Here is a 57671-nt window from a genome sequence, read left to right on the forward strand (position 1 = left end):
CCGAAGCATACAGGCTGAAGGCGTATTCGGAGTGCTGAAACAGGATCATGGCTTCAGAAGATTCCTGTGCAGGGGCAAAAACAACATCAGAACTGAGTTCCTTTTGTTGGGACTTGCATACAACATAAAGAAGCTTTTTGCTAAGATCTCAGAAAACCGACTTGGAATTTCTCTTTTTGAACTGAAAACGGCATAAAAACCAGCAGAACATAACACCCCCGAGTCCTCTTTTTTTGAAGAGGGCTTGGGGGTGTGCGCTCTGAAACAGCTTATTTCACCAGTTAATATGTTTTTTTACTCTGATGTTCGGATATGGTTAGAGGGTGCTGCGGTTGCAACAGCCTCTTATATAAATATGTCCGATCACGCTTCGATATAACCTGCAGGCTATTGATAAAAAATAAGATCCCCTGCACCGATGGGTACAGAGGATCATATTCGATAAATTATTATTTCAGTTTTTCAGAGATCTTCAGACCAAGAGTCCTTGTCTCTTCAGCGAGGATATCAGCTATCAGCTCACAGCCCTTTATGCTGAGATGAGTATTATCGATAGTTGTCCTTGTTTCATCGAGGTAGCAGTGCAGCTCTGCAGTTGCTTCCTCACCGCCCTCTTCGTAAAGCTTGTTATAAAGCTCTGCGGTCTTGGTGGTCATGTCGATAACAGGGATATTGTATTTCTTGCCAAGTGCCACAACAGCATCGGAATACTGCTTGTGTTCCTCGATCATTGCTGTACCGTCCTTTGCACGTCTGGATACAGGTGTTACCAGAACAGCAGTAGCGCCCTTTTCCTGTGCTACTCTGACGTATTTGTTCAGCAGCATCCACTCATAGGAGTACTGACCGTTGGGATTTTTGCCTTCGCCGTCCAGTGTGGAGAATTCAAGATAAGGATAAGCAGCGTGCTGAGGCTCAGCTGTTCTTTCATCGTTGTGACCGAACTGAATGAACAGGTAATCTCCCTTGCCGATGGAATCGCACAGTATCTTGTACTCGGGGTCATTCATGAAGCTGCGTGAGCTTCTGCCTGCCCTTGCAAGGTTTGTGACATTCACGCCCTCAAACTGCTCTCCAAGCTTCATGCCCCAGCCGCAGCTGCCCTTGCTTTCGGTCGTCTCAGGCTTGTAATTGCATACGGTGGAATCTCCGACGATATAGACATTACCCGAGAATACAAAGTCATCAGCTTCATAATTGCCGTGATTTACGACTGCTTCGGGCTGTACAGTAACACTGAATGATCTTGCATTGATATTGCTGGTATCCCACTTGCCGTTCACCTTGGCACAGACAACCATTCTGTAGGTCTGGCCTGCTGTGAGCTTGGGTGAAGTGAAGTAGGTAGTTTCTGCGGGGATATCCTGCTTAACTATCTTCCATTTGCCTGAAAGATATACAGCTACGCCGTACTGCTGAGCGCCCTTTACCTCAGACCATCTGAGTCTGAACTGGTGGGTCTCTTCATTGTGTTCAACAGAAGACAGGATAGGATATTTGCCTACAGTGCTCTGGGCAGATACAACTATAGCGTTGGAGAAGTCTGTTATCCATTTGCCGTTGCATTTGGGGATAACAGCGACCCAGTAATCTCTGCCTTCGGTAAGTCCGTTAAGTACAAATGAAGTATCTTCACAATCGTACAGCAGCTGCCACTTGCCGTTAACATAGCCTACGATACCGTATCTTTCAGCATCTTCAACTTCTGACCAGCTGAGCTTTACAGCGTTGATCCCCTTGGTGTATGTCAGAGCGGGAGCTTTGTATTTGAGTTTGCTGAGTGCGATGTGCTCTCTGGAGAGCTCAATGCCGCAGTCGATGCAGTAATATACTTCATCATAACCGCCGTCACTCAAAAAAGTGGGCTTTACATAGTTCTCGATGACCTTGTCGCCTCTGGTATGGCCTTTCGCTTCAACGATTGTATCAGCCTTTGTGATCTCGTTTTCGCCATTTTCATCTGCGAAATACTTGTCATTGGCTTCATCGTACCAGTATTCGATATTACCGCCCTCGGTGCAGGTAGCTGCAATGGCTTCAACGTAAGACAATCCCAGCTTGGGTATAGTTACCGATCTGGAGCAGGTGTGGTGATTGTTCCCAAACACTATCTTTGCTGTATATGTTATCTTTCCTGCTTTTGTGTAAGTAGGCTCTTCGACGATCTTTGAGGTCACCTCAGCCTTGATAACTAAAGTATCACCGCATTTTTCGCAAACGAACTCTGCACTTGCAGTATTATCATCACTCCAGGTCCACTGGGGCAGACCATAGCTGTGACCATTAGACTTGATAACAGTGTCAGCCTTTGCGATCTCGTTTTTGCCCTTATCATCGGTGAAATACTTGTCGTTAGCTTTATCGTACCAGTAGCCGGTATTTCCGTCCTCGGTGCAGGTAGCGGTTTTAGCTTCAACATAAACAAGTTCCAGCTTAGGTATGGATACTGACTTGGAACAGGTGTGGTAGTTATCCTCGAACACTACCTTTGCGGTATAGGTGATCTTTCCTTCCGTGGTGTAAGTAGCTTCGGCGATGATCTTTGAGGTCACATCCGCATCGATAACTATAACATCACCGCAGTCCTCGCAAATGAACTCAGCCTTTGCAGTGAGATCATCGTTCCATGTCCACTGTGGTGTGCCATAGTTGTGACCCTTAGGTGCAATTACCCAGGAATTCTTAGAAATCTCGGTGTATACGCCGTTTTCAAGCTTATAGTACTTGTTATCAGAGCCAGTGTAATACTCGCTGTTTCCTGCATTGGTGCAGGTGGGTTCTTTTGCTTCGGTCTTTGTATAGGTAACAACGATCTGTTCTTCGGCATTTCCCCAGACAAGTATATGTTCTTTTTGTCCAAGACACTGGTACATGATAGCCGATCTTCCTTCTTCAGTGATAGAATCCCATTTGAAATGAGGGTCTTCAATGTATTCGGCATTAAGATTCTGGTATGTCAGGGTCTTGCAATAGTAATTGTTTTTGTACTTGAAAAACAGATCAAATGTGCCGTGATGATCATTGTCTGCTGCCTTGATGGCATCAACATTTGCGGCAAGCCATGCCCTTGCATCTTCGGGAGATACATCTGTCATTTTTTCAACTGCTTCTTTTATGGAAGTGACCGTAATAAAGCCGCCGGCGCTCTTCTTTTTATTTTCTGCTTTCTTGAATACAGTCTCAAACTTGTAAGGATCATTCAGTGTGCCGCTTCCGCTTACGCATCTGATGCCAAGGGGAGTCAACGAACCGTCCTCATTTGCGATGCCTATGGTGAATGTGTCTGCGCTGTTGGGCGCTTTGAACATGAACTTGTATCCGTACTGAAGATCATAGCTGTCATAAGACAGTTTTGCCTTGTCAGCAGTTATAACGTTTCCTATCCTTAAAACTGTTTTGCCGTCAAAGAAATGATCATCTGAGTTTATGATCACATAAGCGCCGAGAGGGATTGCTGTATCAGGGGAAATAATGATAAAAATATCATCGGTGGTTTCCTCAGCAGTTGTTTCCTCATCTGTAGTTTCAGCGTCGGAAGTTTCATCTGCTGTTGTTTCGTCATCGGCAGTTTCCTGATCGGTGGTCTCCTGATCAGTAGTCTCAGCAACGTTTTCATCGCTGCTGCCATTTTTTTCGTAATCGTTTACACTATCGGGATCAGTATTATCCTCATCAGCGGTCACGGCCTCTGTCTCATCGTCACTGCTGATAGTATCCTCTGAAATACCATCGCCCTTATCCTCGTTGGAAGAACCTGCCTCAGGGTTCTCAGCATCAGGTTCGATACCCCATGCAATGGCAGCATCTGTCGTAAGCGCACTGCCGAAATTGACCGGTGCTGTACCTGAAGCCAGAAGCAGAGCGAGCATTCCTGCAAGGATCCTTTTTGATTTCATATTCTTGTAGTCCATATTCTTTTTCAACTGTCCTTTCATGTCATTAGACCATACTTAAATGTACTTAATAAACAACCCGACCTGAACAGATCAATTATTATGAGCGCAGGGACAGATGCCGTTAAAGCCATTTTTTCATTGCCAAAATATGTAAGAACGGCTTTATGATTTGTTAAGCTGCTGCGTTCATCATGCAAGCTGAAATCGTTGCTCAGGCTAATGTATAATGCTGTGGTCTTGCCAGAAATTGCGCTATTTCCGCCGATCACAGTGAATTGAGTATATTATATCACAAAAACATAGTTTCGTCAATGGTTGAATTGAAAATGATATGCAGAATATCACATCTTTTTACAGTGGCTTCACATTAACTTTACGTGAACATAATAGCTGTTATTAAGCAGATACGCGGTTTTTCTTTTCTGCGGCTCTTCAAATTTATAAAAAATTACGCTCACAAAAAATTTGTGAGCGCATATTAATATATTTTTAAGTTTTAAAAATTCAGACCTTGTGAGCGTCCTCAAATTTCTTGGTGCGGGCAGCCAGCTTCTTCTTGGCATAATCTTCCTTGATAACAGCCTGACCGCGTTCGATCGCCAGCGCATCCGCGGGAACATCGCCTGTGATAGTAGAACCAGCGGCAGTGTACGCACCTCTGCCGATGCATACTGGCGCAACCAGATTCGTATTGCAGCCGATGAACGCATTGTCCTCGATAACAGTGCGGAACTTCTTCTCGCCGTCATAGTTAGCCGTAGCCACGCCGCAGCCGAAGTTTACATTGCTTCCCACATCGGAATCTCCCACATAAGTAAGGTGAGAAACGGAAGTACCCTCGCCGATGGTGGAGTTCTTTATCTCAACGAAATCGCCTATCTTTACGCCCTTGCAAACGTGAGAATCAGGTCTCAGCTGAACGAAAGGACCTATCTTGGCATTGTCGTCAACAACAGCATCATAAGCCTGAACATTGTTCAGTACCACGCCGTTGCCGATAACTGTGTTTTCAAGTATGCAGTTCCTGCCTATAACGCAGTCCTCACCGATAACGGTATTTCCTCTTAATTCGGTACCTGCCTCGATGCGTGTGCCCCTGCCGATGGTGACATTTCTGCCAACGGATACGCCGTCAAGGCAGGTGAACTCGATACCGTCATCCAGCCATCTGTTGATGATCTCCATTCTTGCGATATCGTTCAGCTTCAGCAGACCGCGTCTGTCATTAGCACCCAGCGCAACATTTGGGTTAAGGGAGATGAAAGCATCAGCCGCCTTGCCCTTGTTTATCATAAGTTCAACGCAGTCGGTGAGGTAGTACTCGCCCTGTGAATTATTGGGCTGTATCTCGAAAAGTACTTCCAGCAGGTCAGCGGTCTTGAACCAGTAGCAGCCGGAGTTTATCTCCTTTACGGAAAGCTGGTCTGCGTTGCAGTCCTTGTGTTCAACTATGCCGGAGATGCCGTGCTTTGTGCGGATTACTCTGCCGTAGCCCGTAGCATCCTCAACTACGGAAGTAACAACAGTAACACCGCAGTTCTTCTGCATATGGAGCTTCAGTGCGCCATCTATGGTAGCCGCATCGATAAAAGGAGCATCACCGCAAAGCACAAGAGTATTGCCGTCTGTATTAGCCTTCAGGAATTCCTCAGCCATCATAACAGCATGACCTGTGCCCAGTCTCTCGGACTGGAGAACGGTGCTTACCTTAGCCTTTGAAGTTCTCTTTTCAACATAAGCATCTATCTGTTCGCCTGCAAAGCCCTTTACTATGCATATCTCGTCAAGACCTGCGTCCTCACAGGCACTCATTACCCATTCCAGCATAGGCTCGCCAACAACATTGCAAAGTGCCTTGGGCGAATTTATCTTCATTCGCTTGCCCTGACCGCCTGCCAGTATTATAACATTATTAGACATAAGTATCCCCCTCAAAATCATACATAAAACCGCCGCATCCCTGTGCTGACGGCACATTACCTGTCTATTATAATACTTTTGAACATTCAAGTCAAGGTGTAAAATTATCGAATTTTGCCGCATAACATAGCCTGTTTCCGTTATTATAATGTTCTGTCAGAGTAGTACACCCAAGGAGGTGTGTACTACGGGAATAGTACAGTAGTACACTTGGTAATACACTGATTATCCGAAGATAACGAATAATTATGTATATGATGCATATCGACTGGGTGCGCGTGGATGATGGCTTTGTGAAATATGCTGAAAATTCACCTGTTCTATTGACAAATCAAGGCGTGAGTGGTACACTCTAAGTGTACTACGACAGATAATACACCTAGTACACACAGGACAAATGAAACGAAACAACAAGACAGCTCCCATAAATAAAAGAAAAGGGGGCAGAAAGGAAGGACGACATGAGAGAACTGATGATATTTGCAGTAAGCATCCTTGGGATATGCATACTTCTTGCAGGACAGGAAGTCAGGAAAGTTCGCAGGTGGGATATGAACGAGGACGAAGAGAGCAGCATCTGAAAGAACAGGAGACAACAAAATGAAAAAGATGATAGCACTGACTGCCGCTGTGGTCTTTGCTCTGGGACTGACAGCCTGCGGAAATAAGAAAGAACTAGCAGAGAAAAGTCAGAGCACAGTGTTCACAGAGGAAGATTTTTGCGAAGCTCAGGCAGATATAAAGAACAGCCTGAAAGACATCGACTGCGTCACCTTAAATATAGACTACGATGGTGATGAAGTCAGCACGGATGAAGATACCTTGGCTACACTGAATAATGATCTCGGGCTGAGAGACGACGAACGGTACACCGACTGCATGGTCTTCACGGTGGATTACAGACAGTCATACAGCCCGCTGGCGTTGATAAAGGCTACTATCCGCAGTGGAAATGCCTGCGTGGATATCTCAGAGAGAAAGATGAATCTAACGCTTGCAAGAAAAAGCGACGGCAATTGGGAGACTGCAAATGTCAGCTACTCGGATGCAGGCTGACAGCAGGACAAAAGAACGGAGAAAACAAAGAAAAAGACAGCAGCAATAGCAGCCGCGGCAGGTAATGATCACGGACTTCGGCTAAGGAGAAAAAATGAAAAAAAGCAGATCACTTGCGGCGGTGACAGCTATTCCCGCCGCCTGCGGTCTATCGGGAGGAACACAATGAAGAATATATATGTTATGATAGCAGTAGTCGTGATATCAAGCCTAATGTTCGGGGGCTGTTATATGGACGGCAGAGGTACATATTACCCCGATGTAACAGAGATGACAAAGAATTTAGAGAAAAAAGGCTATGACGTAAGTACCGATGAGATAAAAAAAGACGATGACACTATTACTGTTCTAAACGGAAAAAAAGATGACGAGTACATTGAATTCTTCTGGTTCGATACCGAAAAATACGTTGATGAGTATGTTGAGGAAATGAAAAAAGACAACAGCGAATATGATACTATCAGTTGGATAACAAACGATAAGAAATTCGGCAACATCGCATATTGCGGCACCGAAAAAGCGATCGACTGTTCGGGCGTTCAGGTGGTTGAGGTAAAGTGACGGCAGCTAAGGAGAGAGAAATGAAAAAGTTTATAGCACTTTCAGCAGCGGCAGTCATGGCACTGACAATGACGGGCTGCGGAAAAAAATTTGCAATTGAAGGCTCGTCAAGTGTATACAGTGCAGAAGATCTCCAAAACGCGACAATGTGTTTTGAAGAGAAGTATTTAAAGGATAACACCGAAGTGTATTGTCAGTTTCTTGGAGATATGTCCTACGGCGACACTGCCAGATATGTAAATATGTATTATTATGACCACGACAAAGAAACAAGTGAGATCAGCGGAGATTACCTTGCATTCAGGGTGACGACCTATACTGCAAAGACACCTTCTACTGTACTAAAGGCGATCGGTGAAAATCTGTTTGATATCAATGGATTCCGCAATTCCTTTTTTGGCGGTTTTGAAGAATGCGTAGTTAAAAAGGACGAAAATGGCGAATGGAAATACATGGGTGCTCTGTCTGATATTTATAAATTTAAACCTGATACTGAAGATACCACAGCAGACGGAATATCTGATATTTATCCATCGAAAGAAAGAGAGAAAGCACTGGAGGCTATGACCGATTCCGATGTCTGGGAAGAGTTGGACGGAGAGCTTTTGTATGCTGAATATGCAGGCGACGAAAGCGCTTCCAAGGAAGAACTGGATAAGCTCAACAAGAGCAAAGGCACCGACTATGATGGCTGTATGAAAATGCACGCCGATTTCTATTCTGCTGAAAAAGCTGATATCGTTAAAGACGCAGAATGGCTTGTGGCAAGGCAGAACGGCGAATGGGAAGTAGTGGAATACAATATCCCCGGGAAATCCACAGCAGAATGATGTTCAGCTGTCGGCACAAAAGGAGAAACATGATATGAAAAAGATCATAGCGATAGCGGCATCGGTCGTTTGTTTGATCGGGGGCGCTTTAGCTGTTTTGGCTTTATCGTCACACCGCAGTATTGATAAGATCACAAAAGGTGAATCTTCAATATATTCCGATGAGGATTTTGATACTGTTACAGAAGATATAAAGTACTTTATGGAAAAACTTCATGTAACTGTTTTGAGCAGTTCCTATTTTGGTGACAGCGAGTCTTCGGAAGAGTTCTACAAAAGAGAAGCTATGATGTATCACTATAAAAATACCCATGAGATAGCTGCATATGATGATATAGATTGTATGGTATATCATATCCGCTATAAAAGCACAGTAACACCAAGGTCGATATGGGAAGCTTTGCGCGATACAAGTATCAGCGAGCGTTTTAAAGAGCATGACGTAAAGTATCTTTTTGCCAGGACGGGCAGCGAAAACTGGGAATTAGTCAACGAGTTCTACAACGATGGTGATAATAAATATTCGTTTTCTCCTAGTGTAAAAACCGGTGATTCAAAAATATATGAATCCAATGATATACTCTGGACAGTTACCGATATTGCAGAGATAGTTATCGATAATAAAAAATATGAGGGTTACTGCATAGTATGTGGAGAATATGCAGGTGATGAGTTTGCTTCAAAAGAAGCGCTGGATAAGATAAATAAAGAGAACGGCACGAACTATACAGATTGCATGAAGATATATGCCGATGTTTATTCTTCGGAAGATAAGACTATACTGACAGATACCGAATGGTATATAGCAAGTAAAGGCGACGAAAACTGGGAAGTAGTGGAATACAATATCCCCGGGAAATCTACAGCAGAATGATATCCGGCTGTCGGAAAAAAAGGAGAACCATATGAAAAAAATAGTATTACTCACCGTTGCTGCGGTGATGGCGTTCGCACTTGCGGGCTGTGGCAAAAATGCGGTAGAAGCCAGTGTGATTTCAGAGAAATATACCGAAGAAGAAACATCAGCCGCAGTACAGGATATAGTATATTTATATGAGCTTAACGGCAAACAGACAGACTCTGTGCGTTATCTGGGCGACGAAGTGTGTACAGACGAAGTCATTGATAAGCTAATTGAAATAGGTATGTTCGATGAAGAATGCGGCGTTGAAGACTGCATGGGCTTTGAGGTCGATTATCACTTTTCAATAAACCCCACTGATGCGATCTGTACGATTATAGAAGGCGATTTTGATTTTGATGAACATGAAAATGTACAGGTGTGGTTGATAAAACAGCCCGAGGACGGTAAATGGATCATTTCCACGACGGGTATAGACGTTATATAGATATAGAAAACGTCGGGGGCATAAACCGCATCTGAATAAATACAGCATATAATGAGACAACAAAAACATTTCCGAGAGGAGGAAAGCTCTTGATAAATATAGACCTTACAGGCAGAGTGCCCATATACGAGCAGATATGCAAGGGCTTCGCTGAGCTTATCGGCAGCGGAGCTTTGCAGGAGAATGACAAGCTCCCGGGCGCAAGATCCCTGGCAAAGGAACTTGGACTTAATCCGAATACAGTAGCTAAGGCTTACAGCAGGCTTGAGCATGACGGTATAATATATTCCGTGGCGGGCAAGGGCTGCTTTGTGGCAAAGCAGAAAGGGCATATCGAGCGAAAGCTTTTTGAAGATTTTGATGCAGCTGCGTCCGCAGCGATAAGGGCGGGGGTCACCGTCACTGAGCTGAAAGAAAGACTGGACGCTTTGCAGAAGGAGGATAACAAATGATAGATATCAAAGATGTCACGATGGTGTTTGAAAAGAGCAAGGATGAAAAAGAAAATTTCATCGCTCTCGATCATATCTCCATCGAGATACCCGAGGGGTGCATATACGGCTTTCTGGGTTCTAACGGCGCAGGCAAATCCACGCTGATGAGAATGATGTGCGGAGTATATCCATGCAGCATGGGCAGCATACAGATAGATGGCATCGAGGTATATGATTCTCCCGAAGCCAAGGGCAAGATATTCTTCGTTAACGATGAAACGATACAGTATGCAAACTATACCCTGAAAGACCTTAAAAACTACTATTCAAGCTACTATCCCGAGTTTTCCGAGGAAGTCTTCGACAGGCTGATAAGCAAGCTTAATCTTCCCATGAACAAGAGAATGTCTCAGTTCTCAAAGGGTATGAAAAGACAGGCGGTAGTTGTAGCGGCACTCAGCTGCAAGACCAAGTATATCATGCTGGATGAAGCCTTTGACGGTCTTGATCCTGCTATGAGAAAGATAATCAAGACCATGATAGTTGATGAACTTATGGACAGGGGAGCTACCATGATAGTATCCTCCCATAACGTAGCTGAGATAAACGAGCTCTGTGACAGAGCGATGCTGATACATCAGGGTCATCTGATATTCGCTGATGAGATAGACGAGATCAAGAGCGGCTTCTGCAAGATACAGCTGGCTCTTAAAGATGCTCAGATGACCAGGGAGATGGCAGAGCAGTCGGGGCTGGAGGTAATGCAGTTCTCGCGTCTGGGAAGCGTTGCACAGATGATAGTAAGGGGCAGCGCCGAGGAATCAATGCCCAGGCTGAAAGGACTTTCTCCCGTACTGCTTGAAGCAGTACCCCTTACCCTTGAAGAGATATTCATATACGAACTGGAGGTGCGAGGTTATGGCGCAGAAATACTCAAAGAAGATAAGTAAGGCAGCTACAGCCGAGTGCCGTAACAGACGTAAGGTAAGGCTGATGATACTGATAATCACAGTGGCGGCAGCTTTGTTTGAAGCTTCCGAATTCACGGTGAGAAATTACAACACCGATGACATCGATCTGATGTTTCCGAATTATGACAATTTCTTCGGACTGTTCCTGATGTTCGTTGCAGCAGCATTCGGTGCATTCGCAGTATATGGCGTGTTCAGCGACCTGACCAACAAGCAGACCGCCGATGTACAGCTCTCGCTGCCCATGAGCGCAAAGGAAAGATTTCATTCAAAGCTCCTGGCAGTTGCAAAGCTCCATCTGATACCACTGGCTTGTGCAAGCCTGTTTGTGCTGATAATAGGCTGCGTGAAAGGTCATACGGTGATCGGCGATACCTTTAGTTTCCTGTTCAAGATACACTGTATAGTACTTGCAGAAGCTCTTTTCGTTGACTCGATATGCGTATTCTGTATGTGCTGCTGCGGCGCAAAGGCTGAGGGTGTCTACACCTCCATGATAACAGCTTTCTGCGTGACCCTTACACCTACTCTCGTGTACAATTTTATTACAAATAATTTCTCAAGTGTAAGTTTCAGCGAAGACATAAGCAACAGATTTTTAGCAATGTTCGGCGGCATGATAGCATTAAGCATAGAGAGTGGATATGTTTTCAGTTCGTTAGAGAGCTGGGTATATCTTGGTATAAATATGGCAGCAAGCTGCCTGCTGGTGTTCGCGTCATTCTTCATCTACCGCAAGCGTGACGGCAGACAGGTGGGCAGACCTATGGTCTACGACCTTTTCATGGAGCTCTTTATGTTCACGGGACTCTTCACCCTCTTCACAATGTTCTCCTACGTTGAATCATGGGGAATAGGTCTGACACTGGCTCTGATAATCTATCTCGTGATAAGGATAGTTGCCGCAAGGGCAAAGATCACCCCGAAGACTTTCCTGATATGGCTTTTGAAGTATGTGGCTTGCTTTGGTATATTCCTTGTGATAATGGCAGCAGGCTATTTCACAGGCGGCTTCGGACACTATAAGCTCCGCATGAAAGAATTCAAGTGGGATAACGCAGATATGCAGATCTCAACTACGCAGTATGCCAATGGTTCATATCTGCAACAGAATAGACACTCTTTCCATGATAATTACTATGTCAGCGGGAAAGCTGATTATCCCTACAATGATGATACCGTTTTTCGCAGCGGATATCACGAAAATGAGATCAAGAAATCCGAGCTTGATGACAAGCTCGTAAAGCTGAATAAGCTCATTGATGAATACTATACCCTTGAAAACAGAAATACCGAGGCTTTCTTTGATATGATGTTTGGCGGAGTTTATAAAAATGAAGACACACCGGGCGACTATGTAAGTGTGTACATAAGCCTGTCAGATGATAATACTATCTCCAACAACATCGATTACGGAGATACGAGAGATTATGACGTATATTTTATTATCCCGCCCGATAAGCTTGATGACTTCCTGAAAGACGCACAGGACATCCTCTCTGATGAAACAGACGATGTCAACGCGCGTATTTACGAGGATGTCGGATCCTACTAAAAGCCACTTGGGCAATAAATAAGCATTCAGGTTTTCTTCTTTACCTCGAAGGCTGCGCAGAATACGATCCTGCGCAGCCTTTTTGATTTCTATTAATATATCCGTGAGCCTTCATTTCGGGAACCCGTTTATAGCAACATATACAGCAAAGCTGATAATATCTATCAGAAGTATCACACCCGCAGCGATAGCCGCTATCTTCAAGCCTTTTTTTGCTTTCTTCTTGTTTCCCTCGGTGAGGACGTGTTCCTTTATATCATGGTACATCTCTGCCCCTGCGGTCTGCACGGGTGCTTCATGGGCAGTTTCTGCCGCTGGAGCTTTGTTGAGCACCAATTCATCCAGGGATATATCAAACAAATCGCTGATAGCTACCAGCTTCTCAAGGTCTGGTGCCGAATCGCCGACTTCCCATTTCGAAATCGTCTGTCTTGAAACGTTCAGTCTATTGGCAAGTTCTTCCTGCGACAGGCCTTTTTGCTTTCTCAGCTCGTAAAGTTTATTATTAAAGTTCATGACTGTTTCTCCTTTCATCATTGTTCCATTATGCACCATATCACGCCGATACAGTGGCTTTTTCCATATTCTTCTTGCGCCATGCAAAGAACAGCACTGCCGTACCTGCCGCGAGTACCATTGTTGTGATAATGCTCGCTTCAATGCCGAAGATGCCACCGTTCAGGACATTCCTGCCAACACTCTCGACATTGATGAGCGCTGGTGATTCCGATACTGCTCCGCTGACAGTCAGCCCAAATATATTACCCAGGAAGAAATTCCACAGAAAATGCGCGCCGCAGGCAGCCCACAGACTGTCAGTCAGAAGCATGATAAGCGTGAATATTGCCGATATAAGCACCAGATTCACGATGCCTGCCGCCGTGACCACTGCACCCGCGCCTTTCATCGAACCCAGATGAGGTATAGTAAAGGCCGCGGTACTCAGCGCAAAGGCCGCAGGTACTCCCAGTTTGCCCTTTAAACATGAGAATGCCAGACCTCTGCAAAGTATCTCCTCGTGAAAACTCTGAAAAGCCCAAACACCGCCGTTCAGCGCTATCGCGAGATAGTCGGGATGGGATGTCAGTCCGCTGACCTTTACAGCACCGGTGAGCAGTATCAGCCCCGCGCATAATGTCACAAGCACTCCGCCGACGAAACAGCCTATAAAATAGTACCTGCCTCTTTTGACGTACATCTCCGAAAGCTTCTTCTTCCCGATGACCCGCCAGTAAAACATCACAAACAAAGATGGCAGAAAATAGTTAAGCATCGTAAAAAGCAGACCCGCGTAACCCTCAAAAGCCTCGCCTTTCAAAGGGTCTTTCCCCAGCGGATAGTGTATCAGCACAACGATAGCCGTACCGATGACCATTCCGCCAATGTTGCACAGCAGGTATGCCAGCAGATTTTTGATAATGAACAGCCTTGTGGGTATATCCTTTCTGTTGTTGAAGGGTGATATACTTTTGAAAAAGCTTCCCGTCTTGCTTTGATCCTTGATCTTCCCGATAGCGATACTGTTTGTTTTCATCATTGATCCCTCCTGAAATTTTGTGAAGCTCTCGCGCTTCAGCTGATGGGATAATGATATCATTTCAGCCCGGAGAAGTCTACCAACGCTCGCAGGAAAACTGTCCACGCAGGATAACAATTGCGTTAACTATCGTGGCAAGTCCGTATTTACGGGGTTTTCTCGATATATACAAAAAAGCCGCGGCAGCGGGAAAACTGCCGTGGCTCATGTATCGTATAGATGTGAACAGTACTTCCGCTGTTCTTATCATAGCATAGTCTTCAGTGGATTTCAAGAGCGTCTTACTTGGTGTAGCACTCGAATGCTGCTTCTGTAGCCTTCTTGTCCTCGTCATTAGACTTTGTGATAAGGCTCACAACAGGAACTACCACCAGACCGAACAGCATCGCAAAAGCACCCGCGTTAACAGGCGATGCCAGAGACAGACCACCCAGTGTCTTGGGAGCATCGGGGATAACACCAAAGGTGTAGATCATCATGTGTACAACAGTTATGCCTACGCCGCAGATGAAGCTTGCCATAACAGCCGCCTTGGTAACGCCCTTCCAGAACAGACCGTACATGAAAGGTGCCAGGAAGGCGCCTGCCAGTGCGCCCCAGCTTATGCCCATCAGTGAAGAGATGATCATAGCATCCTGCTTAGCGCCGCGCAGAGAGTATACTGCGATAGCAACGGATATCATCAGGAACACAGCGATGAATATACGCATGATGCGTACTTCTTCCTTTTCGTCCATGTTCTTTTTAAGGGGCTTGATAAGGTCGATAGTCAGTGTCGAGCTGGAAGTCAGTACCAGCGAAGACAGTGTAGACATCGAAGCCGAAAGTACCAGCACGATTATAAGTGCGAAAAGTGCGCTGGGCAGAGCCTCCATCATCGAGGGAACGATAGCATCAAAGCCCTCTTTGGGTGCGCCGTCAACGTTCTCCATGAACAGTCTGCCGAAGCCGCCGAGGAAATAACAGCCACCTGCAACAACTACCGCAAACACGGTGGAAACAACAGTACCTGTAACAACAGCCTTGTCATCCTTGATAGCGTAGAACTTCTGTACCATCTGAGGAAGTCCCCATGTACCCAGAGATGTAAGTATTACAACACCTATCAGGTTTATGGGGTCGGGACCGATCAGCGAGTTGAATACGCCTGTGTTGCCGTTTGCATCGGGGATAGCGCCCATAGCCTTCATCGAGCCCGAGAAACCGCCGTTTACGTTAAGCACAGCCACAACAACAGCCGCAATGCCTATCAGCATGATTATTCCCTGAATGAAATCGTTGAGGGCAGTAGCCTTGTATCCGCCCATGATAACGTATATCGCCGTGAATACTGCCATAGCCGCGATGCAAAACTCGTAAGGTATGTCAAAACTCTTTACAAACAGTCTTGAAAGACCGTTGTATACAGATGCGGTGTAGGGGATAAGGAATATGAAAATTATCAGCGCCGACACTGTCTTCAGGGTCTTCGAGTTGTATCTGCGTTCAAAGAACTCAGGCATCGTCTTAGCGTCCAGATGCTTTGTCATTGTACGTGTGCGCTTGCCGAGTATCAGCCAAGCCAGCAGCGAACCGATGATCGCGTTGCCTATGCCGACCCAAGTTGAAGCCACACCGTAAGCCCAGCCGAATTTTCCCGCATATCCGACAAATATAACCGCCGAGAAATACGAAGTACCGTAAGCAAAAGCTGTGAACCAGGGGCCCAGACCTCTGCCGCCGAGGACGAAGTCATTAACATTTGCCGTTTTTTTGCGGTAGTACACGCCGATGCCTATCATCAGCATAAGGTACACCACAAGGATTATCCATCTTAATACCAAAACCAACACTTCCTTAAAATATTTGACGGTTCATGGCAAGTGCATTAACGTTTTAACGCTTTTATGCTTTTATCCAATAAACCGACTGTTATATTATATAACATTTTCCCGCCGCTGTCAACTGCGGGGGAGTTTTTTGGCGAAAGAATACCAAACAAAATTGTTCCGCGGGTTTTATGCATATTTACCAGAGAAAGAGCGGGATTTCCATAATATGTAAGAATTGTGTGAGGACTGCCAAAGAGGAGAGCTTTGGAATTTTACCCTTTTTTGTCTTCTTTTCAGCAAAATGATCCCGCCCGCAGATGTATCCATAAGGATAGCACCTGCGGGCGGTTAACCGAGAAATTTAGGAGGTGAAGAATTGCTATATTAATATTGTCACGGCATAAGCTTTTTCACAGGCAGATCTGGAATGTCCTTTAAATCGTATCTGAGAAGCTCCTTTTTGCCGCCGCGGAGTATCTGCAATACAAGCTCTTTTCCGTTGAGCTCAGCTGAAAGTACTGTGCATCCGAAAAGTGCATATGCGTTTTCGTACATTTTTTTCTGCTCGTCGCCGTAGTCTTCGGCGTTGTCCGAGGTGAACCATACACTGCCTGTCAAAGCATTTATCTCCGCCAGACATCTCCGCTGTGCCGAGGTCATGGTAGTCTCGGTGTCACGCAGTAAATATACATCGGGGTCGCATCCGAATGCCCTGCCGTCCAGCTGTCTTCGGAATACCGAGTTCAGCAGGCAGTTCCTTGTGCTTGGTCTTTCGCGGTGCATCAGTTTCATGTAGGGCTTATCATCCCAGTCAAGGCTGACATCACAGCCTACCCGACAATACTCAACTCTGCCGAAAGCCGAAGCCAGTGGCACGCCGCAGCTCAGTATCTCCGTATCACCCGCCAGCTCCCGCAGAAGCTTCATAGCATCTGCCATGACCATGCCGCGGGTCTTGTCTCTGCGTGGGACTATGCAGGCAGCGTACAGAAAATCCAGTTTCAGCAGCCTGCCAAAACCCCATTTATTTATAATAGTATCGAAAACTTCTTTAAGGTAAGCGCGGAAATCCTCGTTGTATATATCCAGTGCATAGAACCCTGACCAGTTGCTTCCGCCCTTGACGACTTTGCCGTTTTTGTCTTTCAACAGCCAGTCCTTATGATTTTTGAAAAGTTCCGACTTCTCCTCGCATACGAAAGGTGCGAGCCAAAGTCCCGCCTTGCCTTTGCCGAGTTCAGCCATCTTGTCGGTCATAGCTTTTATGCCGTTGGGGAATTTCTTCTCGTCGATACTCAGCCAGTCGCCCACAGCCGTTTGCCAGCCATCGTCTATCTGAAAGATATCCTCAGCCCCCAGATCGCTCTGTTCAAGGTCTTTCGTGAGTATCTCCTCGCTGATATCCTGATAATGCCTGTACCAGCTTGTGTAGCCCTGTATACGCGGGATATCCCGCTTTGCCATGCCCATCAGCCCGAACCACTTGTCGAAGACCTCGTCCTCGCTGCCTCTGCCGATGTACAGCTTCAGCCCCTCAAAACTGTCCGTGATATGCAGTTCACTGCACTCTTTAAAAACCAGTACTCTGCCTGCAGCGCAGTCGGTGCGGATAGTTGTGAAACCGCAGTCTTCGTTCAGTGAGCCTATAAAGTCGTAAACATCGTTACTGCGTATATATCCGTAGCTGAAACCGTGCATAACGCCCTTTTTCAGGCTGTATTTTGTGAATGTGTAATCGCCGTACTGCGAGAATGCGTACTTGTCCGCAATAGGCTTCGGGATATGATCAACGCCGTGCAGCCTGCCGTTTATCGGATGTTCAACACTGTCCGTCCATGACTGATATCCATTCAGATATACACGGCTTACGCTTTTGAAATCGTACTCAAATTCCGCCGAAAGTCTCAGCAGTTCAATAGGTGTCACCGAACTTACCGAAGCCGATATAACACCGTCTTCGTTCGTGATCGTCAGCTTGACGCGCTGGTTTTCTACCGTCTTGTCAGTGGTAACGGAATATACCTTTCCGCCTGTGATATAGGCGAATTTTATGTGTTTGAACCTCAGCATCGTCAGCCCTCCCTGTCTGTGCTTTCAAGCTTAGCGATAACATCCTTTTCGTTGTATCGGAAGAATATGAATCCACCGATAAGACAAAGCACAGTGGCCAGTATCGCGGTTATCCTCAGACCCAGACCGTAGCCGCTCTCGCCCGAAGGCACATCCGAATTAATAGTCTTGATACTTGTGAACAGCAGCATAGCCAGCGACTGTCCCATTTTGAAAGCGAAAGTTCTCGCTGCATAGAACATACCCTGACGGCTCTCGCCTGTTTCTATCTTGTCAGCCTCCGAGATATCAGCAACCACAGCCTGGGGCAGTATGCCCAGTATAGCCATAGGTACAGCTGCCAGCGCCGCGATGATGAATCCGTAAGCCACACCGGGTATGGGCAGTATGCCTGCCAGCGCAGTCACAAGGAAAGTCACCGAGAAGAACATGAACGCAAAAGCGATAAGCTTCTTCTTGCCCATCTTTTTCGCGAAGATGTTTACAGGCGCATAGCACAGCAGCGAGAAGAAAGTCATAGCCGCGAACATGGGGAAAGCCCAGGTCTCCGCAAGTCCCAGCAGTGTGGTTATATAAAAGGGAAGTCCTGTCTGGAACATTGTAAGTCCTATCCAGTAGAATATATCCGATGCCACAAATGTGCGGAAATCGCCGTTCTTGAAAGTAGCCATCAGGGAACCGAAAGCAGTGCCCTCGGTAGGTGTGGTATCAGCATAAGCGTTCTCGTCTATCAGGAAAGCGGGCACCAACATACATACCACAGCCACTGCCGAAAGTATGCCGACCGTCAGCCTGAAACTGTTTGTGTAGCCCATAGCCCCCGAGAATAATCCCGCTATATTAGGTACAAGATAGGATATTCCCGAACCGAAGAAGTAAGTCACCGAAATATAAGTCGAAAGATTTATCCTCGTTTCCTGAGTTCTGCCAAGTTCGGGGATAAGTGCGTTGTAAGGTGTACAGTAAGCTGTCATGCAAAGGTAGAACAGCATACAGAACAAAAACAGCAGTCCGAAATTACCGTAGCTTTCCCCCTTGAAAGGCAATGTGAAAATCAGCACTGTCATAACGCCGAAAGGTATGGCAGCTACCCTCATGAAAGGTATGCGCCTGCCCAGACGATGTTTGAAGCCGTCGGACTTACCCGCAATGTAAGGGTCGGTCACAGCGTCGAAAATTCGTCCCGCCGCAGCGATAACGCCCATCGCTGTCAGAAGTCCCAGCACTATCCTGCCCTGTGGGATGAAATAGCTGTGACCCTTGGGCAGTTCGTCAGGTTCATAGAATTTTACCAGCCAGTTCGTGATAATACCCGCCAGAGTTGACCACCCCAGCTGACCGACTGCGAATATCCAGAGTATCTTGTTAGAAGCTATCTTTTTGTTCTCCATATCAGCGCCCCCTATCGGCATGACCTATATGCTCTGCTTATTTTGTGCTGAAAAAGCTTACTCCCGATTCTATCAGCAGTTCAAGTTCTGTCAGAGCGTATTCGCTCCTGTCCGATGGAAGAAGCTCACCCTTGACGAATTTCTTGCAAAGCTCCAGCAACGCGTGAGCATAGGTCAGATAATACATTTTAAAATTATCCACCCGCCGAACCGTACCGTCTTTCAGACCCTTTTCGTAAGCCCTCACCAGTACGGGATAAAAGTTTATTATTGAACTCTCGTATTTCTGCAAGTCTTCCTTGGCTATCTGCTCTCTTACTATATATGTATCGAACTCGCCCAGAAGCCGCATGAAATCGCTGTGTGCCTCATACAAAACCAGATACATACGCATAAGGTCGCTTATCTGCTTGATGCCGGGCTGCTGCATGAATTCTCTCGAATCGAACACCCCTGCAAAAAGCTCGTTTATCTCGTCCCAGAGATATGTCATTACCTCCGTCACCATACGGGGCTTTGTGCCAAAATAACGGTAGAGGGTAGCCACGCCCACCCCGCTTGCATCTGCTATGTCTGTCATCTTTATCTCTTCAATGCCGTGCTCGAGAAAAAGCTGTGCGGCAGTGAGAACTGCGCGGTCAGTGCGCTGGACTTTTAAATTTTTTCTTGAAAAATCGGAACAAATCTCATTACCCACTTGACAAACCTCCTTAAATGTGATAGACTTACTATCAACTGATAGATAGTCTATCACACAAACCGACATTTGTCAAGAGGTTCTTGAAAATATTAAAATTTACGACACATTTTTCTGCAACAGGCACAATCGTGAAACGTTTAAGTTCGGGAAAACGGCAATAACAGATCCTGCCGTGTCCCCGCAGACCGCACAATGGAGGTACAGCTATGGAAAGATCAAAAGTCATATTCGGCAATCAGATGTCTGCATCGGCATACAGAAAAGCAGTCAAGGGCAAGGAGAAGTTCATTAAAAAGTACGGCAGTGATATGGACAGGGTGTACCATCTCACCGCCGCACCCGCCCCTGCCATAGGAGAGCCTTTAGGTGTTCGGGAGCTAAAAATATCGGGCAAGACAGGTGTTGAGTTCAATGACAAGAGCCTTGTCATCGGCAATATCAGGATGGGCTTCGGTCACTACCGCATTTCTATGGCGATAGCTTCCTCCGCCCGCTCCATGGGGTATGACCCTTATTGGTTCGATCTCTGTTCTTTCAGCGATACCACCTGCGGCAAGGTCATAGCGGGTCAGAATCAGCTTTATTCTCTGGGCTCACGGATATCCCAGAAGTCGGTACTATTTAATAAGCTTCTGTGGGAACCCCTGAACAGCGAGGGCTTCCGCCAGCTGACCTACAACTGCTCCGACCAGAAGACAGCCGAGCTGATGACCCCTGTTTTCCGCGACTTGCCCAAGGATATCCCCTATGTAGCAACCCATGTATGGCCATCGCAGGCGGCGATACACGCAGGGCTCACTCATGTGGTAAACGCTATACCCGATAACTGGCCTATGGCGCTGCACCTCTCCGAGGGCGCTGTGCATACCGTTCAGACGCCATCAGCCTATCTGGGATACCGCGCGCTCCGCGGCATGGATAAGCACCGCATACTCAAGCCCATGCCCAAGGATTCCGTAGTGTATACAGGTCAGTACATCGACCACGAACTTGTGAGCAATATCGAATACGACTGCGGCAAGCGCATCGAAAGGGTTCAGAAAGGCAAGGCTGTACGCTGGCTTATGTCCGTAGGCGGCGCAGGGGCTCAGAAAGAGATCTTCGTATCCATGATAAGAAGAATGCTCCCCGATATCAAAAAGGCGAAAGCCACTCTCTTTATAAATGTGGGCGACCATAAAAAGGTCTGGGAACAGCTGAAGACCGAAATGCCCCATATGATGCCCTTCGTTACCGAGCATTTCAACGATTTTTCCGAAACTTCCGAGTTTGCAAATCAGGCGATAGACGGTGAAGTATTCGGCATACACGCATTCTGCCACAGTGATATATTTGCGGCGGTATATTCCACAAATCTTCTCATGCGCTGTTCAGATGTGCTCATCACCAAGCCCAGCGAGCTTGCTTTCTATCCCATACCCAAGCTGATGATAAAGCGTGTGGGCGGTCATGAAGCCTGGGGCGCTATCCGTGCGGCGGAGGTTGGCGACGGCACCTACGAATGTTCAACTCCTGCCGAGACCTGCGGCATGATGAAGCTTATCCAGCATAACGGCGATATCATCGAAAAAATGTGCGCTAATATCATCACCGCGAAAAATGCAGGTATCTATGACGGCGCTTATAAGGTGGTTGAACTGGCAGTATCTGGAAAAATCGGGTGATTATCAACAATTTATGTTGACGGTTTGTGAATAAACCACAAATAAATATCAAAATACCTCGCCATTTACAGCTTTCGACTTGATTTTTTTTATTTGGTATGTTAAAATAATGAAGTAAAATGAAGTGCATGGAGAACGCTGCACCGGCAAGTACCCTTTTGGGCAGCGGAAACAGTGAGGAAGATATGATCGAAAATGATAACAGAAACGTTCCCGAGGAGGAGCGTGCTGTTAAAGGACCGGAATCTATCATAGATAACTATGACCTGTCAAGGTATGAACTTTCTCCCGAGGAAAAAGCCCGCGAGGAGATGATAAGGCAGCGTATCAGGGACAGACGACGTGCAGCCGAGCGCAGACGCATAAAGCGCAACCGCACCCTGGCTCTGATAGTAGCTGTAGTCCTTGTGTTCATACTGTGCAGGGGCTGCTATGCATCTTACCGCAAAAAGCGTGATGAAAAGCAGGCAAAAGCTAAAGCGACGGAAAGCAAGGTCGAGAAGCAGATAGTGTATGAAGAAGATACAGACAGTTCGCAGGACGAACAGCCTGAGGTCGGACATAAGATACAGAATGTGGATGGACTTACCTATGTTGACGGTATACTCATAGTCAACAAGACCTACCCTCTGCCACATGATTATGCACCGGGCATAAGTACAGCAGCTCAGGCGGCATTCGATGATATGACGGCGGCAGCCTTCAATGACGGGCTGTATCTCTACGTAAATTCGGGATACCGCAGCTATGATGAGCAGTATATGCTGTATTACAACTATGCGCTGAGCAGGGGAATAGCCGAGGCAGACAGGGTATCTTCCCGTCCCGGATATTCCGAGCATCAGTCGGGACTGTGCTTTGATGTCAATTCAACGGACTTCTCATTCAGTGATACCGCCGAAGCCAGATGGCTTGCGGCACACTGCGCGGATTACGGTTTCATTATACGTTTCCCAAAGGGAAAAGAGGCTATTACGGGGTATGAGTATGAGTCATGGCACATAAGGTACGTAGGTGTTGATATTGCAAAAGAGATCACATCAAAGGGATTGTGTTTGGAGGAATACTTAGGGGTAACATCGAACTATGATGATGCACCCGACGGTGTTTCACAGCAGCAGCTCGCCGAAGAAATGGGCGTCACAGTGGATGACCCTAACGGCGGCACCGAAACTGATGCTGAAAGCGAAGACAGCACGTACTACGACGAAGGCTATGAAAGTCAAGTTCAATGACAGCTTATCGCCCCTGCTTTGAAAGCGGGGGCGATTTTTAAACAATTGGCAGGGATATGTTATGAAAAAGAGGTTTACGTTTAAAAGTGCATATTATATGACTGTTGCGGTCGCAGGAGCGGCTGCGATAGTGATCCTGCCTGTCATTGCGGCGTTTTCGCTGAATTCCACTTTTGCAGGACTTATCACTCTGGGACTGGCATTGATACTGCATATAATCTCTCTGCATCTGGCGGCGCGGGTGCCCTGCGTTATAAGCGCAGATGAAGATGCCCTACGGGTAGACGTGTGGTGTAAAAAGTACGTTTTCCTCTATCAGGATATCGAAAAAGCCGAGGTCAGCCATGAGTTTGTTGAAACTCTCATGCTCAGGGAAGTGCCGTATTATCTCGAAACTCTCAAAATAACCGCAAAGTCGGGAGAATACAGCTTTAAAAGCAAGACCCGCGCTTTTATACAGGAAGACGGCAGACCTTACCCCTTTGAGAACGGAAAATTTCAGGAGATAAGGCGCTATATCGCACCGCGCATAATAGGCGGCGGACAATAATTATTATGCCGTTAACAATGTTCGGTCACGCAGAATACACATTACAGGATTATCATATTTTTAGGAAATAATGTCCGCTCTTTGCGGACCTCTGAAAAGGAGCTGACAACTGATGGCAAAGATACTGGCAGTTGACGATGAGGCGAAGATACGTACCATCATCAAGGAGTACGCTGAATTTGAGGGCTATGAAGTAGCCGAAGCAGCAGACGGCATGGAAGCTGTTGAAATGGTAAAGAATGATGATTTCGATATCATCATAATGGATATCATGATGCCCCGACTTGACGGATATTCCGCCTGCAAGGAGATACAGAAGATCAAGAAGATACCCGTGATAATGCTCTCCGCAAGGGGCGAGGAGTACGATAAGCTTTTCGGCTTTGAGATAGGAATCGATGACTATATGGTCAAGCCTTTTTCGCCCAAGGAACTCATGGCGAGAGTCAGGGCGGTCCTTAACCGCGCAAAAGCTTCCCGCACTACCGAGGATATCATAAAGTATCAGGGACTTGAGATAAACTTCACCGCAAGGGAAGTGAAGATAGACGGCGAAAAGGTCTCAATGACCCCAAAGGAGTACGATCTTCTCTTCTATCTTGTAAGAAATATGAATATCGCCCTTTCGAGAGAAAAGCTTCTTGAAGAAGTATGGGGTTTTGATTTCTACGGCGATGACAGAACTATCGATACTCACATAAAAATGCTGAGAAACTCTCTCGGACCATACCGCAACCTTATCGTTACCCTGAGAGGAATGGGGTATAAGTTTGAAAAGATCCAGTAAAAAGCCTGCAGGGCTGCGGAAAACCGTAAGGGATATCCGCAAGGGCAAGCGCAGTATGCAGACCTTTGTCTGGATATACTTCGTGCTCTTTGCCATAGTGATACTTGTGGTGCTGTGGCTGGGACAGTACGTTTTCTTGTACAACTACTACAAGTCTGCGAAAGTCAACAACATAAGCCGCGAGGCTAACCGCATCATACAGGCATACGGCACCGAGGAGCAGGGTCATATCAACAGGACTGTTGCCTACGAGAACAGTATGTGCATAGTCATAACCGACGTTGATGGAAATCCCCTGACCTCCGAGAACAATCTGGGCTCCTATTCAAAGCTCTTCGATGATATCGAGAACCATTATTCGATGTATATATTCGAGCTGAAAAGTGCTCTTGAAAAGGCATCGGATAACTGCTATACCGTCACCTTTGATAATGACGATCTCAATGTCAAGGAAATGATATACTGTGCCAAGATCTATACTGATGATTCGGAGGATCAGGCTTACCTGTTCATCGAATCCACCATCGAGCCTATAGATTCCACGGTGAAAATAATCAGGGAACAGCTGATGTTCATTTCCATAATCCTCTTTGAGCTTGCCATAATAGTCGGCACATTAGCCGCCATGAGGCTCAGCCGACCCATAGTCAGTATCACCAAGACCGCTAAGCGCTTCGGCGAGGGCGATTTCGATGTTGAATTCAAGGGCAAGGGCTATAAGGAAGCCGAGAAGCTGGCAGAAGTCCTTAACGATGCCAAAAACGAGATACGCAAGGTCAGCGACCTGAGAAAAGACCTGATAGCCAATATCTCCCACGACCTTCGTACACCTCTCACAATGGTGAAAGCCTATGCCGAGATGATACGCGACCTTTCAGGAGATAACCCCGTAAAAAGGGCTGAACACGTTCAGGTCATAATCGATGAAGCTGACAGGTTATCGAACCTCGTTAACAATCTTCTGGAGCTTTCAAAGCTGGAAAGCGGAAATATGGAACTCAACCGCCGCAAGTTCTCGATAGTCGATAAGATAAACGACTGCATGACGAGGTATCAGCTCGTCATTGAACAGAACGGCTACGATATGAAGTACGAACCCGATGAGGACAGGCAGATAGATGCCGACCCCGATAAACTGGATCAGGTCATCTACAACTTCATAAACAACGCGATAAACTACACAGGGGATCATAAGGTGATTCGCATCAAGCAGATAAATTCCGAAAAATCCGTGCGCATCGAAGTCTCCGACAACGGCAAGGGCATAGCAAAAGAACTCCTGCCTAAGGTATTCGACAGGTATTACCGCGATGCCAAAGTCAAGCGCGATGTTGTAGGCACAGGTCTTGGACTTGCTATATGCAAGGAGATACTGAAATGCCACGATTTCCCTTTCGGTGTCCGCTCGGAAGAGGGCAAGGGCACTACATTCTGGTTTGAGATACCTACATGACCTTTTGTAATATCGTAAACCCGAAAGGACAGCTGATCTGATGGTCAGCTGTTCTTTCTTTTGTGTAAAATGAAGAAGAAAAGAGCCGCACGTTAGTGCAGCCCTTTCCCGGAAGTAAAGAATATGAAAAATGATTAGAAGAATGCTTTGTCAGAACCCTCCGAAAAAACTGAAAGGGTCATAGTAGTAATCGTCATAGTCGTTGTAATTGTTGTAGTAGTCATTGCGGCGGGTGTCGTTGTTTTCGGTGACCACCGTTTCGCCTGTAGCTTCGTCAAGTACAACGTCTATATTTATCTTTCGGCTGCTTCGGTAGACTGTCAGTGTCACCGTGTCGCCGGGTTTATGCTTGTTCTTGACATCGTTCAGCTGAACTATGCCGTTTATTATAGTATCATCGATAGCGATGATGATGTCGTTCTCTTTAAGACCCGCAGCCTGTGCGCCGCTGCCCTCAGTTACCGTCTTTACCAGGAATCCCTGAGGTATGCCGTAGTAAGTGGAGTAAGCGGATTTAACATCAGCGCCTGTGATACCAAGGCTGGGTCTGCCTGTTACATAGCCGTAACTCATAAGGTCACTGACTATAGGCAGTGCGTCATCTATCGGTATGGCGAATCCAAGACCTTCAACTTCCGCTGATGCCACCTTAGCGGAGGTTATCCCCACTACCTGCCCGTAAGCATTTATCAGCGCACCGCCGGAGTTACCTCCGTTTATGGAAGCGTCGGTCTGAAATACCTTCATGGTTATATCTTCAACAGTTATCGTCCTGTCCTTAGCCGAGATTATTCCCGAAGTAGCGGTGTTAGCCAGGTCAAGTCCAAGGGGATTTCCTATAACTATCGCAAGCTCGCCAACCTGTACATCTGCAGATTTTCCTATCTCAGCCTTAACAAGATCGTTCTTTTCGATCTTCAGCACCGCCAGATCTGTCTGGGTATCTTTACCAACATTCACCGCGGTGTAAGTCAGCTCGTCCTGATTCTCATCGCCGTTTCCGTAATAAGGGGGAAGCACAACCGATATAGACTGCGCGTCCTTGATAACGTGTGCATTGGTGATGATGTATCCGTCTTCGCTGAGGATTATACCCGAACCTGTAGCAATGCCCATCTCTGTGATGCAGCTTATGCCGACTACAGAGGGTGACAGTTTGCTTATGATGTCAGGTATCTTCATAGCATCTTCGGGTGCCGCCAGCTGTTCCAGCGTAGGAAGATTGCTCCTGTTGACAGAAGCGGCCGAAGGATCGATACGCTCTGTGTCAGCAACTTCCTTGCCGGCTGCATCATTTCGGTCAGCAGGAAAGACGCCGTCCCTGTCAGTGACTATCCTGTAACCCACAATGGAAGTTACAGCTATCGCACCAACACCCAGCACCGCCACAAAAGCAGTGAGTATCTTTTTGCCCGCAGAACCTTTCTTGCCCGTGGGTTCATAGGAGTACTCGTGCGCCATACCCTGAGGAACGTAATTCTGCGGCTCGCCGAAGCTCTCGCGGTTCACATAGGGCTGCTGAACCGAGGGTGTTCTGTTATCATCATAAGGCGGATATCCGCCGCCGTTATATCCGTTCAATCAAACGCCCTCCTTGACAAACTGGTCGGTCTGTAATATAATGTATTACAGGATCTGCTGTACGTCATCTGACAATATTCATTATACCCGCAAATGTGATAGTTAAATGACAATCATAAAAAACTTTACAAAATTATTTCGTGGTGTTAAAACCGCGCAGATACGCAGGGGTTATCCACAAGAAAATTATAATTGTCCCTTTTTACTTTTGTGTTGTAGATAAGATAAACGGGATTTGCGGAGGTCGCGATGAAGAATTATACACAAGTATATGTAAAAAACAGTTTTGAAGCAGCTGAAACATACTGTAAAGCTTTTGGCGCAGAAATAACTCGTAAATTTATGAACGAGGATAACACAGCTTATGAACACTGCGAGTTATCTGTAAACGGGGAAGGTTTTTTGGCATTGGCGGAAGCGAAAAATCCTTGTGATATAGATGTAGTACATAAATATAAGTGGGAAACCATGACTTTTAACGTTTTTGAAATGGGAACTGAAGGAGCCGTTTATAATGCTTTTCAAGTTTTGAGCGACGGCGGTGTAATTATCAAACCTATCGGAGAACTTCCATGGAGTAAATGCTGTGCTACCATTATTGACAAATATGGCGTGTGCTGGTGGATTTCAATTTAACAAATTCTTATTTATATTAGGAACACTTTTGTAAAAAAAGAAAGCTAGAATTTACATTTTTTTTACATAATATCCTGCGTGACACTTGACAACGCACCCACTATATGTTATAATATGTGTACCTCTTTATGAGGTCTATTTTTTTGCGCCGAAAAAAACGGAGGCAGAAAATCATAAGTTACCTCAGAATGCCGTAAGGTGCGGCATTTGCGCTTAAATGCGCATGAGGGAGGCAAAGACGTACCCCAACCGTTCTTTGAGGGGTATAAATTTCGTCAGGAGGTGCCGAAATGAGAGTTAAGATCACACTCGCGTGCACAGAGTGCAAGCAGAGAAACTACAACACCAAGAAGAACAAGAAGAATGACCCTGACAGACTTGAGATGAATAAGTACTGCAAGTTCTGCAAGAAGCACACTCTTCACAAAGAGACTAAGTGATTCTGAAAGGAGTTAGCTATGGCTAAGGACGCTAAGGACACAAAGTCTAAAAAGAAGGACGCGAAAGAGGAAAAGAAGAAGGGCGGACTCGGTAAGTATTTCAAAGAGCTTCGCGCTGAACTGAAAAAGGTCGTATGGCCCACAAGACAGCAGGTCGTTAACAATACGGGTGTTGTACTTGTAGTAATGTCAGTAGTAGGTCTGTTCCTTTTCGCAGTCGATACTGGACTGAGCTATGCTATAAGCAAGCTGATCAGTCTGGGTACAGGCTAAATGCCTGTGACGGTATGAACGACATCAATATGGAGGTTTAAGCATGGCAGAAGAAGCAAAGTGGTATGTAGTACACACCTATTCCGGCTATGAGAATAAGGTAGCCCAGAATATTGAAAAGGTCGTTGAAAACCGTAAGCTCCACGATCTTATCCCTGAAGTGAGGATCCCTATGGAGACCGTCACTGAGATAAAGGGCGAAAAGACCGTTGAAGCAGAAAAGAAGCTGTTCCCCAGCTATGTGCTGGTGAAGATGGTCCTTACAGATGACAGCTGGTATATAGTAAGGAATACCAGAGGCGTTACAGGATTTGTAGGTCCCGGAAGCAAGCCCGTGCCCCTTTCCGACAGGGAAGTTGAGGCTCTCGGCGTTGATACGGGCACGCAGACAGTCAGAACGGATATCGCAGTTGGTGACGATGTTATCATGGTCGGCGGTTCCTTCGACGGCATGAGCGGTACAGTTTCCGCACTTGACCTTGAAAATGCTGCGGCAGATGTAACAGTGTCTATGTTCGGCAGAGAAACATCAGTAACACTGCCCCTCACTCAGCTGAGGAAAGAGGACTGATAATTAACAGCTTGGGGTGAGATCCCCCGCAAGTAAGCATGAGGAAGTTAAGCTTCCGGAAACGTGGGAGAGCCGCAAGGCTCGCCTTACCACTTAATTATGGAGGTGCAATATAATGGCACAGAAGGTAGTAGGCTATATCAAGCTTCAGATCCCCGCAGGAAAGGCAACTCCTGCTCCCCCTGTTGGTCCTGCACTGGGTCAGCACGGCGTTAACATTATGGCATTCACAAAGGATTTCAACGAGAGAACCAAGAACGATATCGGTCTGATCATCCCTGTTGTAATCACTGTTTATGCTGACAGATCATTCACATTCATCACCAAGACTCCTCCTGCAGCAGTTCTGATCAAGAAGGCTTGCAAGATCGAGTCCGGTTCCGGCGTTCCTAACAAGACCAAGGTTGCAACTATCACCAAGGATCAGGTTAGACAGATCGCTGAGCAGAAGATGCCCGACCTCAACGCAGCTAACATCGACACTGCAATGAGCATGATCGCAGGTACCTGCAGATCTATGGGCGTTGTAGTTGAGGACTGAGGGGAGGAATAAAGAATGAAGCACGGAAAGAAGTATGTTGACGCTGCTAAGGTAGTTGACAAGGCTAAGCAGTACGATGCAGTTGAGGCTCTTGAGCTGGCTGCTAACAATGCAAAGGCTAAGTTCGATGAGACCATCGAGCTCCACATCCGTCTGGGCGTTGACTCCAGACACGCTGACCAGCAGGTTAGAGGCGCTGTTGTTCTCCCTAACGGTACCGGTAAGAAGGTAAGAGTTCTGGTATTCTGCAAGGAAGACAAGATCGAGGCTGCAAAGGCAGCTGGCGCTGAGTATGCAGGCGGCATGGAGTTCGTTGATAAGATCACTAAGGAAAACTGGATGGATTTCGACGTAGTTATCGCTTCTCCCGATATGATGGGCGTTGTTGGTAGACTCGGTAAGGTCCTCGGTCCCCGTGGTCTGATGCCTAACCCCAAGGCTGGTACTGTTACTCCCGATGTTGCAAAGGCTGTAACTGATGCTAAGGCTGGTAAGATCGAGTACAGACTCGACAAGACCAACATCATTCACTGCCCCATCGGTAAGGCTTCCTTCGGCGTAGAGAAGCTGGAGCAGAACTTCAATACTCTCGTTGATGCAGTAGTTAAGGCTAAGCCTGCAGCTGCAAAGGGTCAGTATCTGAAGAGCATCACTGTTGCTTCTACTATGGGCGTTGGTATCAGAGTAAATACCGCTAAGTACGGCAACTAATTTTGTTCGTTATGCGTGTATCCGTTTATGCGGGTACACGCTTTTTTCTTGAAAAAATATTTTATGGTTATCCCGCTAACATATCAAATTTATTTGTGTTATTTCGGAACTTGAAATACTTGGCGGATATCCTTACCCCCCGCCGTAGGCGGGGGGTGAGGATATCATCGACACAATGTTTTCTTGTTATATATCACTATGGCGTGGTGTGGGAAAGGGATAGTCAAAAAATTTTTTTAGAAAAAGTGAGTGGTTTTATTTTTTCTCACGTATATGTATATGAAAGATCTTTCAGAACTAAGAAAAGGAGGATACCTAATGAAAAATTTAACAGAGCTTCTAAAGGACATCCCCCTTGATGAGATGACGGGAGGTCTTGATATGAATATCAGCGAAGAAAATAGAATAAAAACCAATGTGCAGAACAACAAAGCTAAAATAAAGAACAAAGCCCCGGCAGCCGTAGCCATAGCAGCCTGTGCGGCTGTAGCCGTGGCTGGTGCGATGCATTACAGGGGCAACGATATCCCCGAACCCGGTGTGTCCAATGACAGCACCGTCACTACGGATGCAGAGGATTGCACCGAAGTTACCGATGCAATATCGACAGATGACGAAGATTACACAAAAGCGAATAACGAAAAATATATCCGTCTCTGGTATGAAGATCACGGAAGGGACTATGACCTTGTAAAGGATCGTATAACCATTATGGATTCCGAGGAATGCGAGGAGTTAAGCGGCGGCGGTTATATACAGGGTTTATATGTAACCGGTGAATCGAAGTTCGTTGGAATCCCCGATGTTGATATCAGGGTTGCTGATGTAAGGGTATCCTATCCGTTCTATGAGATAGATTATTTAATAAAGTCAGATGACGCAGACTTACTTGATGACGTTGTTCTGAGCTCTGGATTCTTTGTCGGCGAATATAGCTATTATACCAATGATACTAAACTGTCTTGGCGTGGAGAAGATGTCGCAATATACACTGCTCATATCGATCTGTCTAAGGGAGATGCCTATGATCATGCAAAACTTGGCGAAAAACTCGGCGTGACTGTTGCTGATAAATATTTAGCCGAATTCACACTGGGCGAGGATATCGAGTTCGATCCTGAATATGTATATGACCACCATATCTCCGCGAATGCAGACGGAAAGTGGAATATACAGCGCGCTCTATATCCCGAACAGGGTAACGTTGATATCGATTATACGATAAATTCCGTTGATTACTCGAATTATAATCTGGCATTCAATTTTACTCTCAATACGGAGCTGAACAATTTTGATTCGTTCTTCTTTGGCGAAGAGATAGCTACAGTATTCCACAGTGATGAATATGTGGCTGAATTAGAGGCTGCAGGCAAACTGGAATATGGAACAGAACTGGGCTGTGAATACGACCCTGACCGTGACTACCACTTTGTTAAGCTTGAATATGCAGACGGCACTATTAAAAATCTTGATTTCAACGCTGTTGCCACACGAGAGCTCGATGACGGCACTTTGACCATCACATTCAATAGCCTTGACTATCCCTTTGATGCCGACAGTGTTACAGCTATCCATCTTGGTTCAGCCGTTATACCTGTAAAATAATATCATAAAAAACAAAAAAGAAAGGCGGTGACACCATGACCGATGAAGAGATACTAACGCTCATGCAGCAAAATGATTCCTCAGCACTTGATGCGCTGATGGCAAAATACAAGACCCTCGTGAGCTTCATAATCTCCCAGTCGGTCAGGGGCAGCGCCGATGTTGAGGAAGCTGTGCAGGATACCTTCTTCAAGGTGTGGCGCAACAGGTCTTCCATAGATACCGAAAAACGAAGCCTTAAAGGCTACATAAGTATGCTGGCGAAATGCTGTGCCGAGGACAAGCGCCGAAGCACCGCCCGCCATGCCGCTACCGACGATATCTCCGAAAAAGAAAACGACCTCGGAATCGATATCGACTACGAGGACGAAGCCGCAAAAAAGGAGAATATGCGCATCATCGCCGAAACTATCCGCGAGATGCCCTCTCCCGACCGCGAAATATTTATAGACAGATACTACTTCCGTCTCGCCGTAAAGGATATCGCCGATATGCGTAACTTAAAGCCCAAAAAAGTTGAAAATATCCTCGCCCGCCGCAAGAAAAAACTGGGCAAGGAACTCCTGAAAAAAGGCATTATCCTCTCTTAAATAGACAAAAGACACTTTCGCACCAAACGAAAGTGTCTTTTCTTTTAGTCTAAATATTAAGGGCTGTTTTGTAGAAGCAGAAGCCGTTCTCTCGACCCTGACAATAATTATGAATTAATGAACGCAATAACGCTGCGCTTTTATTGCTATGAATTATGAATTCATTTGTGGTATTTCGAGCCCTTGGCTATCTGAAAACCCCTGTATACCTGTTCCAGCAGAAGTATCCTGGCAAGCTGATGGGGGAATGTCATCTTCGACATTGAAAGCTTCATGTCTGCCCGCTGTTTTACCGATGGCGCGATGCCAAATGAGGACCCGATGATGAAATTCAGCGTGGAATAACCGCGGGTGCCGCAGTCTGACATAGCCGATGAAAGTTCTTCGCTGGTCAGCTGTTTGCCCTCGATGCACATGGCGATGTTATACGCGCCGTTGGCATTCAGGTACTTTTCCATGGAAGCCGCTTCGCTTTCCAGCGCCGCCTCTATCTCCTTGGCAGAGGGGTCATCTGAAAGCCGATACTCGTTCAGCTCCACTATCTCGATCTTGCAGAAAGCCCCAAGACGTTTCACGTACTCAGCCGCCGCGTCACGCCAGTACTTTTCTTTCAGCTTGCCCACAGTTATAAGATTCACTCTCAGCATTAAAAGACCACCGCCCTTCCCGTGCCCTCGGGCTTTGCCGCCGCCAGAAGATAATCCTCTCCCCGCACATAGCCGCAAAGCGCCTTGACAGCACTGTTTTCCGCCAGCGTTGGCGTGTTGTTGTGCTGACTTATGTGCCCCAGCACAAAGCTGTAAACTCCCGCCTTGACAAGACGAACCAACTCACGACCGCAGTCGCCATTTGAAAGATGTCCCCGCTCGGAAACTATCCTAGCCTGTAAGTCAGGGGGATATGGTCCGTACCTCAGCATCTTCGGGTCGTAATTCGATTCCAGAAGTACCAGCCTGCACTTTGCAAGCTGTTCATGAATATCATCCGTCACCGTACCAAGATCGGTGCAGACAGCACAGTCAGTCCCGCCGGGAACAGTTATCCTGTAACCGCAGCTTACGGGAGTGTCATGGGGTGTCCTGAAAGCCGTGACCCCGAAACCGCTTATATCTACGGTGTTTTCATCAAGCTCTTCCAGCCTGCAGCCCTCACAGACCTTGTCATTCGATGCCAGAATTTCAAGATTGCCCGAAAGGGAGTAAACAGGCACTTTCAGCTTCTTCGTCAGAACTTTCAGCCCTGCGATATGGTCGGTGTGAGTGTGTGTGACAAGCACCGCCCGAACAGCAGAGGTATCTATACCCGCATTACCCAGAGCCGTGCATATCTTCTTGCAGCTCACTCCAGCATCCACGAGTATGCCTGCCTTTTCGTCCCCTATGTAAGTGCAGTTTCCGCTGCTGGATGAGAAGAGGGGGTACATCCTAGCCATTGAAAACCTCCTTGAGATACTTTGCCACACCGTTCTCGGTGTTAGCGCCTATTATCTTGTCAGCCGCTGTTTTCAGCTGAGGTGTCGCGTTGCCGACAGCTATTTTTTCGTCTGCCGCATCGAACATGGGCAGGTCATTAAGGTTGTCACCGAAAGCCGTTATCTTTGTACATCCCAGCTTTTCGCGGAGATACCGCACGCCGGCTTCCTTTGAAGCGTTTGCGCTGAAAACTTCCAGATACCACTCTTCGCCGTAGATATCGGGGTAGTATGCAAGCTTTATATCGCTTTCGTCTTTCAGCGCATCATACATCGGCTGAAGCTTTTCGCGGCAGTCGATGAAGCAGAAGTAAATCACATCATCTGCAAGATTTTCGAGCCTGTCCGTATTGCAGAAATTCTTGCCGTATCTTTGTACTCTTTCCTCATAAAACTCATGCATGGTATTGTTGATAAGATTGTCATAAGCAGTGGTCATGACATTATCCTGCATACGGTACATGAAGGGCGCCAGATTCAGTTCAAGGCGGAGTTTCAGCACCTTTGCCACAGCGGCATCGCTAAGCTTGTTTACTACATCGAACGCTTTTTTTACAGGGTCGGATATCAGTACGCCATTCATAAGTATCAGCGGTATCCTGAGGTCCAGGTCTTTGAGTATTATGCCCACAGAAGCGGGACTGCGGGCTGTTGCTACAGTAAACGACATACCCCGGGAGATAAGTTCGTTGAGGTCGGCTGCTGTCTCGGCAGGCAGCTCGGCATTTTTATCGAGCAGAGTACCGTCGAGGTCGGAAATGAACAGATGCATGGTTTTCTCCTTTCTGTTGTTGGATATATTTGGTCTTTCACTCTATAAATCAAATAGGCTACCCGTTACACACTCACCACCCAAATTTTTCCTGAAAAACAAAAAATCTCCAAAAACCTCTTGCAATTTCTGATAATTTATGTTATACTTATAAAAATTTTATTAAGGAGGTATTTCTATGAAATACGTATGTAACATTTGTGGCTATATCTATGACCCTGCTGAGGGCGCACCCGATAACGGAGTACCCGCAGGCACCGAGTGGGAGAATGTTCCCGATGATTTCGTATGTCCTCTGTGCGGCGTAGGCAAGGACAATTTCAGCCCCGAGGGATAATTTTACGGGGATATTTGTCACAAACCGATAACATCAATAAAGCCCCTCTGCCGCAAGGCGGAGGGACTTGTTTTTATCAGCTGCTCATTTCAACATGCTCATTGTCAGGCACGATAACGCGGGTGATATCAGCACCAAGTTCGCGAAGCTTTTCATCGATGTGCTCGTAACCGCGCTCGATGTAATGTATATTGTCGATCTCTGTCAGACCGTCAGCCGCAAGACCAGCGATGACCAGTGCGGCACCGGCTCTTAGGTCGGTAGCCTGTACAGGAGCACCCTTCAATGTGGGAACACCCTGTATTATCGCCACTTTTCCGCCCTCAACGGATACATCTGCACCCATTTTGCGCAGTTCGGCAACATACCTGAATCTGTTATTGAAGATCTCCTCAGTCACCTTGCTGGTACCCTGTGCCATAGTCAGCAGAGTTGAGAACTGAGGCTGCATATCGGTAGGGAAGCCGGGGTGAGGCTGAGTTTTAACAGTTGTATTCATAAGAGGAGAGTCTACCCAGACATGAACGCTCTCGTCGTTCTCCTCGACGTTTACGCCGCACTTACGCAGCTTCGCGGTGATGGATTCAAGATGCTTGGGTATAACATTTGCAATAACCACATCGCCCTTTGTTGCAGCGGCAGCCACCATGTAAGTGCCTGCTTCGATCTGATCGGGGATAGTAGCGTAAGTTGTGCCGTGAAGATATTCAACGCCTCTGATCTTGATGACATCGGTGCCTGCACCTCTGATATCAGCGCCCATAGAATTAAGGAAATTAGCAACATCAACGATGTGAGGCTCCTTAGCTGCATTCTCGATGATAGTCTGACCCTTAGCCTTGACAGCCGCAAAGATAGCGTTCATCGTAGCGCCAACGGTAACAAAATCAAAGTAGATCTGGTTGCCCACAAGCTTGTCAGCCTTCACGTAGTTAGCACCTCTGACCACCTCATCGGTAGCGCCGAGAGCCTTGAAAGCCTTCAGATGCTGATCGATGGGTCTGTCACCCAGGTAGCATCCGCCGGGCATGGGAACGAAAGCCTCATGGAATCTTCCCAGCAAAGTTCCCAGAAAATAACTGGACGCTCTCATCGTCTCCGCCAGCTTGTAGGGGACTTTAGTTGTGGTGATGGTGCTGGTGTCGATATAAATGACACCCTCTCTTTCCATCCTTACAACAGCGCCCATGCTTTTGAGGATATCAAGACATTTAGTGATATCGCTTATAGCGGGAACGTTTTCAAGCGTACAGGGTTCATCGCATAAAATAGTAGCGGCAACCAGCGCAACTGCGGCATTTTTAGCACCGCTGATGTTAACTGTGCCTTTAAGGGGATTGCCTCCCCTGATAAAGAACTTCTCCAAAACAATACACTCCTTGAGAGCCGGTAGATTGTATATCTCTTGCCGCCCGCCGACTCCTGCAATTTTTTTAATAGCGCAATAACGCGAATGCCGACATATTGCCGACTAAAAAAATCAATACCAGGTCTTTCCCGACAGCACAATACGGAGCGGCGTGCGTTCATATAGGGGTAAACGCCCGTGCTCTACTTTGAGAGGTGATGCCGTTCAGACAAAGCTTAAAATTATCTTAAGCTTTTTAGACCCTATTATTGTACCACACTATTCTCAAAAAATCAATAGGTGGTGAACCCTTTTTTTGAAAATTCGAGAAAATTTTTGTAAATTACACAAAATATCCCTATAAATATGAATTTTTCAGCTATCTATCAATATATAAAAACAATTATTTTGGCTGAAAACGAGTACGATACATTGGACTTTATATCAAAATAACCGCTTTTTATGTGATTTTCAGTACAAATTAATTCCCTAAATAGCAGTACATAAAACTGTACAGCAAATTGACAACGGTATATTTTACGATCTCGCTGCCTGCGATATAGGCATGATTTTACACGTTTTCCACTCATAAAATAAAATTATAATTTGTAAAAATAATTACAAAATGAAAATCCCGAATATTAACAAGATAAAGTTTTTTCGGGTAAACATCCAAATAACAATTTTTGATATGTGACCGGTTTCAAACAAATGTTTACATGATGTTCCCGATGTGCCGATAAATTGTATCTTTTGTACAATGTCTCATACCATATCATGTGCAAACAACTGTTTTTAAATTTAACCCGGACATATTTCTGCAAGAGTTGTACAAAAACGTACAACTTTTGCACCAAAAACACTGATAGTGAAAAGCCATTTCCAAAAAAGGACCCACGAGATGCGCTCACCAAAAATGAGTATCAAAAGATTTGCCTTTATACGCACGATGGCAGGCAGCCGCTGACTATGACCACGGTATATGAAGCGACGTGTTATACTGTATAACGGCAGAAACCTGATGATCCTCGCGGAGGTATGCACCCAAAACATCAGAATAACCAATAAATCAAGCCCTTTTCGCCCATTATTAAGCGCCCTCGCACTTGCAATTATTATAAAAGTATGCTATAATTAATTGTTAATATGAAGAATTGTACCCTTTTACGGCGAGGAGGAAGCATTTTGAGGATAATGGGCATCGACCCCGGCTATGGTATAGTCGGCTATGGCGTGGTTGAATTCAGCCACGGGCACTTCACCCCCATAAAGGCAGGAACCATCAAGACCCCCTTAGATATGGAGTTCCTCAAACGCCTGAGAGTCATCTACCTTGATATGCAGGGGCTTATCGAGCATTACCGCCCCGATGAAGTCGCGGTGGAAAAGCTGTTCTTCAACACTAACATAACCACGGGTATCGATGTTGCACAGGCAAGGGGAGTGACCCTGCTGCCTGCTGTTATGCAGAATCTTCCCGTGTACGAGTATACACCTCTTCAGGTGAAAAGCTCCATAGTCGGGTACGGCTATGCCGAGAAAAAACAGGTGCAGGAGATGGTTCGCTCAATGCTCCATCTTGCGCAGATAATCAAGCCCGACGATGCCGCTGATGCTATGGCGATAGCCATAACCCACGGTCTTTCGCTGAATACCAGAAAGATCATGGAAAAATACGATAAAGCGGCAAAGTGAGGTGCTGTCATGAAAGACCAACGCGGCATATGCGATGAGTGCGGAAGCGAATTCCTGATCTCGGCATCGAAGATGAAAGCACTCTGCCCTGAGTGTTCACATATCCTGTACGGCTATGAGAACTTCGCACACGTTTTCAAAAACGGCAGATGCGAAAAATGCCTGTGAGACGGCAGCAGATCACAATTTACCAGAAATATCCAAGGAGAAGAAAAATGATATATTCCGTAAGAGGAAAACTTATACATACCGAAAGCGAACTTGCTGTGGTGGAATGCGGCGGAGTGGGCTATGCCTGCAAGACTACGTTCTATACACTGCAAAAGATCGCGGGTGAGAGCGAAGTTACGCTGTACACCTATCTTGCGGTCAGGGAAAATGACGTTGACCTGTTCGGCTTTTCGACACAGGAGGAACTGCGCTGTTTCAAAATGCTGATAACCGTTTCGGGAGTAGGACCCAAGGCGGCGCTTTCCATACTTTCATCGAATACACCTTCGCAGTTTGCGCTGACAGTTGCCACGGGGGACTTCAAGTCCCTTACAAAAAGCAAGGGCATTGGCGCTAAAACTGCCCAGAGGATAGTTCTTGAACTGAAAGACAAGATAGCCAAGGAGAACACCATATCCGTCCGCGGCGGCGAGACCATCGCATCGGCGATACCTCAGGGCGGCGCTATTGACGAAGCTGTTACCGCGCTGGTGGTTCTGGGTTACTCCGAGGGTGAAGCGGTGCAGGCACTTTCGGGGGCTGAACCTACTGCCTCGGTTGAAGATCTGATAAAGACCGCACTTGTAAGACTGGCGAGGTTCTGATCAATTCATAAAGAACAGGCTTTTGGAGAGTGATAGCATGGACGAAAATTTTGAGAAATATCAAAAGGAAGTCATAAAGGACTTTCTCAGAAGACATTGGACGCTTATACGTATAATTATGCTGGTGCTGTTATTGTTCTTTAAATTTTCCCCGAAACTGGAAACGATGATGAAGCCCAAAGATATCCCTGTTGCGGTGACAATTGAATTAAGCGGAAAAGAAGACGGCGAATATCACGGGTATTCGTTCTATCTTGAAGACGAACAGCCCATGATGGGGCTTGTCAAAGACGGGAACACTTACAGAACTATCCCGATCGAACGGGAAGAGTATGATTCCATGATCAGTGCAGGATACCGTAAATATTCGGATCGCGACATGACTGTCGATGGAGCCGTTACGACATATTATAAGATCACGCTGACCGATGCTTCGGGCAAAGAAAAGTCAGTCAACGGAAAGGCTGCGCCGGCGTTCCTGAGCTCGATTTACTACAATATCGGCGTTCTGACAGATAAGTATATCAAGCAGCCTAAAGTTTAAAAGGGAAGTGAACTGATGATAGAAGAATCCGAGTTCGATTATGAGCGCTTTGTTTCCCCTAAGGAGACCGAGCAGGAAACTACGGACGATTTTGAGATAAGCCTTCGACCTCTCACACTTGCCGAGTATATCGGTCAGGAGAAGGTCAAGGAGAACATGAAAATATATATCGATGCGGCAAAGCGCCGCGGTGACAGCCTCGACCATGTGCTTTTATACGGCCCTCCCGGTCTTGGCAAGACCACCCTTGCGAATATCATAGCCCATGAGATGGGTGTGAATATTCGCACGACATCGGGTCCTGCCATTGAAAAGCCCGGCGACCTTGCGGCACTGCTGACAAACCTTGAAAAAGGTGATGTGCTGTTCATCGATGAGATACACCGTCTTTCCAGGCAGGTGGAAGAGATACTCTACCCCGCCATGGAGGACTACGCCCTTGATATAATCATGGGCAAGGGACCTGCGGCAAGGTCTATCAGGATCGAGCTGAACAAGTTCACGCTGATAGGCGCCACCACCCGTTCGGGACAGCTTTCGGCGCCGCTGAGAGACCGTTTCGGTATGCTGATGCACATGGAGATGTACTCGGTGGAAGAGCTTGCGGACATTGTAAAAAGGTCGGCGACCATACTTGGTGTAGCCTGCGATGATGACGGCGCCACCGAGATAGCCGCCCGCGCAAGGTGTACTCCCCGAATAGCCAACCGCTATCTGAAACGTGTCCGCGATTTTGCCGAAGTCATCGGCAACGGGCGCATAACTCAGGATATCGCGAAGATAGCCCTCAACCGCATGGAAGTTGATAAGCTGGGGCTTGACAGCCTTGACCGTCGTTTGCTTGAAATGATAATCAAGGGCTACAACGGAGGCCCTGTGGGACTTTCAACTCTTGCGGCGGCGATAGGTGAGGAAGCGGTCACTCTTGAAGATGTCTGCGAGCCGTATCTGATGCAGCTGGGATTTTTAGCAAAGACACCCCGCGGACGCTGTGCGACTCAGCTGGCTTATGACCATCTGGGGATACTGAAAAACGGGCAGACGCATTTGTAATTCATAGCAATAAAAGCGCAGCGTTATTGCGTTCATAAATTCAGAATTCATAATTATTGGTGCGGGCACGAGTTTGCTGCTTTTACAAATAATTTTTGGAGTGAAGAGATTATGCGGAATAGCGTATGTTCAGCCGGCAGCTGTTCTTCATGGCAGCAAATGGTGATTTCTTTAAGAGATAATTCTGAAAGGTGAAGCATATGACTTCTTCAAAACTTAAAAAAGCCAGAGCACTTGTGGGCATACCCATCGTGGTGCTGGTTATCGGGATAGCCTGCTTCGCACTTTCCATGGTGCTTGAAAAGCCCACGGACAGAGGCACTGTCTACTCGGTGGTATCTGCTGTATGGCTGTTTGGATTGTTTCTGGCACCTATACCGTGCTTTGTGATGTCCCTGGTGGGTACGGTCATGGCGGCGAATGCTAAGAAAAGCGGAGAGCAGGGTGCAAACGGAACTGTGATACTCGGCGTTATGGAGTTACTTGTTGCCGTAGGTCTCGCGGTACTGGCAGTGCTTATGTTAATAGGCGGACAGGGAGTTTAAAGAGGTAATATATGAGAGGTAAGCTGTACTATGCAGCAAAGAAAGTCACGGGGGCGGCATGGGCTGTGTTGCTTTTTCCGCTGTTGTGGCGTATAATATCGAAGTTCATGGTAGCTAACAGTGTCAACGGCGTTGCTGTTGAAAACTACGGTCGGATACTTCTGATCGGCAAAGCTGTGGCGCTGATCGCGGCGGGAGTAAGCTTCATACTGGCGGTCATCGGCGGAGTGCTTTCGGGAATTTCGCTGAAAAGGAAAGACATCGGCGCGGGAAAGCTTTTGGCGGCTGATATCGTACTTGCTGTGATAACAGGTACGGTAATCGGCGTGGTTATATGGTATGTACAGTTTTTCAGATACCTTGGCGGATGGTAAAACGGTATAATAAAAATGGCAAATAGCGGGATAAATTCCCGATGATATATTTGGAAGAATAAATTATTTATAAGGAGAAAAGTGAAAAATGGGCAGATTATTTGGTACAGACGGAGCCAGAGGTGTAGCTATTACAGAGCTTACAGTTGAGAGGGCTACACAGATAGGTAAAGCGGCGGCTCTGGTGCTGGCAAAGGACTGCGGTCACAGACCTAAGATAATAATAGGCAAGGACACCCGTATATCGGGCGATGTACTGGAGGCGGCTCTCTGCGCGGGCATATGCTCGGTGGGTGCGGATGCTGTTCTGCTGGGAGTCGTTCCGACACCTGCGGTGGCTATGCTGGTAAAAAAATACAATGCTGATGCGGGCGTGATGATATCCGCTTCACACAACTCTGTGGAATTCAACGGCATAAAGCTGTTCTCGGGTGAGGGCTTCAAGCTTCCCGACGATGTTGAGAACGAGATAGAAGCACTTATACTTGATACTCCCGATGAGATGGACAAGAATCTCAGCGAGGGCGTAAATGTGGGCAGAATGAAAGTCTGCGACGATGCTGTAAACGATTATATCGCCCACGTAAAGAGCACTGTTGACGTTGACTTCAAGGGCATAAAGGTATGTCTTGACTGTGCCAACGGTTCTTCAAGCGTTTGCGCACAGAAGATATTCGAGGAACTTGGTGCGGAAGTAGTTATGACCAACGACAAGCCCGACGGCACTAACATCAACGAAAAGTGCGGTTCTACACATATGGAAGGTCTGAAAAAGGCTGTTGTGGAGAATAAGTGCGATGTTGGTCTGGCATTTGACGGCGATGCTGACAGATGTCTTGCAGTTGACGAAAACGGCGAGCTTATCGATGGTGACAAGCTGCTGGCTATATTCTCGAAGTTCATGAAGGCTGAGGGCACACTGAAGCATGACTGCTGTGTTGTTACTGTAATGTCGAATCTGGGATTCTTCAAATTTGCTGAAAAAGAGGGCGTTGTTACTGCGACTACCAAGGTGGGTGACAGATACGTGCTTGAAGAGATGCAGAAGAACGGCTACAACATCGGTGGTGAGCAGTCGGGACACATCATACTCCTCGACCATGCAAACACAGGCGACGGCGAGATGACAGGTGCTATGTTCTTACAGATAATGGCTAAGACAGGCAAAAAGGCAAGTGAGCTAGCTTCTGTTATGGAGTGCTATCCTCAGGTGCTGGTGAATGTAAAGATAACTGCCGATAAAAAGGGTATGTGGGAAACTGTTCCCGAGATAACCGATGCTATAAAGATGTATGAGGAAAAACTTGGCGGCGACGGCAGGATACTTGTAAGAGAATCAGGCACAGAGCCCCTTGTAAGAGTTATGATAGAGGGCAAGGACGAGGCTGTTATAACCGAATATGCCAACAGCATAGCAAAGCTTGTAGAAAAGATGTAATACAGGGACAAAAGAAAGGGACACGTAATGGAAAGAGAGATAGTACTGCTCCCGAAAGAGAAATGGAAGGACTACGTACTTCCCATAGGTACAGTAAGTGATACCTATTATGATATGGAGATAGTACCTCTGGACAGCGAGGGCTGTACGGTAAAGCTGGTGAAAAAGCCTGCTGTGCCGAGGATAGTACATACTCCCGATGAATGGGGTTATCCCGATAAGCTTTATCAGGAATACAGGGAAAACGCCGAAGCATACGGAGTTTTATCCGAGGACGGCAATAGTTTACTGGCGTGCATAGAGATATGCACCGAGGAATGGTCAAACAGGCTGATAGTTTCGGAGCTGTGGATAACTGCGGAGCTCCGCGGGCAGGGGTTAGGAAAGCGGCTCATGGATACAGCTAAGAAAAGGGCAAAGGAACAGGGTAGGAGAGCCATAATACTTGAAACGCAGTCCTGCAATACCAATGCGATAGGCTTTTATCTGCATCAGGGATTTGAGCTGGTGGGCTTTGACACCTGCTGTTATACCAATGATGATATAAACAGGCGCGAAGTCAGGATAAACCTGGGGTACATAATGTGAGTACCGTTCATGAGGTGGATATATGAAGCTTGACTATGAAAAGTTCCTCGGCATATTCAAAAATGCTGACAGGCACAATGTGGACGAGACTACATTTTATTTTTGATGACCCCGACGAGCAGGAGCGTTATCTTGGCTGGATAGGCGGGCAGGAGAAGCCCTACTGGGTGGGGTACTGTGATATCCCCGACGGTTGCGAGTATTCTTCGGCGGAGGAAATGTTCACGGCGAAGATATTTGACGGCAGATCGCTGAAAGAACGCTGGGAACAGGCTGATATCTGCAATATCGGAGGGATAGATGCCGAGACATGGCTGAGTTATTACGAAGAAGACAGGTCGTGAGGTGATTTCATGAGATTTGAATACTGTCCCTTTTGCGGGAAGAAGACCATTCTTAAAGAGATAGGCGACGAGGGTCAGATACCCTACTGTGAGGACTGCGCCAGACCTCTGTTTGATATGTTTTCCACCTGCGTGCTGAACGTGGTGGTGAACGAGGATAACGAAGTACTGCTGATAAGGCAGAGCTACGGCGACACATCCAGGTATGTGGGGGTAGCGGGCTTTATGAAGATCGGGGAGACTCCCGAAGAAGCGGGCGCAAGGGAAGTTCTGGAAGAAACAGGGCTCACGGCGGAGAGTATCAGGTACATCGACAGTGCTTTTTACGATGGCAGAGATCAGCTCATGCTGGGACTTCTGGCGAGGGTAAAAAAGGCAGACTGCGATATCTCGGGAGAACTGCTTGAAGCTAAGTGGTTCACCTTTGACGATGCGGTGAAGACCGTCCGTGAGGGGAGCATAATACAGAGGTTCATAATCGCTGCTGAAAAGGAGATGGGATAGTATGATAATGGTATATCTGATGCTGGCTTTGGCACCTTTGTGTATCATCTATATGATAGTATCCTCATCTAAGCGGTACTCGGTAACTGAAAGTGCTAAGATGGCAGGCGGTGTGGTTTTTAAGCACAGGGATCCCGGGCTTTTGAGTAAAGTCTGGTATAGTCTGGTATGGATACTGATCACGGGTGCGAATCTGCTGTTGAACATGAAAAGGCTCGGATACGGCAGCGGGTACGGGAGTATTGATCCGCGAAAGCAGTTCATCTTTTACCTGATAGCGCTGGTGATCTATGTAATGATATTTATATTCTCCATACAGCAGTATCTGAAGTACAGCGAATTCAGGCTGTGTGCAAGCTGTTTCTATCTTGGCGGAGTGAAATACGACAGGAAGAAGTACTGCTACACCCTTGAGGGCGATACGGTGATATTCAGTGCAAAGGGCGCAAAAAATATAGAGATCGATATTCCCGAAAAGAAGAGAAAAGAAGTGCTGGGTATCCTGGGAAAGTATTACACCAAAAGTGAGAATGGATAGATAGCATGATAAAGGAATATTTGAACCCGGTGCTAGGGATCGTTTCTATCATAATTTTGATCGTTTATATCATCTTTACTATAATAGAGATATCGAAGAGAAGCAAAGGAATGATGGAGGCTGAGAATGCGGGCGGTGTGTTGTTCAGGTATAAGTATCCCGAATTTGTAAAAGCACTGATTTTATCAATTTTCGGAATACTGCTGTCAGGAACTGTTGTTTTGTTGGAATTGTCCGGACGTGATGTTGCTAACTTGACATTTAAAAATATAGGAGCGATATCATGTTACTGTGCAATGTTGGGACTGTATGTTACTAATTTGATACAATGGCTGATAGTTTATTTTAAGTATAACGAATTCAGGCTGTGTGATGACTGTTTCTATCTTGGCGGAGCTAAATACGACAAGAAGAAGTACAGCTACACCCTTGAGGGCGATACGGTGATATTCAGTGCAAAGGGCGCAAAAAATATAGAGATCGATATTCCCGAAAAGAAGAAAAAAGAAGTGCTGGGTATTCTGGGAAAGTATTATAAAATGGCTGAATGATGAAAAAAACTCGGCAAGTTTTGAGCTTACGGTAAGGTGACGGGATAGGTCTAACGGCGGGGACAGATGTTTCCGAATGTAAGCGCGGGGGCAACTGCAAAGGGAGATGAAACAGAATGGTCAAATGGATGGTTTATATTACGATCGCGTGCATCGCTGCGAAGATATATATGTTTGTCAGGTCGAAAGGGAGTAATGATAATATTATTCCTGAGAACGAAACAGAGTTTGAAAATGAGAATTACAAAGAGCTTGAAAATCCTGAAGATGTAAGCAGATACTTCGATATAGATGTGGAAGAGATGGAGACCCACTTTTATGTTGGAGTAAAGCGCAGGTCTGACGGCAAGGATATGCTTATGAGTATGGAGAAGTGTGATTTCCCCGTCTACATGGACTTTTTATACAGCATAGAGGTAACGCCTCCATATGATTATTTACAAAGGTATACGCTTATAAAGAACACTCCCGAAAATCCGCAGCCTGATGAGAATGAACCGACTGTTGCTGATGTGCGTGAGTGGATAGAAACGTTCATATTCGAGAACAAGGCGTATTTCAAAATACAGGAGGAAAGCCTATGATCTACACCGATATGACCAGAAAAGCCATAGGCATAATGTATGCGGCTCACAAAGATCAGATGGACAAAAGCGGTGTACCTTATGTGTTTCACCCCTGGCACGTTGCCGAACAGATGGTGACGGAGGAAAGCTGTGCCGCGGCACTTCTTCACGATGTTATAGAGGATACCGATGTTACTGCCGACGACCTGCTGAAAGCGGGGATAAGTGAGGAAGTAGTCAGTGCGGTGAAGATGCTGACCCATGACGACAGCGAACCCTATCTTGAATATGTGGCACGTATCAAGGAAAACCCCATAGCGCGGGCAGTAAAGCTTGCCGACCTTGCGCACAACAGTGATATCACAAGATTTGACAGACCCATGACCGACAAGGACAGGGCAAGGCTTGAAAAGTATAAAAAGGCTGTATCTATATTAAATAATTAGAAAAAACAGAGAAAGGAAGATAACATATGTATATGTACATTTTTATAGCTCTGGTCATCTTTATGATAATAGCCATGATAAGAGCATGGTCAAAGAATATTAAAACTGTCCGCTCGGCGGAAAACAAGGCAAGGCTGAGGATCTTCTCTAAGAAGTCGCTTATAATGTCTACCATCTGGCTGGCGATAACATTATTCAGCATTATCGAGAATACAGTAATGCTTTTTAACGCTATCGCTCAGCAGGATAATTATATTGCAGATCATACTTATACGAGAAAAACTGCATGGGGCAGTGAGATAAAGGAAACTGTAACATCGACCCCTTTTGATGACGCAGTAAAAGATCTCAGGCTCAGTATGGTATTTTTCGCTTTGATGCTGTTGCTATATATTCTGTACAACCTCAGTACAAACAGCTCCTATATCACCGAAAAGGGTATTTTTCACGGTGTACGCAGTTACAGACCCGATGAAATAAAATATATCATGGAGGATGATATGGAAAAACCTGTACTTATATACAGGAGGACCAATAAAGAGTTTATTGTCAGAAAAGTATCTGATACCAAGCGCTGTCGTGAGATAATTACGGAATATTATAAAAATGCAAAGTATTATTCAGAGCATCAAGGGCTTAAATATGGCAGCGAAGAATGATAAGACGATAACTGACGAATGACAGACTTCGGTCACGGAGGTGTTTATGGGACTTAAATTGTTCGTGGACGACACAAGAGATTTTCCGAAAGGCTATGAGTGTGTGCGAAGTTATGATGACTGCATAATGTATTTCAGGCTGTTCGGGGATTTTGACCATGTGAGCCTTGACTATCATCTCGGTGAGGAACACACGGGGCTGGATATATTGAAATGGATGAAGGAAAACGGTAAAGAACCTAAGCATATCAATATCCACAGCAACCATATCGTCGGTATGAGAGAGATGAAAAAGTACGCCGAGGAGAATTTCAAAAACTCGGTTATAACTATGAATACGCTTTACAAATAATAGTATCGCTTGCGGCGATACCGTGAACTCTGCCGAAAACGGCGATAATATAAAGGAAGAATTCAAATGAGGATTGCAGAAAACTGGAAAGATTACAGGATACTGGATACAACAGACGGTGACAAGCTGGAAAGCTGGGGCGGCAAGGTACTTGTCAGACCCGATCCACAGATAATCTGGAAAAGCCCGAAGCGCACTGATATGTGGGATAAGGCAGACGCAGTATATCACCGTTCTTCAAAGGGCGGCGGCGAGTGGGAGTACCGCAGAAAGCTACCCGAAAGCTGGAACATAAAGTACAGAGACCTGACCTTTGTCATAAGACCCACAGGCTTTAAGCACACGGGACTTTTCCCCGAGCAGGCTGTTAACTGGGATTTTATGGCAGATAAGATAAAGAACGCAGGACGTCCAGTAAAGGTGCTGAACCTGTTTGCATACACAGGAGGTGCGACCCTTGCCTGTGCGGCGGCGGGAGCAAGTGTATCCCACGTTGATGCTTCAAAGGGCATGGTGCAGTGGGCAAGAGATAATGCGGCGGCATCAGGACTTTCGGACAAGCCGATACGCTGGCTTGTGGACGATTGCGAGAAGTTCGTAAAGCGTGAGATAAGGCGTGGGAACTTCTATGACGGTATCGTTATGGACCCGCCCAGCTACGGCAGAGGTCCCGGGGGTGAGGTATGGAAGCTTGAAGACTGCATATACGACCTTGTAAAGACCTGTGCGGGAGTACTGAGCGACAAGCCGCTGTTCTTCCTGCTGAACAGCTATACCACGGGACTTTCACCCTCGGTAATGGCGTACATACTTAACGATGTGCTGACTACCCAGCGGGGCGGAAGTGTGACCGCGGACGAGATAGGACTTCCCGTTGAAGCGACAAAAGGCGTACTGCCATGCGGCTCAACAGCAATTTGGAATTCATAATTCACAATTCATAATTCATAATTATTGGCAGGGCGGCAGGGTTGCCGTGATGTCGGTTGTGAGTTGTTGGCGAAGTGAGGTGGCGGCATGAAATACTTAGCTATTGTGTGTTTGGTTTTTGCTTTTATATGCGATATTATTATATTAAGATCGCAAAAAGAAAACAAGAAGAAAGGGATCAGGTTTTTTATCGCAACTACTGTATGTACTATTTTAGCGATCCTATGTCTGATCTGAAAAATTACATATTGCGGGTTTATACGGGACGGTGATATATTATGAGCGATAAGGTCGGTATAAAGGCTGACAGGTTCACGGCTTTGGTGGCTAAGGTAGTGCGGGGTTATGAGGACGTTTCGATGTCCGAGATAAAGCGTCGCATTGCTGACGGTGATTATCTTTATTCGGGCGACCTTTACAAAGCGGCGGAGATAAAGAAAGTTCTTAACCTAAATGATGAGCTGACAAATGCGGGCATAAACTGCCTGATGTATGTGCATGACGAGGTTACGAACAAGGAATATCTGAACAATCTGCTCGTTTCGTACAAGCAGACCGAGGAATGGACAGAGTACGTCATGGACATGGAAGCACAGGTGGAAAATTAAGGTCGTAAAACATAAAAGATAATGATAAAGCGAGAGCTTTTTCATAATAAATCAAAAAACAGGAGGTCACAAAAATGGACGTAAAGGACATAACAAAGGCAGTTGGTGGAGACGGTATCGCTAAGGCAGTTGACAAGGCTGTTGATGCGGTAGCTGACAAGATACCTGTTTCCAAGTCGGTTAAGGACGACGTTAAGAAAGAGGTAAAGAAGGTGGCTACAAAGGAGAACATTGAGAAGGTAGCAACCAAAGAGAACATCGAAAAGGTAAAGGACGTTGCAGGCAAGGTCATCGACAAGGTAAAGGGTGACAAGTAAGGCGAACGTCCGCGGGCTTGCGGGGCGCAGATGCGTTCCGCAGAAAAGCCCAACGTACAGGTGTTCAGTGCTTATAAGATGGAATAAGTCTTATAAGCAGTGAACATCATAAACAGTAAACAACGAAGAGTAAGGAAAATATTTATGAGCGAAAATTTCATCGAGATAAAAGATCTTCGGTTTTCATATATAAATGATCTGGAAGAACCTCCCGTTAAGACAGAGGTGCTGAAAGGAGTCACGCTGAATATAAAAAAGGGTGAGTTCCTGGCGGTACTTGGTCACAACGGTTCGGGAAAAAGCACACTTGCAAAGTGTATAAATGCTATCAATCTTCCCGAGGCGGGGGGCGTGTTCGTTGACGGCATGGACACGCTGGACGAAGACAATCTCCTGCCCATAAGGCAGAGGGTGGGAATGGTATTCCAGAACCCCGACAACCAGATAGTTGCGACTATCGTTGAGGAGGACGTAGCTTTCGCTTTGGAGAACATGGGCGTTGAACCCGCGGAGATAAGGCGGAGAGTTGACGAAGCCCTGAAGACGGTGGGAATGTACGAATACCGTTTGCACGCCCCCCACAAGCTTTCCGGCGGACAGAAACAGAGGGTGGCTATTGCGGGTATAATCGCTATGCGTCCCGACTGCATACTGCTTGACGAGCCTACGGCTATGCTTGACCCCAAGGGTCGTGAGGAAGTCATGAAGACTATAAAGCTTTTGAATTCTCAGGGCGTGACGATAGTGCTTATAACTCACTATATGGAAGAAGCGGCTCAGGCTGACCGTGTGGTAGTTATCGACGGCGGCGAGGTAGTCATGGACGATGTGCCGCGGAAGATATTCTCACAGGTTGAGAAGATGAAAGAACTTGGTCTGGATGTTCCGCAGGTAACTGAACTTGCATGGGAGTTACAGAAAGCGGGATTTGATATCTCCACAGAAATAATCGATGAAGATGAGTGTGTGGAGAAGCTGGCGGAGCTGTTTGGAAAGTGACGGACGGTATGACATTAAGAGAAAAACTTCTTGAAGAAAAGCGTGTGGGTCACAAGGGTGGTATTTACAACAAGATGCAGGTGGATTTTGCTTACAATTCCAACCACATCGAGGGCAGCAGGCTTACCCACGACCAGACGCGGTATATATACGAAACCAAAACTGTAGGTGTGGACGGAGCTAATGACGCAGTCAGGGTGAATGATATCATCGAGACAGTGAATCATTTCAGGTGCTTTGACCATATACTTGATACCCTTGGTGAACCGCTGACGGAAGTGTACATCAAAGACCTGCACCGCATGCTGAAAAGCGGGGTTATGGACAGATATGCCGTGATAGGAGAGTACAAGCAGGAAGCAAACGAGGTCGGTGGTATGCTGACGGCTTCACCTGATGAAGTTGGTATGAAGATGCGGGAACTTCTTGCGGAGAACGGCACTGAGATGACTTTATATGATGTTGCGCGTTTCCACATGATGTATGAGAAGATACACCCGTTCTATGATGGAAACGGTCGTACAGGCAGGCTGCTGATGTTCAAGCAATGTCTGGAAAACGATATAATACCCTTCTTTATAAGTGATGACGACAAGATGTTCTATTATATGGGGCTGAAAGAATGGCAGACTGGTGACAGCGATGAAAGGCTGATAAACGTTTTTCTTGCGGCACAGGACTACACCAAGGCTGTGATGGAACATTTCGGGATAGAATATGACAGGACTTTTGTTGAATACAAGGATATAGTCAAGAGGAAATAATAAAAAGCGATCTAGCGAGGACGAAAAAATGCTTGTAACAGGTTCTGCACTAATAGCAGTATTGCTGATAGTGCTTGGAAAGACAGGAAAACTCAAACTGCATAAGACATCGGCGGCTGTTGTGGCTATGCTGATGACAGCGGCAGTTGCGGGTATGTATTTTGCCGAAGGTGCAAGACTGCTTGCGGCTATGGGCGTTAAAGTCACGGGGCTGAAAGGCAAGGAGTACGAGTACGTAAAGATATTCGGAAGCACATCCAAGGCGGCGATAGTTGCAAAGACAATACTTATGGCAGTATGTGCAGTTCCGTCGGCGGCGGGGCTGATATATACGGCTCAGGCGCTGGTAAGGAAGTCGGCTGTGCGTGAAGGCTATGAAGCTGACAATGTGTACTCGGCGCGGCGGGCTAAGGATTCGGCAGCGCGTGGTATAGCGGCGGCAGTATGTATGATAGGTGCTTTTGTGCTGATGGTGATACTTGCACTGCCCCATCTGGACGAACTTATGCAGACGATGATGATAGTCTTGAATCCGTTTATCTTGCTGATATTCTGCCTTCTGACTTTCGGAATCGCACTGATACCGCTGACAGGATATTTTCTTGTGGTCAACGGAGTATTGTTCATGGTAGTCAGCGGGCTTGGCGCGGCGGCGCTGGTGCTGTATATCCTTTCGGTGTTATTCGGCATATCCGCAGCGGCAAGTGCTGTAAAGAGCGGTGCGATAAGCAAGGGTCGCGGGACGATATACGGTCTGCTGAGTTTACTGGCGGGCTGGAACATCGTAGTATTTTGCAGCCTGAAAAAAGAGATATCGAAGAACGCAGGATAATGCGTTATAGTTTGGAGAAAGTAAAATGGCAGTGATAAAAACCGAGAAACTCACCTATGTATACGGTGAGGGTACGCCCTTTCGCAAGGTGGCAGTTGATAACGTTGACCTTGAGATAGAAAAGGGTGACTTTGCAGGGATAATCGGGCACACGGGTTCGGGAAAGTCCACGCTGATACAGCATTTCAACGGGCTTTTGAAACCCACCAGCGGTGCGGTATACATAGACGGCGAAAAACTCTGGGACGATAAGTCTAAGCTTCGTCCTGTGAGGTTCAAGGTGGGGCTGGTCTTCCAGTACCCCGAATACCAGCTGTTTGAGGAGACGGTAGCTAAGGATATAGCTTTCGGACCCAAGAACATGGGGCTTAACAAGGACGAGATTGACCGCCGTGTAAAAGAAAGTGCAGAGATGGTCGGGCTTTCTTCTAAAGCTCTGGAGAAATCTCCCTTTGAGCTTTCGGGCGGACAGCGCAGGCGTGCGGCTATCGCGGGAGTTATGGCGATGGAACCCGAGGTGCTGATACTGGACGAGCCTGCATCGGGACTTGACCCCAAGGGCAGGGAGCAGATACTGGGCATGATAAAGGATTACCACAGGCAGAAAGGCAACACGGTACTGCTGGTATCACATTCAATGGAGGATATCGCCAAGAATGTTAACAAGATACTTGTCATGAACGATGCGAAGCTTTTCTGCTATGATGAGACGGTGAAGGTATTTCACCGTGCTGAGGAACTGGAAGCTATGGGGCTTGCAGTTCCTCAGGTGACAAGGGTGTTCAACAGGCTGAAAGCTATGGGGATAGACCTTGGAGAAGATGTATATACGGTCGGTTTCGGCAGAGACCTTTTGCTGAACAGGCTTGGGAAGAGGGTTTAGGATTGATAAAGGATATTACGATAGGACAGTATTTCCCGGGGAATTCGGTGCTGCACCGCATGGACGCCAGGGTGAAGATACTGCTGACGGCGGTATTCATCGTTATGCTGTTCATGGCTAAGAGCATACAGGCGCTCTCGGTGGGGATAGTGTTCACGGTGGTGACATTTATAATATCGCGGATACCGCTAAAAATGATGGGCAAGAGCCTGAAGCCCATAGTACCCATCGTCATATTCACGGCGGTGCTGAACTTATTTTTCATACGCACAGGCGATGTGCTGTGGAAATGGAAGATAATAAAGCTGACAAGCGATGGCGTTGATACTTCGGTGTTCATGGTTATAAGGATAATATGTCTGATATGCGGAAGTTCACTGCTTACCTATACGACTTCACCCATAGAACTTACGGATGCTATCGAGAAGCTGCTGGGACCTTTGAAGAAGATAAAGGTACCTGTGCATGAACTGGCTATGATGATGACGATAGCCCTGAGGTTCATACCCACGCTCATCGAGGAGACCGACAAGATAATCAATGCCCAGAAAGCACGCGGTGCTGATATGGAAACAGGCGGACTGATACAGAAGACCAAGGCACTGATACCCATACTGATACCGCTGTTCGTGGCAAGTTTCAGGCACGCCGAGGAACTTGCGCTGGCTATGGAATGCAGGTGCTATCACGGCGGTGAGGGCAGGACGCGCATGAAACAGCTGAAACTCAGCCTGATCGACCTCTGGGGCAGTTTGTACTGCATGGTATTCTTAGCAGGGGTCATCGCGGTGAATATCATCACTAAATAGAAGTTTTCAGCATATCAACATATGCTGTGGATATGGTTTACAGAAAAATGTGCAAAAATTCTGGAAGACAATAGTATGTTTGAGGAGAATTAATGATGGAAGATATTTATTTCCCCGAACTGGGAATGAGCGAGAAGGAACTTATGAAGAAACTTCCGTTCACGAAAGCTACAAACGGTGCTACCGGAAAGACTCTGGATTTCTCGTGGTACGGCAAGATACCGAAGGGCTGGAGGATAGCTTTCGGTAAAGAGATGCTGACAGAGATGGCGGCAGAATACAAGAACTTCACGAGACACGACAGAAAAGAATGGCGTGTCACCGGAGTTATGGAAAAGTACGGCGAGCTTCGTATCTACACGGGCATGACTACTCCCAAAATGGATGACATTCTGGAGAAGTACACTTCACTCAGCCACAAAAGGTGTCTTGAGTGCGGCAAGCCCTGTGTTCAGCGCGGCGATGGCTGGATATACACCATGTGTGAAGACTGCTACGAGGACATGGTGGAAAGGCTTGGTCACGGCGCCGGTATAAGAACGCCTTTTGACTGATAATTGCTGTTTTCTGCGGTGCGGTATGCTTCATGAGAGTTACCGTGGGGCGAGTATGCGCATTTTGCGGCGGAGAACGGTATACATATGAAAGGAGATGTCTGTAATGGGCGGTTTTCTGACCGATATGGATCAGGATCACAAGATAATGATACTGGAGAAAAAGATAAGCAGACTTGAAAACAAACTGAATGGAGGCAGCGGTATGTCTAAGATACTGGAAACACTGATAGGACAGGATGTAACTTTGAATTTTGCATATGAAGAACTTAAATGCAGGGTACTTGACTGCGATGAGGACTGGATAAAGCTGCTGGTATACGGCAAAAAGAAGGATATGACGATAATACGCCCTGTATACGAGATAACAAAAGTAACACTTGACAAAGACGGGATATAAGTTTATAATATGAGATACTTCAAAATGACGCTGGCTTATGACGGCAGCAATTATCACGGCTGGCAGAGACAATCAAATGCGCTGGCAGTGCAGGAGGTAGTGGAAGACGCTATCCTGAAGCTGACGGGAGAAAAGGTGGTCGTGCAGGGCTGTTCCCGTACTGACGCGGGAGTCCATGCGAGAGAATATGTGCTTTCTTTCGGGCTGGAACTGCCCATAAACTGTCGGGGCATACAGCTGGGGCTGAATTCATGGCTGCCCGATGATATCAGTGTCATAGGCTGCGAGGAAGCTGATGAGGGCTTTCACGCGAGATATATGTGCAAAGGCAAGGAGTACGAGTATATCGTACACAACAGCAGGATAAAAGACCCATTCATGCGCAATACTGCTTTCAGGAACACTTATCCCATAGATGAGGAACTACTGGACAGGGCGGCAAAGGATTTTGTCGGCGAGCATGATTTCAAGGCATTCTGCTCCACAGCCTGCGACAAAGAGATAACTGTAAGGAAGATATATCGTTTCGATGTCAGGCGTGAGGGTGACAAGGTCATCTTCACCGTGGCGGGAAACGGGTTTTTATACAATATGGTCAGGATAATGGTGGGAACGCTGCTTTTCATAAACGAGGGTAAGATAGCCGCTGACGCTATCCCCCGCATACTGGATTCAAAGGACAGGAAGAAAGCAGGCAAGACAGTACCGCCTCAGGGATTGTACCTGAACAAAGTTTATTATGATGAGGTATCGGTAGATTGAGCAATAAGAGTAAAAACAGAAGAGGCAGAAGAAGAACTCGCCGCCCCGAGGACATCATCAGGGAAATAGATGAGATGGCTGAGCTTGCTGACTTCACGGTAAAGCCTGAGGAAAGCGAAGAAGCCATAGAAACGGCTGAGGAGATAGTATCTGACACTGCCGAAGATATCGTGGAAAATGCTGATGAAGCTGTAGAAACAGCGGAAGAAGCTGTGGAAGAAACTACAGAGGAAGCCATAGGAGGATCATCCGGGGATACGGAAGAAACTGCCGAAGGATCTGTGGAGGAAGATTCAGAAGAAACCGAACAAGGATCTTTTGCTGCACCTGTGCAGGAATTTTTAGAGGAAGCATCAGAAGAACCCGAGGAAGAAGAGATCCCCGAGAGAGAGCCGGTCCCCGAGAGTGAACCGGTGAGAGAAAAGCCGCACAAGAAAAAGCATAAGCAGTCCTCCCAGAGGAAAAGGTCCGCTCCCCCCAGAGATGAAGCGGAGCTTGCCAGAAAGAGCATAAAGCACACCCGCACAGGGGGCATACCCGATGAGGAACCCCGCAGACGCAGGAGAAAGCCCGAACACGTAGCGCCTACCCCTGAGGAGATACGCGATGCAAGACACCGCGAGAAGAAAAAGCGTCGTGTAAGGACAGTTGCGGCTGTGCTGATAGTTGCAATGTTCGCAGGCGGGGCATACCTTATGAGAGGAAAGTGGGTTCCCAAGCTGGAAAGCGTGCTGTACCGTCCTAAGGAGACCATAGTCAACGATGGCGAAGTAAAGAAGGGAAATTTCCCCCTGAGCTTTGACGACGGCGCGGTGAGCAGTATAAGCAATACGGGAAGCTACCTGCTTTGTCTGGATAAGAACCAGCTGAAGTTCTATGATTCTGACGGTGAGGAGAGCAACTCGTTCAGCCACAACTACGCAGACCCTGTAATGAGGACATCTGACAAGAGGGTGCTGCTTTACGACAAGGGCGGAAGTTCCCTGATGGTAGTCGGAAAGAAGAGCGAGATGTTCACGAAGTCGGTGAAGAACAGGCTGATAATGGCTGAACTGGCTTCAAACGACAATGTGGCTGTGGTAACTTCGGACGAGAAGTACGCAGGCATACTGACGGTATATGACGGCAACGGCCGTGAGATATACAAATGGTCGAGCAGCGCGGCGGTGCTGAGCGTTACATTTGACGAAAGCGGCAGCGGCTGTTTTGTTACAACGTATTCAAGCAAGGGCGGTATGCTGAGTTCGGTGGTCAGGTATCTGACATTTGACTCTGAAGACCCTGAGATGGTGAGCGAACCTCTGCCCGTGCTGGCTTTGCAGGCTATGAAAAACGAGAGCGGTGACATCTGGGTAGCAGGTGACACAGCATTCTACAGGCTTGACAGCAGGGGAAAGATACTTACCACATACAAATACGAGGGCACGATATCGGACTTTGCCCTGAGCAGCAGTTGTGCTGCGGTGGTGCTTGACGGTATCAAACGCAGGTCTTCGGAACTGCTGATATTTGACAGCAGCACTGAGAACGACCAGCCCGACAAGAGGGTGAAGGAATCCGACGGAATGCCCGAAAGGCTGAAAATAAGCGGCAGCAAGATAGTTCTGCTGAAAGAGAACAGCATAGACTGTTATGACAGGTTCGGAAATCTTGATGCGACAGCGGAATGCAGCTCGGATTACAGTGATTTTGTTTACTTCGATGACAGCGTATACTTCTGTGATTACCGTGAGGTGAACAAGATATCCTTTGCCACATAGGAGGAGTATCATGGCTTTTATACTTGATGCATCTGTGTTCCTGATACTTGTGGTGACCTGCATTGTGGGTTATACCAGGGGTTTTCGCAGGAGTATCATAGGCATGATAGCTGCCGTTATCGCCACGGTATCGGCTGCGGCTTTTTCCGATGCGCTGGCTGAACCTGTTTATAACAGGTATATGCGGGACAAGGTAAAGGCTCATGTGATGAAGGCGATTGAAGATGCCGACCCGAAAGAGATAGTCATGGATAAGCTGAAAGAGCGTGGCTACGGTGATCATTTCACTGAGGCTGAGATAGGGGAGACCGTTGAAAAGGGCGGCGACCTCGATGAGAATATCAGCGAGCTTATGAAAAGCAAAGGATTCGGCAATGATGATATCGACGGATTTA

67 protein-coding genes (1 of these 67 running past the window's edge) are annotated in these 57671 nt (G+C 46.7%); 53 read left to right on the forward strand and 14 right to left on the reverse strand.

Annotation, left to right across the window (positions count from 1 at the left end; all coding sequences use genetic code 11):
* Nucleotides 1-196, forward strand: a 196-nt coding sequence (locus BM265_RS10820; protein ID WP_177219576.1) for a transposase, incomplete at its 5' end; no start/stop codon positions are given.
* 253 nt (nt 197-449) lie between these two features.
* On the opposite strand, the gene BM265_RS10825 is transcribed toward BM265_RS10820, so the two are convergent.
* Both BM265_RS10825 and glmU read right to left on the reverse strand, forming a co-directional pair.
* Nucleotides 450-3896, reverse strand: a complete 3447-nt coding sequence (locus BM265_RS10825; RefSeq protein ID WP_242940825.1) for a GDSL-type esterase/lipase family protein — start codon at nt 3894-3896, stop codon at nt 450-452.
* 504 nt (nt 3897-4400) lie between these two features.
* Nucleotides 4401-5816, reverse strand: a complete 1416-nt coding sequence (gene glmU, locus BM265_RS10830; RefSeq protein WP_074961745.1) for a bifunctional UDP-N-acetylglucosamine diphosphorylase/glucosamine-1-phosphate N-acetyltransferase GlmU — start codon at nt 5814-5816, stop codon at nt 4401-4403.
* Nucleotides 5817-6416: 600 nt separating this feature from the next.
* Here glmU and BM265_RS10835 point away from each other — a divergent pair.
* The 8 genes from BM265_RS10835 to BM265_RS10870 all read left to right on the forward strand — a co-directional run bounded on the left by BM265_RS10835 (nt 6417) and on the right by BM265_RS10870 (nt 12572).
* Nucleotides 6417-6872 carry a hypothetical protein gene (locus BM265_RS10835; protein WP_074961746.1) on the forward strand — a complete coding sequence of 152 codons (456 nt, stop codon included), beginning with the start codon at nt 6417-6419 and terminating at the stop codon, nt 6870-6872.
* A gap of 165 nt (nt 6873-7037) precedes the next feature.
* Nucleotides 7038-7433: a hypothetical protein gene (locus BM265_RS10840; RefSeq protein WP_074961747.1), complete on the forward strand. Its 396-nt coding sequence runs from the start codon at nt 7038-7040 to the stop codon at nt 7431-7433.
* 20 nt (nt 7434-7453) lie between these two features.
* On the forward strand, nt 7454-8263 hold the full coding sequence (locus BM265_RS10845; RefSeq protein WP_074961748.1) for an LptM family lipoprotein: 810 nt from the start codon (nt 7454-7456) through the stop codon (nt 8261-8263).
* Nucleotides 8264-8297: 34 nt separating this feature from the next.
* Nucleotides 8298-9137, forward strand: a complete 840-nt coding sequence (locus BM265_RS10850) for a hypothetical protein (protein WP_074961749.1) — start codon at nt 8298-8300, stop codon at nt 9135-9137.
* Nucleotides 9138-9168: 31 nt separating this feature from the next.
* Nucleotides 9169-9612 (forward strand): LptM family lipoprotein, encoded by a 444-nt coding sequence (locus tag BM265_RS10855; protein WP_074961750.1) that lies wholly within the window; start codon nt 9169-9171, stop codon nt 9610-9612.
* An 89-nt stretch (nt 9613-9701) separates the two neighbouring features.
* On the forward strand, nt 9702-10064 hold the full coding sequence (locus BM265_RS10860; protein ID WP_074961751.1) for a GntR family transcriptional regulator: 363 nt from the start codon (nt 9702-9704) through the stop codon (nt 10062-10064).
* On the forward strand, nt 10061-10996 hold the full coding sequence (locus tag BM265_RS10865; protein WP_074961752.1) for an ABC transporter ATP-binding protein: 936 nt from the start codon (nt 10061-10063) through the stop codon (nt 10994-10996). Before BM265_RS10860 ends, BM265_RS10865 begins: the two co-directional genes overlap by 4 nt.
* Nucleotides 10965-12572: a hypothetical protein gene (locus BM265_RS10870; protein ID WP_074961753.1), complete on the forward strand. Its 1608-nt coding sequence runs from the start codon at nt 10965-10967 to the stop codon at nt 12570-12572. Before BM265_RS10865 ends, BM265_RS10870 begins: the two co-directional genes overlap by 32 nt.
* A 111-nt stretch (nt 12573-12683) precedes the next feature.
* On the opposite strand, the gene BM265_RS10875 is transcribed toward BM265_RS10870, so the two are convergent.
* From BM265_RS10875 to BM265_RS10900, 7 genes are all read right to left on the reverse strand, one after another.
* Nucleotides 12684-13088 (reverse strand): helix-turn-helix transcriptional regulator, encoded by a 405-nt coding sequence (locus tag BM265_RS10875; RefSeq protein WP_074961754.1) that lies wholly within the window; start codon nt 13086-13088, stop codon nt 12684-12686.
* A 40-nt stretch (nt 13089-13128) separates the two neighbouring features.
* A complete protein-coding gene (locus BM265_RS10880; protein ID WP_074961755.1) occupies nt 13129-14106 on the reverse strand; it encodes a CPBP family intramembrane glutamic endopeptidase in 978 nt (325 codons plus the stop codon).
* Between the two features lie 79 nt (nt 14107-14185).
* On the reverse strand, nt 14186-14359 hold the full coding sequence (locus BM265_RS20085) for a hypothetical protein (protein ID WP_177219578.1): 174 nt from the start codon (nt 14357-14359) through the stop codon (nt 14186-14188).
* Between the two features lie 31 nt (nt 14360-14390).
* Complete coding sequence (locus BM265_RS10885) at nt 14391-15890, reverse strand: sodium:solute symporter family protein (protein ID WP_431767991.1); 1500 nt, start codon at nt 15888-15890, stop codon at nt 14391-14393.
* Nucleotides 15891-16313: 423 nt separating this feature from the next.
* Nucleotides 16314-17990 carry a glycoside hydrolase family 36 protein gene (locus BM265_RS10890; protein ID WP_074961757.1) on the reverse strand — a complete coding sequence of 559 codons (1677 nt, stop codon included), beginning with the start codon at nt 17988-17990 and terminating at the stop codon, nt 16314-16316.
* Nucleotides 17991-17992: 2 nt separating this feature from the next.
* Complete coding sequence (locus tag BM265_RS10895; RefSeq protein WP_074961758.1) at nt 17993-19381, reverse strand: MFS transporter; 1389 nt, start codon at nt 19379-19381, stop codon at nt 17993-17995.
* Between the two features lie 37 nt (nt 19382-19418).
* On the reverse strand, nt 19419-20078 hold the full coding sequence (locus BM265_RS10900; protein WP_074961759.1) for a TetR/AcrR family transcriptional regulator: 660 nt from the start codon (nt 20076-20078) through the stop codon (nt 19419-19421).
* 209 nt (nt 20079-20287) lie between these two features.
* Here BM265_RS10900 and BM265_RS10905 point away from each other — a divergent pair, with 209 nt between their 5' ends.
* From BM265_RS10905 to BM265_RS10925, 5 genes are all read left to right on the forward strand, one after another.
* A complete protein-coding gene (locus BM265_RS10905) occupies nt 20288-21745 on the forward strand; it encodes a DUF6937 domain-containing protein (RefSeq protein WP_074961760.1) in 1458 nt (485 codons plus the stop codon).
* A gap of 119 nt (nt 21746-21864) precedes the next feature.
* Nucleotides 21865-22980, forward strand: a complete 1116-nt coding sequence (locus tag BM265_RS10910) for a M15 family metallopeptidase (protein WP_242940826.1) — start codon at nt 21865-21867, stop codon at nt 22978-22980.
* Between the two features lie 61 nt (nt 22981-23041).
* Nucleotides 23042-23530 carry a hypothetical protein gene (locus tag BM265_RS10915; RefSeq protein WP_074961761.1) on the forward strand — a complete coding sequence of 163 codons (489 nt, stop codon included), beginning with the start codon at nt 23042-23044 and terminating at the stop codon, nt 23528-23530.
* A 112-nt stretch (nt 23531-23642) separates the two neighbouring features.
* Nucleotides 23643-24317: a response regulator gene (locus BM265_RS10920; protein WP_074961762.1), complete on the forward strand. Its 675-nt coding sequence runs from the start codon at nt 23643-23645 to the stop codon at nt 24315-24317.
* Nucleotides 24301-25770, forward strand: coding sequence for a sensor histidine kinase (locus BM265_RS10925; protein ID WP_081358431.1), 1470 nt, complete (start codon nt 24301-24303; stop codon nt 25768-25770). The genes BM265_RS10920 and BM265_RS10925 overlap by 17 nt, the downstream gene beginning before the upstream one ends.
* Nucleotides 25771-25920: 150 nt before the next feature.
* Here the strand turns inward: BM265_RS10925 and BM265_RS10930 are convergent, their stop codons facing one another.
* Nucleotides 25921-27351 (reverse strand): S1C family serine protease, encoded by a 1431-nt coding sequence (locus BM265_RS10930; protein WP_074961763.1) that lies wholly within the window; start codon nt 27349-27351, stop codon nt 25921-25923.
* A 249-nt stretch (nt 27352-27600) separates the two neighbouring features.
* Here BM265_RS10930 and BM265_RS10935 point away from each other — a divergent pair, with 249 nt between their 5' ends.
* From BM265_RS10935 to BM265_RS10970, 8 genes are all read left to right on the forward strand, one after another.
* Nucleotides 27601-27987 carry a VOC family protein gene (locus BM265_RS10935; RefSeq protein ID WP_074961764.1) on the forward strand — a complete coding sequence of 129 codons (387 nt, stop codon included), beginning with the start codon at nt 27601-27603 and terminating at the stop codon, nt 27985-27987.
* Nucleotides 27988-28277: 290 nt separating this feature from the next.
* The gene (gene rpmG, locus BM265_RS10940; protein WP_002848320.1) at nt 28278-28427 is read left to right on the forward strand and encodes a 50S ribosomal protein L33; all 150 of its coding nucleotides are present in this window, start codon (nt 28278-28280) and stop codon (nt 28425-28427) included.
* An 18-nt stretch (nt 28428-28445) separates the two neighbouring features.
* On the forward strand, nt 28446-28700 hold the full coding sequence (secE, locus tag BM265_RS10945) for a preprotein translocase subunit SecE (RefSeq protein WP_074961765.1): 255 nt from the start codon (nt 28446-28448) through the stop codon (nt 28698-28700).
* 43 nt (nt 28701-28743) lie between these two features.
* Nucleotides 28744-29271, forward strand: a complete 528-nt coding sequence (nusG, locus tag BM265_RS10950; RefSeq protein ID WP_074961766.1) for a transcription termination/antitermination protein NusG — start codon at nt 28744-28746, stop codon at nt 29269-29271.
* Nucleotides 29272-29386: 115 nt separating this feature from the next.
* Nucleotides 29387-29812: a 50S ribosomal protein L11 gene (rplK, locus tag BM265_RS10955; RefSeq protein ID WP_024857480.1), complete on the forward strand. Its 426-nt coding sequence runs from the start codon at nt 29387-29389 to the stop codon at nt 29810-29812.
* A gap of 15 nt (nt 29813-29827) precedes the next feature.
* Nucleotides 29828-30523, forward strand: coding sequence for a 50S ribosomal protein L1 (rplA, locus tag BM265_RS10960; RefSeq protein WP_074832554.1), 696 nt, complete (start codon nt 29828-29830; stop codon nt 30521-30523).
* 318 nt (nt 30524-30841) lie between these two features.
* Nucleotides 30842-32128: a hypothetical protein gene (locus tag BM265_RS10965; protein WP_074961767.1), complete on the forward strand. Its 1287-nt coding sequence runs from the start codon at nt 30842-30844 to the stop codon at nt 32126-32128.
* A 35-nt stretch (nt 32129-32163) separates the two neighbouring features.
* Complete coding sequence (locus BM265_RS10970) at nt 32164-32718, forward strand: RNA polymerase sigma factor (RefSeq protein ID WP_074961768.1); 555 nt, start codon at nt 32164-32166, stop codon at nt 32716-32718.
* 161 nt (nt 32719-32879) lie between these two features.
* Here BM265_RS10970 and rlmH read toward each other — a convergent pair whose 3' ends face one another.
* From rlmH to BM265_RS10985, 3 genes are read right to left on the reverse strand one after another with little or no spacing between them, the layout of a single operon-like run.
* Nucleotides 32880-33365, reverse strand: coding sequence for a 23S rRNA (pseudouridine(1915)-N(3))-methyltransferase RlmH (gene rlmH, locus BM265_RS10975; RefSeq protein WP_074961769.1), 486 nt, complete (start codon nt 33363-33365; stop codon nt 32880-32882).
* Complete coding sequence (locus BM265_RS10980; protein ID WP_074961770.1) at nt 33365-34150, reverse strand: MBL fold metallo-hydrolase; 786 nt, start codon at nt 34148-34150, stop codon at nt 33365-33367. The genes rlmH and BM265_RS10980 overlap by 1 nt, the downstream gene beginning before the upstream one ends.
* Nucleotides 34143-34961 (reverse strand): Cof-type HAD-IIB family hydrolase, encoded by an 819-nt coding sequence (locus tag BM265_RS10985; protein ID WP_074961771.1) that lies wholly within the window; start codon nt 34959-34961, stop codon nt 34143-34145. The genes BM265_RS10980 and BM265_RS10985 overlap by 8 nt, the downstream gene beginning before the upstream one ends.
* A gap of 178 nt (nt 34962-35139) precedes the next feature.
* Here BM265_RS10985 and rd point away from each other — a divergent pair, with 178 nt between their 5' ends.
* Nucleotides 35140-35298: a rubredoxin gene (gene rd / locus BM265_RS10990; protein ID WP_074961772.1), complete on the forward strand. Its 159-nt coding sequence runs from the start codon at nt 35140-35142 to the stop codon at nt 35296-35298.
* A gap of 76 nt (nt 35299-35374) precedes the next feature.
* Here the strand turns inward: rd and BM265_RS10995 are convergent, their stop codons facing one another.
* Nucleotides 35375-36664, reverse strand: coding sequence for a UDP-N-acetylglucosamine 1-carboxyvinyltransferase (locus BM265_RS10995; protein WP_074961773.1), 1290 nt, complete (start codon nt 36662-36664; stop codon nt 35375-35377).
* A 1176-nt stretch (nt 36665-37840) separates the two neighbouring features.
* Between BM265_RS10995 and ruvC the strand changes: the two genes are divergently transcribed.
* From ruvC to BM265_RS11140, 30 genes are all read left to right on the forward strand, one after another.
* Nucleotides 37841-38341, forward strand: coding sequence for a crossover junction endodeoxyribonuclease RuvC (gene ruvC / locus BM265_RS11000; RefSeq protein ID WP_431767992.1), 501 nt, complete (start codon nt 37841-37843; stop codon nt 38339-38341).
* A 9-nt stretch (nt 38342-38350) separates the two neighbouring features.
* A complete protein-coding gene (locus BM265_RS20090) occupies nt 38351-38509 on the forward strand; it encodes a hypothetical protein (protein ID WP_177219579.1) in 159 nt (52 codons plus the stop codon).
* Between the two features lie 47 nt (nt 38510-38556).
* The gene (gene ruvA / locus BM265_RS11005) at nt 38557-39156 is read left to right on the forward strand and encodes a Holliday junction branch migration protein RuvA (RefSeq protein ID WP_074961777.1); all 600 of its coding nucleotides are present in this window, start codon (nt 38557-38559) and stop codon (nt 39154-39156) included.
* Nucleotides 39157-39193: 37 nt separating this feature from the next.
* Nucleotides 39194-39700, forward strand: coding sequence for a hypothetical protein (locus BM265_RS11010; protein ID WP_074961780.1), 507 nt, complete (start codon nt 39194-39196; stop codon nt 39698-39700).
* A 15-nt stretch (nt 39701-39715) separates the two neighbouring features.
* A complete protein-coding gene (gene ruvB / locus BM265_RS11015) occupies nt 39716-40753 on the forward strand; it encodes a Holliday junction branch migration DNA helicase RuvB (RefSeq protein ID WP_074961782.1) in 1038 nt (345 codons plus the stop codon).
* Between the two features lie 200 nt (nt 40754-40953).
* The gene (locus tag BM265_RS11020; RefSeq protein ID WP_074961784.1) at nt 40954-41298 is read left to right on the forward strand and encodes a hypothetical protein; all 345 of its coding nucleotides are present in this window, start codon (nt 40954-40956) and stop codon (nt 41296-41298) included.
* 11 nt (nt 41299-41309) lie between these two features.
* Nucleotides 41310-41672 (forward strand): hypothetical protein, encoded by a 363-nt coding sequence (locus BM265_RS11025; protein ID WP_074961786.1) that lies wholly within the window; start codon nt 41310-41312, stop codon nt 41670-41672.
* Nucleotides 41673-41760: 88 nt separating this feature from the next.
* On the forward strand, nt 41761-43110 hold the full coding sequence (glmM, locus tag BM265_RS11030) for a phosphoglucosamine mutase (RefSeq protein WP_074961787.1): 1350 nt from the start codon (nt 41761-41763) through the stop codon (nt 43108-43110).
* A gap of 27 nt (nt 43111-43137) precedes the next feature.
* On the forward strand, nt 43138-43698 hold the full coding sequence (locus tag BM265_RS11035; RefSeq protein WP_074961789.1) for a GNAT family N-acetyltransferase: 561 nt from the start codon (nt 43138-43140) through the stop codon (nt 43696-43698).
* Nucleotides 43699-43733: 35 nt separating this feature from the next.
* The gene (locus tag BM265_RS11040; RefSeq protein WP_242940827.1) at nt 43734-44042 is read left to right on the forward strand and encodes a hypothetical protein; all 309 of its coding nucleotides are present in this window, start codon (nt 43734-43736) and stop codon (nt 44040-44042) included.
* A 9-nt stretch (nt 44043-44051) separates the two neighbouring features.
* Nucleotides 44052-44546 carry an NAD(+) diphosphatase gene (locus tag BM265_RS11045; protein WP_074961790.1) on the forward strand — a complete coding sequence of 165 codons (495 nt, stop codon included), beginning with the start codon at nt 44052-44054 and terminating at the stop codon, nt 44544-44546.
* Between the two features lies 1 nt (nt 44547).
* Nucleotides 44548-45084 (forward strand): hypothetical protein, encoded by a 537-nt coding sequence (locus tag BM265_RS11050; RefSeq protein WP_074961792.1) that lies wholly within the window; start codon nt 44548-44550, stop codon nt 45082-45084.
* Nucleotides 45085-45194: 110 nt separating this feature from the next.
* Nucleotides 45195-45635: a hypothetical protein gene (locus tag BM265_RS11055; protein ID WP_074961794.1), complete on the forward strand. Its 441-nt coding sequence runs from the start codon at nt 45195-45197 to the stop codon at nt 45633-45635.
* Between the two features lie 116 nt (nt 45636-45751).
* Complete coding sequence (locus BM265_RS11060) at nt 45752-46219, forward strand: hypothetical protein (RefSeq protein WP_074961795.1); 468 nt, start codon at nt 45752-45754, stop codon at nt 46217-46219.
* Entirely contained in the window at nt 46216-46647 is a 432-nt protein-coding gene (locus BM265_RS11065; RefSeq protein WP_074961797.1) for an HD domain-containing protein, read from the forward strand. Before BM265_RS11060 ends, BM265_RS11065 begins: the two co-directional genes overlap by 4 nt.
* A 32-nt stretch (nt 46648-46679) precedes the next feature.
* Complete coding sequence (locus BM265_RS11070) at nt 46680-47306, forward strand: hypothetical protein (RefSeq protein ID WP_207646979.1); 627 nt, start codon at nt 46680-46682, stop codon at nt 47304-47306.
* A gap of 46 nt (nt 47307-47352) precedes the next feature.
* Complete coding sequence (locus BM265_RS11075; protein WP_024857453.1) at nt 47353-47658, forward strand: cyclic-phosphate processing receiver domain-containing protein; 306 nt, start codon at nt 47353-47355, stop codon at nt 47656-47658.
* 66 nt (nt 47659-47724) lie between these two features.
* The gene (locus tag BM265_RS11080; protein WP_074961800.1) at nt 47725-48588 is read left to right on the forward strand and encodes a class I SAM-dependent methyltransferase; all 864 of its coding nucleotides are present in this window, start codon (nt 47725-47727) and stop codon (nt 48586-48588) included.
* 278 nt (nt 48589-48866) lie between these two features.
* Complete coding sequence (locus BM265_RS11085) at nt 48867-49196, forward strand: hypothetical protein (protein WP_074961802.1); 330 nt, start codon at nt 48867-48869, stop codon at nt 49194-49196.
* A gap of 74 nt (nt 49197-49270) precedes the next feature.
* On the forward strand, nt 49271-49513 hold the full coding sequence (locus tag BM265_RS11090) for a hypothetical protein (RefSeq protein WP_074832633.1): 243 nt from the start codon (nt 49271-49273) through the stop codon (nt 49511-49513).
* Between the two features lie 144 nt (nt 49514-49657).
* Nucleotides 49658-50512, forward strand: coding sequence for an energy-coupling factor transporter ATPase (locus tag BM265_RS11095; protein ID WP_074961803.1), 855 nt, complete (start codon nt 49658-49660; stop codon nt 50510-50512).
* An 8-nt stretch (nt 50513-50520) separates the two neighbouring features.
* Nucleotides 50521-51276: a Fic family protein gene (locus BM265_RS11100; RefSeq protein ID WP_074961864.1), complete on the forward strand. Its 756-nt coding sequence runs from the start codon at nt 50521-50523 to the stop codon at nt 51274-51276.
* Nucleotides 51277-51304: 28 nt separating this feature from the next.
* The gene (locus tag BM265_RS11105; protein WP_074961804.1) at nt 51305-52108 is read left to right on the forward strand and encodes a hypothetical protein; all 804 of its coding nucleotides are present in this window, start codon (nt 51305-51307) and stop codon (nt 52106-52108) included.
* Between the two features lie 25 nt (nt 52109-52133).
* Entirely contained in the window at nt 52134-52991 is an 858-nt protein-coding gene (locus BM265_RS11110) for an energy-coupling factor transporter ATPase (RefSeq protein ID WP_074961805.1), read from the forward strand.
* A gap of 2 nt (nt 52992-52993) precedes the next feature.
* Entirely contained in the window at nt 52994-53800 is an 807-nt protein-coding gene (locus BM265_RS11115) for an energy-coupling factor transporter transmembrane component T family protein (RefSeq protein ID WP_074961806.1), read from the forward strand.
* A 95-nt stretch (nt 53801-53895) separates the two neighbouring features.
* Entirely contained in the window at nt 53896-54354 is a 459-nt protein-coding gene (locus BM265_RS11120) for a hypothetical protein (protein WP_242940828.1), read from the forward strand.
* A gap of 106 nt (nt 54355-54460) precedes the next feature.
* A complete protein-coding gene (locus BM265_RS11125) occupies nt 54461-54754 on the forward strand; it encodes a hypothetical protein (RefSeq protein WP_074961810.1) in 294 nt (97 codons plus the stop codon).
* A 9-nt stretch (nt 54755-54763) separates the two neighbouring features.
* Complete coding sequence (gene truA / locus BM265_RS11130; protein ID WP_074961814.1) at nt 54764-55516, forward strand: tRNA pseudouridine(38-40) synthase TruA; 753 nt, start codon at nt 54764-54766, stop codon at nt 55514-55516.
* Entirely contained in the window at nt 55513-57276 is a 1764-nt protein-coding gene (locus tag BM265_RS11135; RefSeq protein ID WP_242940829.1) for a DUF5711 family protein, read from the forward strand. The genes truA and BM265_RS11135 overlap by 4 nt, the downstream gene beginning before the upstream one ends.
* Nucleotides 57277-57286: 10 nt before the next feature.
* Nucleotides 57287-57671 carry the 5' end (the start) of a CvpA family protein gene (locus tag BM265_RS11140; protein WP_074961817.1) on the forward strand. Its footprint extends 494 nt past the window's final position, so the window shows 385 of its 879 coding nt (coding positions 1-385); the start codon lies at nt 57287-57289; the stop codon falls past the right edge of the window.

The organism is Hominimerdicola alba, assembly GCF_900112155.1.
In the GTDB taxonomy this organism is placed as follows: Bacteria; Bacillota; Clostridia; order Oscillospirales; family Ruminococcaceae; genus Hominimerdicola; species Hominimerdicola alba_D.

Coding starts and splice junctions, on each gene's coding strand:
- BM265_RS11075 (WP_024857453.1), top strand. CDS start 47,353: ATGGGACTTAAATTGTTCGTGGACGACACAAGAGATTTTCCGAAAGGC.
- BM265_RS11085 (WP_074961802.1), top strand. CDS start 48,867: ATGAGCGATAAGGTCGGTATAAAGGCTGACAGGTTCACGGCTTTGGTG.
- BM265_RS11105 (WP_074961804.1), top strand. CDS start 51,305: ATGCTTGTAACAGGTTCTGCACTAATAGCAGTATTGCTGATAGTGCTT.
- BM265_RS10870 (WP_074961753.1), top strand. CDS start 10,965: ATGGCGCAGAAATACTCAAAGAAGATAAGTAAGGCAGCTACAGCCGAG.
- BM265_RS10840 (WP_074961747.1), top strand. CDS start 7,038: ATGAAGAATATATATGTTATGATAGCAGTAGTCGTGATATCAAGCCTA.
- BM265_RS10905 (WP_074961760.1), top strand. CDS start 20,288: ATGGAAAGATCAAAAGTCATATTCGGCAATCAGATGTCTGCATCGGCA.
- BM265_RS10865 (WP_074961752.1), top strand. CDS start 10,061: ATGATAGATATCAAAGATGTCACGATGGTGTTTGAAAAGAGCAAGGAT.
- BM265_RS10980 (WP_074961770.1), bottom strand. CDS start 34,150: ATGGCTAGGATGTACCCCCTCTTCTCATCCAGCAGCGGAAACTGCACT.
- BM265_RS11080 (WP_074961800.1), top strand. CDS start 47,725: ATGAGGATTGCAGAAAACTGGAAAGATTACAGGATACTGGATACAACA.
- BM265_RS11055 (WP_074961794.1), top strand. CDS start 45,195: ATGATGGAGGCTGAGAATGCGGGCGGTGTGTTGTTCAGGTATAAGTAT.
- ruvA (WP_074961777.1), top strand. CDS start 38,557: ATGATATATTCCGTAAGAGGAAAACTTATACATACCGAAAGCGAACTT.
- truA (WP_074961814.1), top strand. CDS start 54,764: ATGAGATACTTCAAAATGACGCTGGCTTATGACGGCAGCAATTATCAC.
- BM265_RS11050 (WP_074961792.1), top strand. CDS start 44,548: ATGATAATGGTATATCTGATGCTGGCTTTGGCACCTTTGTGTATCATC.
- BM265_RS11120 (WP_242940828.1), top strand. CDS start 53,896: ATGGAAGATATTTATTTCCCCGAACTGGGAATGAGCGAGAAGGAACTT.
- BM265_RS10880 (WP_074961755.1), bottom strand. CDS start 14,106: ATGAAAACAAACAGTATCGCTATCGGGAAGATCAAGGATCAAAGCAAG.
- BM265_RS11090 (WP_074832633.1), top strand. CDS start 49,271: ATGGACGTAAAGGACATAACAAAGGCAGTTGGTGGAGACGGTATCGCT.
- rd (WP_074961772.1), top strand. CDS start 35,140: ATGAAATACGTATGTAACATTTGTGGCTATATCTATGACCCTGCTGAG.
- BM265_RS10970 (WP_074961768.1), top strand. CDS start 32,164: ATGACCGATGAAGAGATACTAACGCTCATGCAGCAAAATGATTCCTCA.
- BM265_RS10965 (WP_074961767.1), top strand. CDS start 30,842: ATGAAAAATTTAACAGAGCTTCTAAAGGACATCCCCCTTGATGAGATG.
- BM265_RS20085 (WP_177219578.1), bottom strand. CDS start 14,359: ATGATAAGAACAGCGGAAGTACTGTTCACATCTATACGATACATGAGC.
- BM265_RS10855 (WP_074961750.1), top strand. CDS start 9,169: ATGAAAAAAATAGTATTACTCACCGTTGCTGCGGTGATGGCGTTCGCA.
- rpmG (WP_002848320.1), top strand. CDS start 28,278: ATGAGAGTTAAGATCACACTCGCGTGCACAGAGTGCAAGCAGAGAAAC.
- glmM (WP_074961787.1), top strand. CDS start 41,761: ATGGGCAGATTATTTGGTACAGACGGAGCCAGAGGTGTAGCTATTACA.
- BM265_RS11110 (WP_074961805.1), top strand. CDS start 52,134: ATGGCAGTGATAAAAACCGAGAAACTCACCTATGTATACGGTGAGGGT.
- BM265_RS10825 (WP_242940825.1), bottom strand. CDS start 3,896: ATGAAATCAAAAAGGATCCTTGCAGGAATGCTCGCTCTGCTTCTGGCT.
- rplA (WP_074832554.1), top strand. CDS start 29,828: ATGAAGCACGGAAAGAAGTATGTTGACGCTGCTAAGGTAGTTGACAAG.
- BM265_RS11040 (WP_242940827.1), top strand. CDS start 43,734: ATGAAAAGTTCCTCGGCATATTCAAAAATGCTGACAGGCACAATGTGG.
- BM265_RS11025 (WP_074961786.1), top strand. CDS start 41,310: ATGAGAGGTAAGCTGTACTATGCAGCAAAGAAAGTCACGGGGGCGGCA.
- BM265_RS10935 (WP_074961764.1), top strand. CDS start 27,601: ATGAAGAATTATACACAAGTATATGTAAAAAACAGTTTTGAAGCAGCT.
- BM265_RS10985 (WP_074961771.1), bottom strand. CDS start 34,961: ATGCATCTGTTCATTTCCGACCTCGACGGTACTCTGCTCGATAAAAAT.
- BM265_RS11060 (WP_074961795.1), top strand. CDS start 45,752: ATGGTCAAATGGATGGTTTATATTACGATCGCGTGCATCGCTGCGAAG.
- BM265_RS11045 (WP_074961790.1), top strand. CDS start 44,052: ATGAGATTTGAATACTGTCCCTTTTGCGGGAAGAAGACCATTCTTAAA.
- BM265_RS11070 (WP_207646979.1), top strand. CDS start 46,680: ATGTACATTTTTATAGCTCTGGTCATCTTTATGATAATAGCCATGATA.
- ruvB (WP_074961782.1), top strand. CDS start 39,716: ATGATAGAAGAATCCGAGTTCGATTATGAGCGCTTTGTTTCCCCTAAG.
- rplK (WP_024857480.1), top strand. CDS start 29,387: ATGGCACAGAAGGTAGTAGGCTATATCAAGCTTCAGATCCCCGCAGGA.
- BM265_RS11125 (WP_074961810.1), top strand. CDS start 54,461: ATGGGCGGTTTTCTGACCGATATGGATCAGGATCACAAGATAATGATA.
- secE (WP_074961765.1), top strand. CDS start 28,446: ATGGCTAAGGACGCTAAGGACACAAAGTCTAAAAAGAAGGACGCGAAA.
- BM265_RS10895 (WP_074961758.1), bottom strand. CDS start 19,381: ATGGAGAACAAAAAGATAGCTTCTAACAAGATACTCTGGATATTCGCA.
- BM265_RS10910 (WP_242940826.1), top strand. CDS start 21,865: ATGAAGTGCATGGAGAACGCTGCACCGGCAAGTACCCTTTTGGGCAGC.
- BM265_RS10915 (WP_074961761.1), top strand. CDS start 23,042: ATGAAAAAGAGGTTTACGTTTAAAAGTGCATATTATATGACTGTTGCG.
- BM265_RS10920 (WP_074961762.1), top strand. CDS start 23,643: ATGGCAAAGATACTGGCAGTTGACGATGAGGCGAAGATACGTACCATC.
- BM265_RS20090 (WP_177219579.1), top strand. CDS start 38,351: ATGAAAGACCAACGCGGCATATGCGATGAGTGCGGAAGCGAATTCCTG.
- BM265_RS10835 (WP_074961746.1), top strand. CDS start 6,417: ATGAAAAAGATGATAGCACTGACTGCCGCTGTGGTCTTTGCTCTGGGA.
- BM265_RS10875 (WP_074961754.1), bottom strand. CDS start 13,088: ATGAACTTTAATAATAAACTTTACGAGCTGAGAAAGCAAAAAGGCCTG.
- BM265_RS11035 (WP_074961789.1), top strand. CDS start 43,138: ATGGAAAGAGAGATAGTACTGCTCCCGAAAGAGAAATGGAAGGACTAC.
- nusG (WP_074961766.1), top strand. CDS start 28,744: ATGGCAGAAGAAGCAAAGTGGTATGTAGTACACACCTATTCCGGCTAT.
- ruvC (WP_431767992.1), top strand. CDS start 37,841: ATGGGCATCGACCCCGGCTATGGTATAGTCGGCTATGGCGTGGTTGAA.
- BM265_RS11065 (WP_074961797.1), top strand. CDS start 46,216: ATGATCTACACCGATATGACCAGAAAAGCCATAGGCATAATGTATGCG.
- BM265_RS10845 (WP_074961748.1), top strand. CDS start 7,454: ATGAAAAAGTTTATAGCACTTTCAGCAGCGGCAGTCATGGCACTGACA.
- BM265_RS11095 (WP_074961803.1), top strand. CDS start 49,658: ATGAGCGAAAATTTCATCGAGATAAAAGATCTTCGGTTTTCATATATA.
- glmU (WP_074961745.1), bottom strand. CDS start 5,816: ATGTCTAATAATGTTATAATACTGGCAGGCGGTCAGGGCAAGCGAATG.
- BM265_RS11010 (WP_074961780.1), top strand. CDS start 39,194: ATGGACGAAAATTTTGAGAAATATCAAAAGGAAGTCATAAAGGACTTT.
- BM265_RS10885 (WP_431767991.1), bottom strand. CDS start 15,890: ATGATAGGCATCGGCGTGTACTACCGCAAAAAAACGGCAAATGTTAAT.
- BM265_RS10850 (WP_074961749.1), top strand. CDS start 8,298: ATGAAAAAGATCATAGCGATAGCGGCATCGGTCGTTTGTTTGATCGGG.
- rlmH (WP_074961769.1), bottom strand. CDS start 33,365: ATGCTGAGAGTGAATCTTATAACTGTGGGCAAGCTGAAAGAAAAGTAC.
- BM265_RS11100 (WP_074961864.1), top strand. CDS start 50,521: ATGACATTAAGAGAAAAACTTCTTGAAGAAAAGCGTGTGGGTCACAAG.
- BM265_RS11020 (WP_074961784.1), top strand. CDS start 40,954: ATGACTTCTTCAAAACTTAAAAAAGCCAGAGCACTTGTGGGCATACCC.
- BM265_RS10890 (WP_074961757.1), bottom strand. CDS start 17,990: ATGCTGAGGTTCAAACACATAAAATTCGCCTATATCACAGGCGGAAAG.